The organism is Escherichia sp. WS2035 (assembly GCF_046487065.1).
Taxonomy (GTDB): Bacteria; Pseudomonadota; Gammaproteobacteria; order Enterobacterales; family Enterobacteriaceae; genus Escherichia; species Escherichia coli.
The window spans coordinates 1-57,671 of record NZ_JBJQKD010000016.1 but is presented as its reverse complement, the minus strand read 5'-3'; the positions used below and the strand labels follow the sequence as shown (position 1 = coordinate 57,671).

The following is a 57,671-nucleotide window of genomic DNA, read 5'->3' as shown; positions in this document are numbered from 1 at the left end:
CAAAACGGCTCTGAGGCTGTCAAAACGTCATTTAAAAATCGTTCCTCAAACAACGATGCAACGACCTTTGTACAAAGGGTTAAGGTTGCTGCTGCACCATTGTGGACAAAGAACGTCTTTGACATAGCTGTAGAATACTCAAAGGATCCAGAATTAAGAACTACAGACACACTCAACGTATATACGGTGCCTGATTTCAATATTCGAGCATCGATGGAAGTGGATGACAGAAAAACAGCCACATCTCTTGAAGTGCCCTTAAAGGTAACAGTGGGGCGTTATAACAACTCCACACGTAAAAGTGCATTTGACCGTAAAACAATGGGAGAATGGGACGTCACGATATACTCGCAAAAAAGTGTATACGGCAAAGATCCAGAAACAGGCCGTTATAAAACTACATACGAAAGAACTGCGCTGACTGAAGCATTGCCGGTCAATGATGCGGGCATTGTCGAAACCAAGATTAAAATTGAAAATATGGATCTGGGTAATATGCGTCTGGTTGGTGTGGCTAAGGTCAGATCGCCATTCTCTGATTTTGAAATGAAACGTGAGACCAGTGCTGTAGGCATTCGAATCTATAAAGGTGAGGAACTGGAGGGTAACCTGTCGAAAAGCCTTATTATCGGAAGGATCCCACTTAGTACTCTGGTAAGCTTCAAATCTGCCAGTACTGCTAACTCTGACGCACTTGCCCCCACCGAATGGCAGCAGTCCTCTGATAATGGTCAAACCTGGAATATGCTTTCCGACATGACCGGAAAGAGAAGTGTAAGTATCAAAAAGACAGAAGTAGGAAAGTGGCTTTATAGGGCAAAAATGACCAATAAATTCACATCTAAGGTTTCCTACACAGATGCCTTAACGGTAGTTACCTACAAGCAGCCTAAGCTCAGTATAGATGTGACAGACATTCTTCAGGGCTCAGATGTACCTGTAACCCTGCTTGATAACGATGAGCCTATACCAGCAGGCACCGCTGAGGTTCTCTGGTCAGAGGATAAAGTCAACTGGGTGCAGGGAGATACAACTTACACTGTGGCTTCAGCTGATACCCTACCGTCTACGATTTATGCCCGGATGCGTTACCTTGATTCCGATGAACTGGCAGAGGAGTCTTCATGGAAGGAAACGTCTGCTCGGTTGGCAGCCGCAAAACCCAAGCGCCTTTCTGTCTCGGTAACGGGGGTTTCTAAGGTAGAGGTTGGTCAAAAAGTTACTTTGGAAGGTAAGTTCACGAACCCTAACAGTAAGTACCAGAATGGTAATAACGTAGTTGAAGAATGGAAAACACCGGATGGCCAGACATTTAAAGGCTCTACACTGTCTGTTACCCTTACTGAGCAAATGTTGGATAAACAGGGATATGCTGCTTTTGAATACAGTGCATGGTTAGCGGACAATAAGGAGAATACGGTTTCTACCCGTAGAGTTTCTGTCAAATCGTGGGTTTATAAATTCCCCGAAATGAAAATAAGCTCCAAACTTAAATACGACATGGCACCGACCACCCTACGCGTTGCGTTGAGCGGTATTAAGGATGGAGACTATCCTGGTGTTACTTATTCCCGAGAATGGATTTACGACAAAGAGAATCTGGTAATCACTAAAGATGAAGGTGACACCAAAGAATTTACAATTGAAAATCCTGGCAAATATACATTGATGGTTGTTTTCAAAGATAACCGCAACAATGAACAGCGTATCGAAAATACCTTTGTTGTCGATGAACAAACGCCAATGAACGTTGAGATGACACCCAAGTTCTCTAACAAATATATGAGAGCTCCACTCGATGTAACCTTAAGGTCAAACATCAAGCTATCTCATTCGGCGGACTCGATAGATACGGTCACATACAAGGTGAACGGTGAGGTAATACCCAGCGGCAAAAATTATTGGGCTCAACTGATTTCGGGTTTAAAAGAAAAGAAATACGAGATCACAATTGATGTTGTTAGTAAACTTGGACAGAGAGGTTCAGCATCTGTTGAGTTTGATGTCGTTAAAAACGCAGTGCCTAATTGTACATTGAGCTACACGGAAACCAACCTAAGCTGGAGCTTTACCAATAAATGTGATGATACTGATGGAAAAATGGTTAGATATGAATGGTTCATCAACGGCGAATTAAGGAACGTTTTCGGTAGTACGGCTACACTTTCTAAAAACCTTAACCGTGGTAAGCAGGACATAAAAGTAATTGCTTATGATGATAGTGGAGACTTTGCAACGCAGCACGTGACAGTTTTCGGACCGGCTGAAGAGGCAAGTAAGTCTGAAAACACTGTATCAATACCAAGCAGTGAGTAATAAATTTTTAAATATAAAGCCGGGACATTTTGTCCCGGCTTTTTTATGCCCAACAATTGGACCTTTGAAAAATTAATACCGGAAAGTAACTTTGCTACAAAGGTATCTTTCATGGCCGCTAACAAGGCTGCGTCTACATGCTGAGAAATTAACATCCTTATAGGTTAATATTAGGTTAGTTTGCAGACTTCCGAGCGTTGAAAAACATGGATAATAGTTACTTGGATAGAGGTGTATCTACTTAGTAAAAATATTCTTCAGTGCTAGTGAGAAAAATATGAGCGACTACATACCTAAAAAGAGAGGGCTGCTTATACTGGATTGGTATGTCCCCATTAATATTTTATTGCTGATTCTCGTTATGTGTGTCTTTTTCACCCGTTATACATTTGGATACGGTTTATTGAATGGGTGCCTGCCTGCTGATTTTTATATGATTGATCATTCGGATAAAACTATTAAAACTGGTGAACTCATAGCTTTCAACATGCCGAAATCGGTTCGTTTTATCCCAGAAAATGAACGAGTCATAAAAATTGTTGCCGGTGTGGGCGGTGACAAACTCAAAGTAACAATGGATGGGGTTTATAACGGGGACAAATTTTTTGAAGCTAATGCACGTCGTATTTCAAAGAAATACAGTATTCCGTCCATTTTGATTGAAAAAGAATTGATAATTCCTGAAGGCGAAGTTTTCCTAATTGGGCAAACCGATCACTCATGGGATTCCCGTTTTTGGGGAACAGTAAAGCTGAATTCAGTAATTGGGAAAACATATGCGATCTTTTAATGTAAATAAAAAATATTTACCAATACTTCCTGGACTTGCGTTATGTGCAGTTTTAAGTAATACAAATGCAAGCACTGAGTATCAACATGATGCTGACCTAATCGCTCAGCAAGCAAAAGGGCTTGGCGCTCAGGCTAAAGGTGCACAGCAGCCAGATGGGGCTCTTAGCCTTGATGCTACGCTAAATTCACCAGATGTGCAGAAGTACATTGCGCAAGCTGAAGCACTCAAAAAAAACCAGGACCTGAGCAGGCAAACAAACCGTGGTTACGTGCCCGGTATGAATGCGGATAGTGTTCAAGCAGTTATAGACCATACCCAGGCTATAAGGGCCCAAAGTAATAACTCTGATGCTGTCAACGATATAATTAGAAGACGTGATGAAATTCAGGAAAACGCCAGCCTTAATGAAGCGGCTCTGAAAGCTGTGGAAAATAAGCCGGAAGTCATGCGAGGACAATCTAAAAATATCGAAAAATTGTTTGGTTCCTCGGGCATCACAGCTGCTGACTTCGAAAGAAAAATGGATAGCACACGTGAAGAAGCACTATCAACTGAAAATGGTATAACGATCTTTGCTTCATTTAGCTTACCGGATTATGTACTGGAAGACCTTTTACGTACGGCCTCAGAGCATAAAGCTCGTGTAGTTTTCAATGGTCTAAAGAAAGGAACTACTCGGCTACCAGAGACACAGGCAGCAATAAACCAAATGATTGTCAAAGGAAAATTTGAATCTCCTTTGATTACAATTGATCCTGATAGCTTCAGTCAGTATCAAGTAACTCAAGTACCGACAATTATTTCTCGGGAGCAAGCTCGTTTTGCAAAAATGGTAGGGTCCTTCAACGTTGAGTTTTTTCAGCGAGAACTTGCTAAAAAACCCGATCAGGACATTTTTCCTGTTGCTGGTACGATTTATCCCGTTGAAGAAAAGAGCATCATTAAAGAACTGGAAGAACGCGCACAAAAATATGACTGGGAAGGTGCAAAAAAAAGGGCCGTTGCGGACACCTGGAAAAATCAATGGATGGTCGATCTCCCTCCTGCCCAGGAACACAAAGAATTTTTAATTGACCCTACAGTGAGGGTCACTCAGGACGTAAAAGATAAGCAGGGCCGTGTAATAGCTTCCGCCGGTGAGTTGATTAATCCACTTTCGAGATTTCCTCAAAACCTGACGATGATAATTTTCGATCCACTCAATCCGGGCCAGCTGGTATGGGCTGAGCAGCAGTATCGACAACGTCTGGGTAGTGGAAAAGTAATGCCAATGTTTACCCGTATCCAAAAAGATAATGGATGGGATCACCTAAATGATTTACGTGAAAAATTTAACGGTAAGGTGTTTAAAGTAAACGAACAGATTATCTCACGCTTTCAGATTAAAAATACACCTGCGCTTATAACTACTGACCAAGATAAATTCCGGATCACCCTGTTTAGCGAGGCAGAAGTCCGTGGAATCGGAGCCCCAAATCTTTCAGAGGAAAAATAATATGAAACTCGGATTTATTATAGGCGCTCTCTTTGCAACATGGCTGACGCTAAATTATCCGGACCAGATGAGAAGTTATTTTACCAAAGCCGTCGACTATATCGAAAGTGTTGCAACATTTATTACATCCAAGTGAGCATGATGGTGAAAAAATTCAAAAAGTTACTTTTAGAGTTCATTGTAGCAGTTATGCTTTCGCTTTCTATACCTGGTATGGCTATGGCAGCAGATGCTGGAGTCCCTGGGGCTATGTGTCAGTCAGCTGGAGTGTGGCAGGGCTTGATTAAGAATATCTGTTGGAGCTGCATTTTTCCCATGAGGATAATGGGCATAGGGGCTGCTCCAGAAGGCGCTGCACCTTCACGTCCGGGTTGCTACTGCACAGATCAGAACGGCGTACCGGAAATAGGTTGGCAATTGAGCTTCTTTCAGCCGGTGAAGATTGTAGAAGTTGTAAAGAGCCCCTGGTGCAGCCCCTTTCTTGAAGGCGCGATGCTTCAAAAATCGCAGTTTGATATTGGTAAAAGCAACACTAATCAGCCAATGACAGCAACTGAAGCCGGATTTTACGATGTTCATCTTTGGGAGTTCCCAATCATGACAATGCTCAAATTACTGATTATTGGCGAGTGCACTGCTGAACCCTATATAGATGCCAGCCTGACCTATATAAGCGAAGTGGACCCTATGTGGGAAAGTGATCTGCTTACACTCGTCCTGAATCCCGAGGCAGTAGTTTTTGCAAACCCAATTGCCTCAATGGTGTGCGCTGCTGACTGTGTAGCAGTAACAGCAGGAAAGGATAATCTCGCTGCATACTTTTGTGCCGGATGCGATGGCAACCTTTACCCATTAACCGGCCACATTTACGCAAATGATGACGCTGTAAGGACGAGTTCACTGATTACCCAGCGTCTTCTGACAAAACTACATCGCCAAGGCATGCTGATGCGAACGATGGGAGCAGACGCAATGTGTGAGAAAACGTGGGAATACTTTACACCACGTTCCCAGTATCGGCTTTCAATGCTTTTCCCTACTCCTGAGGCGAAGGGACCGGATTGCTGTCATCGTCTTGGTGATTCGGTACACGACTGGTCAACCCTTAAAGGTGGGCGCAAAAAAATAGGCAACGATAATTATGTCTATATGTTGTGGCGTTACAATGACTGTTGTGTTCGCTACGTTCCAGGCGTTTGATTTCTAAGGAGAAAATAAGTGAAACTTAGAAAAACAATCACCTCAGCGATTATTGCATCAATGGTTGCCAATACTATGAGTTGGGCTTTTTATGTCACACTCATAAACATGGTAATGACACCACGTGTTTACGCTGCTGACGCTATATTTGACCAGCTCGAAAATAATTTTAACCTTGCAAATCCTAACGCAAATCGCAATGCAACCACCAGTGCTCAGGACATTGTGGAGAAATACAAGAACGCGGATTCAGGCGAGAATGTCAGTGGGAAGATCACCGAGAAATACGTGGGTAAAGCCGAATCCGCTAATCTTAATCTCGGGAAGTATGGGGCAGGGAACTCTAATGAAAGTGTCATGAAAAATGCCGCATCCGATGGAAAGTCTATTGGTAGCGCCGTACAACTGCCGAGTATGTCTGGAGGGACAATCAATTCAAACTACACCAAGGAAGGGGCAAAGCTGCTCTCTCGTGATGCTAATGGCAACATTGGTATAAGCAGTAATCCCAATACTACTCCTGGAACCAAAACAAATACGGGAGAGATTTTCAGCTCAGAGCAAAAGCACAGCGATATAAAGTTCAACGCCGCAGATCGTTATGGGGATGAGGATGGCTTTGTTAACGATATAAAGAATCGGAAAAGCCAGTTATTTGATGCTCAAAGTTATGATGGCGTTGCCTACCGCACCCTCGTAAATGCTAACAAGGACAACCCGGCATCGTCTGTAAAGCCTAACGATCCCATGTTTACTGCGGGGAGAAATGAGATAACCAATGCTGTTGCTGGTACTGGAAACTGGCTTCAGAACTGTAATGTTGAGACCTCCAAAAAAACAGTAACCACACACTATCCTGATTACAAAGAGTTCTACTGTAACTCGCCTAAGCAAGATAACTTCAGCAGCTGCACGATAACTCGTGACTTCTCTGTTCCTGTATACATTTCAGGCGGAAACGGAGACATGTCGATGTGCGGCGATAATTGTGTGCGTATATGGTTTGGTCGCCGTGATGACAACTACTGGAGTGACGGGGTATTTGATAACGAACTGACATTAAAATTCCATCCGGATGCAAAATTGGCCTCAGCAAAGATTGTTAACGCGGAGTGGGATGACCACATGCGGGTAACACTTGATGGCACGCAGATTTTTGCTCACATAGATGGTGCATATCGAGAAAGTGACTATCCGGCTCCAAAGGGATCTTGGGAGTTAAAAAAATCGTGGAAACTCGACAAAGTATACGATGTAACTGAAAAGGTCAGAAAATCAGTTTATGAAGAACCTGATCGTGAAGTGACAATGGCATCCAGAGTCTGGGTTGGTGGGGGAGGTGAAGGGTACTTTGAGGTTGAGCTGACGTTTGAAAATATGAAGCTCGAAGATAAGCACGTCCAGGAACCAGCTGGTTGTTACGATGCTGTACAAACACCAAATACATTCTGCCGTTTCGATCGGTTTAAAGATATGGATGTTGGCACGAAGCGGCTTCCGGAAAGCGTGCTTTCTATGGCAAAGCCGCTGTATGAAGGCGATAAAGGCTTTCTTACCTGGAAGACTAACCTTGAAGGCTATTTTTGTGATCCATTGGCTAAAGACAAGATTTGCTCTTATGACGCCAGTGGGAAAATTATGAAAGACGCTAATGGAAAGGACCTCTGTTACAACTACGAAGAAATTAAGAGTATGCCTGATGCATGTAGTTCTTATAAAAATGATGCAGCATGTGTACTCGATAAACAAACATGTGCAGAGGGTTGGTTCGATGAGGGCACTAACAGCTGCTACATGTATGAACAGAAATACACCTGTGACAGAGGTAAGGATGTAGTTCGTGAGGTTGAATCTTCTACAAATGCCTGTGTTGGCATGATCCCATGTTCTGGAGGAACATGCGAAACTGGGCCAAAGGAAGAGAACAACGATTTTGGAAAAGTTGCGGCTTATTCAAACATGGTTCAGTACATGCAGGGCGAAGCCAAATGCGAAGACCCTAACGATGCCAATTCCTGTTCTGTCTTTGAAGGAAAACCTGAATGGTGTGGTCGTTCAGTAGGCTTTGTAAATGGCCTGGCAAAGACGGACTGCTGCGAAGCACCGCAGGGAACCGCAGGAGCACTTGAAGGTATCATGCTTGCCGGATCTATGATCAGAAACACTAACTGGACCAGAGTTAATGCTCAGCTAATAAAATGGACCGGCGGTGATACAGGTACATGGGCTTCTATGTCCAATGCGGTCGGTGAGTGGACTGCATCAGCTGGTAAAACAGTAGGGCAAATGTGGAACAATGTCACGAGCTCCTTAACGAGCGTATATGAAAACGTCGCTGGTAATCTAAGCAGGGCAGTTGGGTCTTCCGCAACTTCTGGAGGGGCAGGAGGTGCTGGCCAGTTGGCACAGGAAACAATGTCCAGCTTCGGTATAGGTCAGCTTAAGCAGATGGCAATGAAGAAAGCCTACGAATTGCTACCAGATACAGTTCGAGACTTTGTCTTTAAGAACGTTGCTACTACCGGAGGAGAGGTTGTCTTCTCGGCTGCGGTTCAAAACTTTATGCTTGCATTAAACGTGATCGGTTGGATTTATACAGCCTATCAGGTCACTAAAATGCTTTTAGAAATGTTGGTAGCATGCGACCAGAAAGAGATGGAAGCTTCTATTCATAAGAATCAAAAATCCTGTTTTACATTAGATACGGAACGATGCGTCAAATATCTGAATGTTGGTTTCACAAAGAAATGCGTTAAAAAAGCAACAGACATGTGCTGTTATAATTCCATGTTGTCACGCGTTATTATGCAACAAGCTTATCCGCAATTAGGAATAGACCCTGTCGCCTCTAATTGCGTGGGGCTATCAATAAAGCAAATACAGCAACTGGATTTCGATAAAATTGATCTGACGGAGTGGATTAATGATGCAGTTCAGGTAGGAGAAGTTCCTGATCAATATTCAAAATTCTCCGAAGAATCAATTGTGGAAAACTTACCATTCCAGAATGAGAACTATCAACTTCCATCAGAACGTACCAAGGAAGCAATGGGCGGTGAAGAAAATATGATAAAGGCCAGACAAGAAAATGCTCAGGCTATAAAAGAGGAAAATGTAGATTGTAGCTATTTACCTCGACCGGCCATATGTGAGGTAGGTTCAACTACGCTGGATCCGGTTACGGGCAAGCAGTTGCCGAAATATTGAAGAAGGGGCCGTTAGGCCCCTTTTTTAATTACTTGGCTTTCAATGTTTTTTCTGGGAAGCCTTTTTTACCGTATTCACCGGTAAAGAGGTAATAATCTTTTCCGTTGATGGAGGCTGCAACACCCCCTGGAGTTGTTGTATTTGGGCTATCAGAACGGAAAATGATACCCGAAAAATCAGCGCTTGTTTCGTTTCCTTTAAATGGGATGAACACATAACGAATTACAGCGTAATCACCAGCGGGAAGGTTTAGCTGAGGAATTTCGGTTCCTGTTGCGGGGCGAATCGCCTGAAAGCTGTACATTGAATCTGTAGGGAAAACATCAGCATCAGGCTTAGAGGGCAGATCACAGGTACTCCATTTATTGACGACTGCCATATCAATTTTACATGTGGCCAGAGCTGCTTTCTGTTTTTCAGGGTTGTATCCAAATGAGGCCTGAGTTGCTTTTGTATGCTCAAAAACATACTTAGCTCCTTCACGTACCAAACTTTCATCATTGTAAGGCAATTTTTTTGGATTGGGGACGAACACTAGGTATTGATTGACCTGGATGTATTCGGCGTCAGAAGAACTGTACAAAGAGCCGAGGCTCATGATCCCAAAACCTTTTAGACCGCCTGTTACGTAGCCCATCGAACTATTGATGAGATACTTAGAAAGAAAGTTGTCGGCATCCCCTCCAGGAGTAACCTCTTGCTCCTTAAAATTAACGTCGAAACCAGCAAACGAATAGGCATTCTTGGCGACAGAATCATTTGCTTTAGCATGCCAGTACTGGCCGTGACTGTACGCATTCAGAGCGGTGCCTGGCGTAGTGCCGGTGTCACCGGCACAACCCGATAGGGAAAAACCAATGACGACAGAAGAGACCAGAGATACTAAACGTAAAAGTTTCATTTAAAGCCCTTTTTGTAATGTCTTTTGGAGATGGAACCATTATTCCATAGTCACGCGTTTCACAAACAACCTGATTGCATAAAAAAGGAAAAAAAGTGATTTCCAGTAGAACCAGCAGTACACAAGAAAAGCGCTTTTATAAAAATGTATAATTATTAAAACGAAGTAATGAGGTTGAAATGGGTAAGCCAACAGAAGAGCAAAGACCTGTTATCGAGAATGCTAGCGCAAACAATATGGTGATAGCAGCGCCTGGATCAGGCAAATCATTCACCATGATAGAAGCGGTTATATCGATTCTCAAAAAGTATCCATATGCAAGAATCGGGATGGTGACCTTTACTCGCGCTGCAACAAACGCACTTGCAGCAAAGTTACAAAAGCGATTGAGCAAGAAGGATCTTGACCGGGTGCTGGTGGATACTTTTCACGGACTCGTTAAGAAGCAACTGGACATGATTCGCTGGCCGGGAAAGATGTTGATAGGGCCAGCACAGAGATCTGTCATTCACCGGGCTTTGAAAGAATCCGGTGTAACGATGAAGTTTGCTGAAGCTGAATTCGTTATTGATGCTATCGGCAGAGAAATGGATACGGATGTGATTTCAGTTCGGCATAACAGACAACAGATCCATTTATTTAATACCTATCAGGCGTTATGCCAGAAAGACCATGTGGCGGACCTCAATGCTCTTTCAAAATTTGTTGTCGGTCAAATGCATTCGGGAAAAATGCGCACGTTAGATTTGACACATTTGATAGTAGACGAAGTTCAGGATACTGACTCTATACAATTCTCATGGATAGCATTGCATACAAGAGCTGGAGTCTATACGAGTATAGTTGGAGACGATGATCAGGCCATCTACTCCTTCAGATCCTCAGGAGGAGTCAAAATATTTCAACAGTTTGAAAAACACTTCAGACCTAACATATTTTACTTAAACACATGCTTTAGGTGTGAACCTGAAATTTTAGAGGTGGCCGGAGCACTGATAGGAAAGAATGTTTACCGTTATGCCAAAGAGTTACGCTCGGCAAAAAAGGGAGGAGGAAAGGTCACTTTTCGTTCATATGTAGATATGGAGGAACAGATACAGGGTATTTTAAGCCTTATAAATCAGGATCCACATGGATGGGCAATTCTAAGCCGCAATAATGCTCACTTGGATGAGCTAGAAAGTTTGATCGAACAGCCAGTAATTCGTTACGGAGGTAAATCATTCTGGGATGAAAAAGAAACAAGCGATGTGTTAAGCCTTATGGCCTTTTTCCGACAATCAAATGATCCTCGCTTAATGAAGAGAGTATTGGCATTGTTTGGAGAACAGGAATCAGTTTTGGATGATGTGGCATTGAGTATGAGAGGAAGAAAAGTTACTTTTGGCGACCTTGCCATCCCGGAGGACAGTTCTCTCGAAACAAAAACATTACATTCAAACTTCGTGCGCTTTACCCAGGAAAGTACTGATAAAGTTGAGATAGCAAAACGTTTCGCCAACCTTACGAAATGGATGGAATCGTCGTCAATCAAGATGAGGAGTAATAAAGGTACAGCAACCTTAACAAAAATTGCTTTAGACACTTGTAAACAGTGGGCAGAAAAGACTGGTTGGATGAATATGATCAATCGTGCTGCTGCAATGTCATTAGGCCCTAGGAAGAAGGACGAGGAATACAGCCCAGAGAAAGTAGTCCTATCAACCTTGCATGGTTCAAAGGGTCTTGAGTGGAATAAAGTAATAATAATGAGTTGTAATGCGGATCAGATACCAAGTAAAAGATCAGTTGGGGAGGAGGCAATAGAAGAAGAAAGACGTTTGCTTTATGTTGGATTTACGCGTGCAGAAAAGCAACTTTTTGTAATGTGGTATGGTGACCCTTCTTTCTTTTTAAGAGAATGCAGTGAAGAAAAGATAAAAGAAGCAGCTAATATTCGAATTTCTCCAGTTTATACAGAATAATTCGATATGGGCATTTACTTATGCTTAAAGCTATAGTATAAAAACAATGAGCTTAAATATCAGCTCCCAAATTTGAGTAACTTTGCTTAAAGTTACTTTCGCGTTAAGCGTTGATTTAGCCGTGAAAAGCGGCCAGCTTAAACAAGCTGTAAGACACCACCGGCAAAATGTCACCTTTGTCGCTGGTGCACTTCCCATGCCTGAAAAAGGCAATCTGAATTTACCAAACCGTAACTAATTTAGCTCCTCCTGGAGCTATTTTTGTTGCGTACTTCTAATGCCAGATAGTATAAATCAGGCGGTTCATAGCTTACGGGAGATGAATGACAGGCTTTGCCTTCGTGTTGAAACAAAAAATTGTTTCTTCCTTCTTACTATATATAGGTGACCCCAAATGTCTAAAAATAAAGCTCGCAGTAAAGCCCTTCATCAAACCTTTAGTGAAATTATTCCAGAGATGGATAAGGCGCTAAACAAACAGCTCTTAGAAGTTCTGATGAAATATACAGAACGTGATAATGAACTGATTGTTATTTTGAATGAGGACGGCCCAAATATCATTGAACTTAAGTCTCTTAAGCCTGTGTCTTTGTTGGCCGAAAAGCTTTCTGCTTATTCAAGCTATTATCATGTGGATGTTGTGGAGCTCGTGGTCAAGAAAATTGATTTCGAAGGAGCTTATAAGCTTCTTAAAGCTTCCCCAGATGTACCACTTTTTAAAAGCTTAACTGAACTGGATAAATATCTTGTTGAGGAGTTTGAAAAATACGGATTAAATTCATTTCTTGACGTGGATAATCTGGATTACTCACTTGAAAAAGCCAGTGAACTCAAAAATGAGCAGTTAATAAATTGGGTTTCGGACATCATTTGCAAACGTGAAAAATTAACTTTACGTAAGCGTTTTGATGTCGCAGTAAAGGCCCACTACGAAAATGTAGAAAAAATGTATGATACCATTCGTCCGTTAATGAAAAAACTGGGTTTCCCAGAAGATCTCATGACGCACACCTTTAGTGAGTTAAGCGTTTTTGAAACTAAAGGATGGGACCATGCAATAAAATCGAAAATTGAGACTCTCGCTAAGCGTGAAACTCAATATTTAGATGATGCGGCTAAAGCAGAGAATCGACGTCTTGTAACAGAGAAGTTGGAGAACTCTTTAGCGATTGCACCAACTAAACCAACAAGAAATTGGTTACATATTGCCGGAATTGCCTGTTTGGTAGTCTGCACGTTCATGTATGTAACTAATAAATTTATTTAATCCTGTTAAGGGGGAACCCTAACGGGGCTTCTCTTTGAACAAATCGAGGAGCGGAAAATGTCATATCTTGAATATATCAATGAAGTAAAAGTGTCCGGGATAGTTATCAGTGCTGTGGAGAAAAAAATGACTGACCAGAGTATAGGTTTGTTAATAAAGCTCAAAAATAGGATGAAGACAGAAGTTGATGGTGAAATCACTGAGAGAGAATTTTCAGTTCAAATCAAGGTGTCGCCTGAAATGTATTCAACCTGTTTCACTGGTATAAATCAGGGTGATGAGTTGATGGTCTCCGGTTATATTGTTGTCGATACTATTATGATTGAAGGGAGAGAACATCCTCTTGACTACATGAGAGTGGTAGCAACAAGTAAGTTGGCTCACATACCTAAACCTCTAAAAGGTTTTGGACAAAGTAGCTTTAATCAGATCTGACATTAAACCCACCCTAAAGGGGAGAAATCCCTTCATGGGATTTCTCCTTTTGGAGTCCCCATGAAACAAAAATTTAGGGCTACTGCAATAAGTAGTAATCAACTTAGTTTTTTTTCTATACTCGATATAGATGAAGATGAAATAACGCAAATAGTTGATTCACCCAAAGAGCATTTAAATGATGCTTACACGTCCGGATTAAACTTTAAATCAGAAGAAAGTAACATTTCTGAGATAAATTATGATTCTGAAAGGCGTGAAAATCACCTTTATGAAAAATCCAAATTACTTAAAAATCAGATTTTGCATACAATTAATTTTGCAGCAGAAACAGATTATCTATATACGGTTGAAGAATATAACCCAGATTTGGGTGGTCTGGTAATAGAATGGACCCCTGAGGATGTGTATGTTGTTTTTCTATCCGCTATGGAAGAGTCTTTGGAAATCATTAAAGAACTAGTGTTGAGGAGAAAGTTATTCTTCAAAGATGACAATGGTAATATCACAGTGAATCCACTTTTAGAAGCTGAAACACGGTGGTATATGTCAAAATCATTTGAATACACTTGTTTATGTCATGGACTTGATGCATGTGAATTTAGAGCGGAATTAAAATCATGGCTCTATTATCATTCGCATCGTTCGATTAGTGAAAACACGAAATTAGCTGAATGCAGGAATGATGATGAAATCATTTTGCATGATTGCAATGACGATATGGGCTGGGACATCTTCTTTGATCAGGATTATTTAATGTCAGAAAAAAAACTGGCTGTTAAATGGACTGACAGGGAAATTATGGATGTTTACATAAAAGCTTTTAAATCCACATTAGAGTTGTTTGACGAGCTTGTTTCATGTGATCTGTTAACTAAACGAAACGCTTTTGGCAAGTTAGAAATCAATCCAATATTCGAAAATCATTTTGAATGGATCATGTCTGAAGCTTTTGAAATAGTGGGAAATCATCTTGGTTATAATGTGCCTCAAATCAGGAAACTGATGGCAACTATTTGCCAAATGAATCTCAAATAAAATGCCACTGGCAAACATCTGCCAGAGGGCGGTGTTTGCATTTTACCGGAGTTAAAAATGTCTAATGCCGCTATGAAGTTAAATGAAACATCTTCTGATGCTTATGAAAAATTAGAAGCTCTTCTTTCCCCGGATGTTATAAAGTTAAAACATTATGTGGATAAAGGTGAGTATCTTTTAGTTCTAGCAAAGGACCTTTTTGGTATTCCAGAAATGGATCCAAAGATGGCTGTGCCTGTTTTCAAAACTAAAACCTCGTATCGAGCTCCGCTGAACAAAGACTACATACCAAATCCCCGAATACTTGAACAAGTGGTTAAACTGCTTATCAGTCCGGATATAGATTTAAGTGTGTGTCTTAAAGGTGAGTCCGGTTCTGGCAAGACTGAAATGGTAATGTACATTAGCCACATGATGAATTGGCCGCTGACAATTAAGCAGATCAACAGCAATATTCGAGTTGATGAGCTTGAAGGTGAGCGCAGTCTTAATGGTGGTAATACAGGTTTTGTACACAGCGATTTGGTAACGGGATTTCGTAATGGTCACCTCATTCTTCTGGATGAAGTGGACAAAATCGATCCTGATACGGCAGCAAAACTTCACATGCCCATTGAACGTAAGCCCTGGTCACTCAGTGCTAATGGTGGTGAGGTTATAACTGCTAATGGCTACACGCGATTTATTGGTACTGCAAACACAAACATGAGTGGAGGCGCTCGCCGGTTCGTTTCTTCTCAACGTCAAGATGCAGCTTTTATAAAGCGGTTCTTGATAGTTGAAATGGAGAAGCCCGACAAAGTTGCTTTAACCAATGTGCTTACTAAACGATATAGCTCTTTGCCTTTTCAGGTCATTGAGAAGTTCGTAAGAGTAGCGATTGCAGTAAATGACTCTGGTACAGAAGACAGTGTGATGGATATTCGTCAATTAGTAGCTTGGGTTGGCACGTCGATGACGTTAAAAACCTTTAGTCTTCTTGACACTTTCAAAATAGCTTTTGCTTCTGCTTTACCTTTACATGTGGTCGATCTTGTTCTTCAAGCTATAGATCTTTCTCTTGGCGAAGACAAGGATAAATCGCTGGAGTATTTCACAGCAAAAAAGTCGAGTTAGATGGGATTTGTTATGAAACCTCTGATATTTGTATCTCAGAGTTATCCCATCTTGAATTTAGTGCGTTTTTAAGTACGGATGGTGCTGCTACCATTGCTATAGCAAAAAACGGAACTAATTTTACTGGACTTATGCAACTGAATAACGACTATTCTTTATTGTTTTATCATGATGGTAAAATAAATATGGAAGGTCTGATTAAACAAATGGAATTAAAAGGTTATATGTATCAGGGAGCAATGGGCAATGATGATGTTGTTGCTGAGTTTCCCGGTATTCTTTTAATTTCACCAGAGAAGCTTTAATATCAACCCTATCGGGAAATCTTTCCCGTTGGGGAGGGTTTCCCCTTTTTTTTGGAGAAACCCATGACTTTAAATACTTCAATGCTTAACAAAGTATCTGCAAAACAAATCTCTGAGAATTTTGCAAAATCATATCCAGATTTACTGGAAGGTGCAGTTATAACAAAAATTGAAATAAGTGGCTGTCAAGGATCGCGTCGAACCGATAAAATCGATTTGTCTTATGATGGAGATGATATTACGGATCAAAAAAGCGTATCTAAAAGCGAAGTACGCTGGATTGACATAAAAGCCCTTAGCTTCAAAAGTACGATTACCAGCAGAATATCAACTCTTTGCTCACGCTTGTGCATCCGCTATAGCAATATGTGGATTTTACCAGTATCCAGTATGGAAGAGTTTCTGGAAGGGGCCCAAGAGATTGAACGAGAGTTTCAGGCAGGTATTCAAAACGTTGTAGACAATTATGAGATGCATATTGAGGCTGAAAAAAATAGAAGCCCAAGAATGTCTTCTTTGATTGATCAGTTGAAATTAACTAAAGATGATTTCATAAAATCCTTTAGATTTAATATTGCTCACTTTATTCCTTTTACGCCTATTAGCGTTGAAGGTGATGAAACCCAGGACTACTATCAGGAACAATTGATAACAGATCTGGCAGAAGAAGCAATGAAGGTTTATGAAAAAATTAGCAAAAATAACAATTTGCGCTCAAGTACTATTGACCGACTGAAGCAAATGCAAAATAAGATCATTAGCTTCATGTTTATACATAAAGAGGCGGCAGTACTTGCAGAAGCTATAAAACACATAATGAATAATTTACCTAAAGGTGCCATTTCTGAACCTCGCGACGTTGCGGTGTTACAGCAGTGGTTTTATTTCATGAGTGATGCTTCAATGTTAAAGCGTATTATTTCAGGAGAGCAAAAGGTTACTGACTGGTTGGAATCTATTACCAGATCATTTAATCAAAGCTCACAAACAGAACCGAACGCGCTACAGAACACAGGTATTGAAGCTATTTTAGATTCAACAAATGTGTTCCAGGTTGAACCTGTCGTAGAGAACGATATAAATAACAGCACGTTTTCAAACACTGATCCTGTAGCTGAACCTGAGAAATCAGTTTCGCAACAGGAAGACAATGTTGAAAATGGTTTTGATATCGAGCTCAAAGGCTGGTAACTGTTTGCTTTATTAAAAACCCCAGATGGGTACTTCACCATCTGGGTGAGTACCCCTTTTTTATAAAGAGGTATTCTATGAAATTAGATCTTAAATCATCACCGCGCCATATTAAGCGTTTACAGAATATAGCAAAAGTCATTAGCGGCTTAGGCGATGTAAGAGTTGTAATAGACGACAATACCAAAGGACCGTATTTTGATCCTGTAAATAAAGTTTGTGTTTTACCAAACGGCGATTATAGCGATGATGACTTTGTCAGTCTGATTGAAGGTTTTACCTGTCATGAAGCTGGTCATGGTCGCTATACCGACAGCGAGGTTTACAGTGACGCCTTTAATAGTGTTCTCAAGTCATCTGAAGGGTTTACACGCTTCGATGACGGAATGAATGCAGAGTTTGAGAGCCTCGCTGAGAAACGTAAAGCTTATAGCAGGGCAAAACGTCTTACCGGGCTTATAAATCTGTTCGATGATGTACAGATGGAAGAGAAGGTTGGTAACGATTATCCGGATGCAAAGCGGCGGCTTGCAGCCACTTACGCACTGATGGTTAAAGCCGGAAGGATGACTCCTGATATATCTTCTCGTCCGGAAAATCCTGTCCTATTTATTGAGTGGTATCTGCTTAACTCATTGCGAGTAAAAGTCCTTCAGCAGGCAGGTCACAAAGAAACACTCGATCCGTTTTTTGACTATGCCCAAAAGATACTTTCTCCAGTAATTTCTGATGTTGAGGAAATTTTTCATGATGCTCTTGGTTGTGAAAATACTCAGGGCTGTGAATCCCTTGCTCGTAAGACCCTGGCTCTTTTAGAGAGACTGCGGGATGAGGCAAGGGAACAACAGCAGCAGACAGAGCAGGAGGAGCAGGAGGCATATGATGAATCCGAGACCGATACCGATACCGATACCGAATCAGAAGATAAATCGCTTGAGTCGACTGATAGTCGTGAGGATGATTCTGAGGACGATAGTGAAGGTCAGGCAGATACTTCCGATAACTCTGATCTTGCTCAAGAGGGATGTTCTGAGCCTTCAGAACTTGCTGAAGATAACGAGGGAAATAATGAACCCACCGGTGGCAATCCCACAGGTGATAACATTATTGAAGACGATACTGATGCGATTAACCCTTCCGAGAGTGAATCAGATGAAGCCAGTTCGACTAACGTTGAAGATGAAAGTAACTTTTCATCGGCTCAATGGGAGATACTGGCAGATTTGTTGGATGCCTTTCTTGGCAGTGATGAGGATAGCGAAGATTATCACGATGCTTTGGCTAAAGAGATTGAAGGTATTGCATCAAAAGTATCCGATGACGTGAAAGCCGAATTCGGTGCTTCTGAATGGGATATCCCTGATCTCCTTATCGATTTGAATGTTTACAATGAGGCTTTGTCTCTGAGTCATTCAATCGGTAGCGACTTGTCTGTTTTACAGCAGGTTAAAATGCGTGGCCGAAACAAAACTCATGAGCGTGGAATTACCTTCGATGGAAATCGATTAATTCTGTCACCAATGGGAGTTCGTGATGTCTTCAGAGCTCAAAGCGAATCTAAAAATAGAGGGCATGTTGGCCTCGTATTAGTTCGTGATATTTCAGCGTCAATGGCTAATGATGAAAGATATATTCATGCCATTAAGTCAGATCTTGCTTTATCGATGGCCGCTGAAAGTTTGTCAAAAATGCATGTCTCCAATATAGTCTTTCCCTTCAAGGAAAGTGAATTTGAGATTATCAAAACGTTTGATCAAAGCGTTGAGGAATCTCTATCGAAATTCACTCTTGGATGTAAGGGTTATTATACCCCTACGGGATCGGCTTTAATGGCAGCTGTTGATCTGTTACTTGACAGCCAATTCGATAGGAAAATAATTTTTCTTATAACTGATGGTTATCCGAATAAATCGGAATTTACTATCGGCGAAGTTATGGAAAAGGCTAAATGTAATGGAATAGAAATCGTTGGTGTTGGTATTAAGACTGATGAAATAATTGGTTTTGAAACGGACACTTTCGTAACAGTTGATGATACTTCTTTATTGTCTATTGAAGTCAGTAAGCTAGTTCATCAAATACTTTCTTAATAAACTCTACCCAATCGGGGCAAAAGGCCCCGGTGGGTCTTTTTGCTCCATGAAGGAATAAGGAGCAAAATATGACTCAGATAAAAACTTACCGTGTAGAACATGAAAAAGTCGGTGCGATGCATAAAGTCCGTATTTTCGGACGTGTTGGTGAAGTTATAAGCAATGATAGCCCTCAGGAAAGAATCTTCCGCGAAGTCACTATAGCGGAGGGTAATAGCCAGCAGGCTGCGTTACTTGTAGATAACTACATACAGTGTCTTGAGAATAATGGCTTCACGACTGAAGCATAAATGTTGAGGGCCCCCGGGCCCTCTTTCTTAAATTCTGCGTTGTGGGTTTCTCCCTGTCTTCTGCACCGCAGAAGGCATTGAGAAACTCACAATGCCAGATAAGAGAGATCATCATGACTTATGCATCCCCGGCTCTTCGTCGTAATCCACAGGAAGTATCTGAACACTTTATTAAACTCGTTCATGCTCGAATTGCTGAAGTGTCTGGCTGGAAGTATATATTCGAAAGAATACCTGCTTTCAAAGACGCTTGTGCAAAAGCCCCGAGCCAGGTTCCTTGCCCGTTTACTGGCGCAGGGAAATCGAAGTTTCGTTTCCGACAAAAAGACCTTTATACCGGATGTGCGATCCATAATGACTTTCCGGTAAATGAGTTTTGCGACGGAATTGATGTTCTGGCGAAATATTATGAATTAAGTAAAACGCAGACTTGCAAAAAGATTCTCTCAGATTTTTTCGGGATGGATCTGCATGCTCCGTTAACTGACGCCGACATTGAAAATGAACGACGCTATAAATCAGCAGTTCGTGCCACAGAAACTCTTGACCGAGAGGAAGTGGCAAAGCGAATGCGAAAACTTGATGTGATGTATCACTATACCGGTGAAATCAAGCCTAATACTCCTGTTGCTTTGTACCTCCGTAATCGTGGGATCTCCCGCTTACTGAGTCACTTACCAAAGGATTTAGGCTTTAATAACCGGATCTACTATTGGGATAAAGATAAGCAGAAATCGATTATCTATCCGGGAATGATTGCGATCTATCGTGACACCCGAGGTCGGCCTCTGACTATTCATAGAACATACGTAGACAAAAATGGTGATAAGGCACCTGTAGAAAATCCAAAGCTGATGATGAAGCCTCCTGCCGATATGACAGGTGGCTCAATTCAGTTGTTTGACCCTCACTATGATTCAGGTAGTTCGACCTGGACACTGGGAGTGGCTGAAGGGATCGAGAACGCGCTTTCTGTTGTAGAAGCGACTTCAACACCATGCTGGGCAGCCAGCTCCGCATGGTGCCTTGAAAACGTTACTGTTCCTGATTTTTTACTGCCTCCGCCGGATGTAAAATCTATAAACTTTTATATCTGGGCGGATAAGGATATTGCTAACTCACAAGGCACTCGTGCCGGTATTGAAGCTGCTCAGCGACTTCAAAGCCGCATGGTTGAGTTTTTGGCTAAACGATATCCCGCATCAAAGCTGACAATTGAAGTCTTCGAACCAGCACAAGATATTCCTGATGGGAAAAAGGGTATCGACTGGAACGATGTTCTCCAGTTAACAGGGCAGGATGGATTCCCGATTCACTGGGCTCCTGAATGTCTTAATCAGCTGTAACAACGATAACTCCCCCGCTTTTTGCGGGGGGGGTTATCTTATCAATATTATATTTTAAAATTGTATTGATAAGATAACCGCTTTCCTTCGTGATAATTACCTGCCTTTAAGGTCTTTTCACGGCTGAGATGCTTGCTCAGTTAAATAAATGTGCGGTACTACTGGCTATGGTCGGTTGTATGACATGGTTATTCCATAAACTATTAAAACCCATAACGGGAGTATTACCGTTATGGTGATGCTCGTCGTTTTACATCGGAGAGCATTTTAATGAATTTTCAAATTAACGAAGTTTTTAATAAATTTGCTGCTGTTATAAAATCGCGCATCGTCAATGAACCATCGTCATGCTATTTGCTGCATGATAATGAGATAGATATAACGATTTTGAAACATAGCATATTAGAAAATGACAGAAACCTGTTGTACGTAGTTCGTCCTTCAGGAACGTGTTTGTTGCGTTGTGACAAATATTTCTATCCGAAATATTATCTTCGTTGCCGTGGAGATTATAAGTCATTCATATATGTCCATCTTGATCTACATAGTGGTGAAGCTAAAGAAATCACATGGGAGCAAGCAGACGATATGCTGTCTAGTCCAGGAAAACCCCCATTAAAAGGGAATCTTGGACGATTTGAGTATATAAAAGTTGTGGTTGAGGACCTTCGTATTCGAGGTTACGCTGATTATCTTCCTGCGTATAATCTTGATGACCTTCGCCGTTTTGCCTTACAGGACGACCGCCCATCCCTTGTCAGATACATTGACAATGTCATGGCAACGGTCTGATTGATTGCTAATTGATTTACATATTTTCCCTGATGGCCAACCTGCATCAGGGAGGCCTCAATAACGAATGGAGGCTGTATGAAGTTAGCTACGGACCTGGTAAAAGCTATTTTGATTAGAAATGGCGTTGAACCAGTAAATATAAGCGAATCATCTAAGTTATCTTTGAAACAACCACTGACAGAACTTAAATTCAGTTTATATTTGCGAACTGAGCATTTATCTCACTTCCTACCCGGTTATGTTTATTCTATAAAAGAATGTCCACTGTCATATGACATCGGGATCGAAATTCAGAAAATCTTCGAAAGTTTACATTTGTTAAACGAAGAATTTGAATCCCTCGGTTTTGTTTCTGTATGGATAGAAATGCATCAAAGCATTTTTGAACAAAGTCGGTTTAAGAAAAGTAACTTTACTTTTCGGGAGGAAGAGGTCGAGCTTGCTAAAGGGCTTGTTTGTTCTCACAATTCACAAATAAGTAATGCGGCTTATTTCTGGCTTCAGCACTTTGAGGAGTTTATGATTTATGTTCGTAATAAGCTTATCGACCTCTTTCGAGAGGCCTATGACCTGATCCTTGGAATGCAGCAAGTATTTTTCATTCGGGAAAAGGAAGAGCTGTTGAAAACTATAAGTTATGGCGATGAGCTGTATGAGGTGAAATTCATGGCGGCTGAGCTTTACTCTATCGAACAGAACTTAAAGTGTTCTGAATCGATAAGTACAAAATCTCAAGCTTCGGCATATATTAACCGCATCCGTGAGTTTGTGCGTTCGGGGTGGAGGCAGGGCTATATAGTCTGCCATCATAAGCGAAGTAATCAAATTTCATCATTGTCATTACCGATGTACTTGAAAGATACGTCAGGCCGAAGTGCTCGAAAGCGAGTAAAACGTCTTATATCTTCTACAGTTTGTGGTAGAAATAAAGATTTAGGTCTTACAGATTTTTAATTAAATTATACCCATGTGGGGATCACACCCCATATGGGAGTGATCCCTTTTTTTATTGAGAGAGGATCACATGAAAATTATCGAAAAAATCATTAATGCCTTTTTGGTTGTTCAACATAAAAAAATACAGGTTAAAAACATTACATTTTTAGACAATGGGCAGGGCATGTTCTCTGGTATGTCTTTTGATGCTGATGTTTCACTGGAGTTTATGTATGAATCAGCAAAAGCATATAGTTCTTGTTTCTGTGATATTCCCTTTCCAGGTTTTGAAGATGCAAATCTGGAGGAAATTACGAAATTTCAATTAGATGCTTTGAAGCAAAGAAAGAATCATTCTTTCTTTGTTAACCATTTGAGGTTTCCTATAGTTTTAAGGGAAGGGTGCAAAATCGAAAGAGGAGAAGTCTATTCAATTTCGAATTGCACTTATAATAAAGAAAGATTGCAGTATCTTTTTTCTCAGGATATTTACGGTAAGTTGTATAATTCCTTAGAGAAAGAATTAAGCTCGTTTTTCTCATTTATCAATGTTGAGGTGCACGAGTTGTTAAAAGATGCTGTATGCTTTGCATTAAAAATCCTGAATAAGATATCTTTGGATACACCTGAAAGACTTATTAAAGCTTTTAATTATCGTGACTGGTATTGTAGTTACGATGTTGAGCTTTTTAGGAAAGGCTTACCTGGTCATATTCTGGAAGAGCTCATTGCTCCAGATATCTTACTTTCAGACCTTAACGGTTGTAGAAAAATACTTAGAAATGCAAAACGATTTCTAAATGGACATACACAAACCAATTGTGTTTATATTAAATATGAATGGTGGTTGGGGCCTGTTGATACCTCACACTCAGCTAAGTTGATGTCTGACAAAGAAATTAATAACCGAAGTGACTTGAAGAATTTTTCAAAGGTCTTTTTCAAAGAGTGTTTAAGTTCTGGTAAGTCGGAATATGAAAACCATCTTAGTGAAAAAGAACATGCGCTTCGCTATAATTATTAATTAAAATTATTTTCTCCCATAGGGATTTCTCCCTATGGGAGAAATCCCTCTATTAAGAGGGTATTGAAATGAATGCTATACAAAAGTTAGTTGAATCTATTCTTGTTAAAATGGGTTTTGTTGGCGCTGTAGTGGAAAATATATATTTGGATTCAAAACCATTTCGGCATATTCGATTTGTGGCTGATATTCCAGTAATATCTTTTCTACCTCATTTGGTGAAATATCTTAAGGGTGCAGACCATCTTTACAGTGGTAACGATGATTTGCATCCTCTTTTCATTTATTTTTCCGAAGCGGCTACATTAAAAGCAGGTCCTGTAAATCTCGCGAACTTTCGTTTTGAAGTTTCTATAGCTTCAACTCATTTACGACTGGTCTCAGAGCAGCCTGATTTGCTTTTCAAAGGATTTAACCGGGATAATCTAGAATACGTTTATTACCGCTCAGATTTGGCCTCTAAGGATCTTATACTAGGCCTTGTTGAACACGGTTCTCCTTTCATAAAACATCTACATGGACTTATACAAAAGCGAATTTTAAACGAGTTCTCTCTGATTTTTTCTGTTCTTGAAAAGATTTTAGAAAGCGCGAAGCCACAAATTCTTGCTTGCTTCCATAGTGTTGATTATGAAATGAACGTAAAAATAATAGCCGAAGCTATACCTGAAACTGTATCTAATCAGATAGTCACATCTGATTATATAGTTAATTCTATATCAGATGCGGACAAGTTTATAAATCATGTTCGTCGCTATTTAGCAGGCAGGGTAATGAAGAGGCGGATATACGCTGAATTAGATGTTTGTGAAGAAACATCAAGTATTTCACTAGTGAACTTAGGATGCTTTACGTCTCCTCTGCTCGTTACGGAATATCAAATGTTTAAGCCACACTCTTCAGGGTTATATCGAAAAGCTATAAACAACTCCTTAAAACAGTTCAAACCAGAAATGCATGTACCTTCTGAAGAACTCTTTTATAATTAATCTAACCCATCCGGGAACCTGCTTCCCGGTGGGAAGCACTTCCTTTTTAGTCATGAGGTAGTGTAAATGTTTAAAGAATCTGACCACGTGGAATTTGTTAGTGCCTTTCTTTATCAAAATTTAGGCCTTAATGTTTCCGCTGACGATATAACCGTTCAATTATCTGATACTTCGTTCGACAAAGTAACCTTTGATTACGATGTAGATATCGATAATTTAAATTGTATGTTGGATCTCTACATATCTGAGCTAATAAAGCACAACGCATCTTACTCCGATTCTATTCTTTTGAAACAAAAAATAATTTATTTTCTTGGAGTATTTAAGAATTTCGGATTTTTTACGTTTGATATTCGCGGATATAGTAATACTTTAAGCCCAGTTAAAGTTATTGATATTGTTTCAATGATTATTAATGACTGTGAAGAGTTATCTAAAGCTAATTCTTCTACTGATGCTATAAGAAATCTTTATCTCGATAAAATGAAGGTGGATGGGAAAGTGTTAGTTGCGAAATTTGCACTTAAACAGTTTTTTCATTCCGACTTTGGTGACTTTATCTCATTTGTCGAGAAAAGAATTACAGATTGTCTTAATGAAACTTTAAGGATTATCAAAGCTGTTGAACATGGCTTTGTACGTGTAGGGCAGCATAAGATTAATCGCCGTATTAATGATGACTTAAAGTTATGCATTGATTTCAATACTGATGATTATCCGGCAAATATGCCAGATATATATATTAAGTTTAACGATACATTTGATGGGAACGGGGCGTTATATTGTGACAATGATGCCCTCATATCCCTCTATACCGATGTTGCTTCAATTATCAATGTGCCGGTGATGATGGAAGTAAGATTGATCAATAAAAGAGGGCGTGTTGTCTGTGATTCTTCGCATTCAACTTACGTATCTCTCGAAAGTAATGACCGATACAGAGTAACTGATCGCACATTACTAATAACTGAAGCTTTTGACGATTTTCGTAACGCGTCTCAATGATCCTTTTGCTTCAGTCCAAAAAAGTAACTTTGGTTGGCTGAAGACACTTGTCTATGACAATGTAAAATCTGTCGCTGGCATCTTCTTTTAGCTTAACCAAATTTTTATCTAACCCAGTGGGGAAGTCGCTTCCCTTCTGGGGCACTTCCTCTCAAATTCGAGGTAGTGTATATGACACATTCATCTGATGATAAAAACTATGTCCGAGCAGTTCTGAGTTATCTTGGCATAGATTTTGATGAGGCGGATATAGTATTAAGTGTTTGCCATTGTCAAAGTGACGAGCTTTCTTTTACCTGTAATATCAAAGCTATTGAACTCAAGAATGTTGTTGATTTATATGTCGATAGTATCTCTGAGAATGAAATAGAAGCTTTAAACAGAGAATCTTTAAAATCGCGACTCTGTTACTTTCTTGAGGTGTTTGACGCAGTCTCTGGTCAGTACCTTGAAATTTCAGGAAAACACTTTGCAACTAGTCGTTTTGAATATGATGATGTTTGTAGTGAAGTTCTTAGCATGTCTAATGATGTTTCTCAGTCGAAAGGTTATGACCGGGATGAATATAACAGACTGATGCAGGTTGATGGTCAGGTTATGATTGCCCGTTTTGCTTTGCAACAGTTCTGGGATACTCATTTTATTGGACTAATAACATTTGTATCTGAGTCTATAACATCGAGCCTCTATAAAGCTTATGAAACTTTTAGTGATATTAGTTTGGCTTGCTATAAACTGAGTGAATATTCTTATTCACGCTCTATCAACAGTGAATTGACCCTTAATATTTCACTTAAAGAAAATGACTTCTGTGAGGACCTATCTGATTGCTATATGGAAGATGAGGCTTTACCTTCTGGTAGGGTAATTTCTCGACGCAACAATGACTCCATAATAAGTATTTATGAGAGCTATGCTGCGGCTTCTTATATTCCGATGATTGCATCTTTGGAAGTCGTTGATGAATACGGCGAAGTGGTTACTGACCTCTGCCATACCGTTTATGTTTCAGAGTTAACCGGTGGGCGGATTAAAATCCACGACCGTAATGACTTAGTATCTGAAGTTTTCGATAACCTAAGAAATTTAAATCTTGCAGTTGGAGATTCAGTTTCACAAGCTGCTTGATTCTTTCCCTGATTTTGATTTTTTCTCACATACTCTTATGGCACGGTTTCCGTGCCTTTTTTTTGCCTCGCTTACAAGCGTCTACTCCTCTTCTACCTATCCCACCTTACATCACCACTTAAAATCTATCTTTCTAATTCCATTATCCTTTTCGTAGCCTCTAATGCTCTGGTATGAACATACTCTTTAAACTCAAAAAAGTGCTATTAACGAAAAAAAATCCCTAAAGAGATTTGTATACTGTTCTCAACTAAGGAGAGCTCATGAATGAACTAAAATCCAAAAACGAGAACAGTACCAAAAGCAACTTTCCCCCGGTTGATAATCAGTTTTGCTTTTACCATGTTGATTTCAGCATAGAACGACTACTTTCTACGGCCGAGGATCTCCAGCTTGAGTACATCTTCCAGAAACCTGGAAGTGAAGTAAGAAAGGATTTGGTTGAGCGATTCGAACGTGGAGAGCGCTTTGTTACAGCTTCACACTGTGACAATTTCTGTGAAATCCTTGGTTGTCAAGGCCATCAGGAAAATGCATAAACCCATAAACCTACATTTCCACTTTTAAGGATGTTCACTAAAGAATGATTGGAGAAAGTATTTTTGACTGGGTAATTTACGGAATATCCATTTTGATATTTGCCTCAGCACTAATTGAAGGAAAGACAACTCGCTACCCAGCACTTTTTTTCTATGGGAGTTTAATTTTAATGTTAATCCTGATAGTTGCTGGAGGCCTTAACTGGTGGTTCTACAGGTCAAAATATGGCGCAGTAATCGTTATCTTCACAGTGGTTTCTTTACTGATGACTCGATTCCGCCTGGTCATATATAAATTAAGATTAAGAAAGTTAGTTTCAGAGATCAGATTTCGTATAAAAACGGGTTTTCGTATAATTCTTGTTTTGTCGGATAATGAGGATGAGCGTAATGTTCTGCTGTCTATGCTTAGCAACGTATTGCCAGAGCAAACGCTTATTCACACGCGTGATGCTCTCGGACCTCATTCAGGGCCTATCCTAAAAGCTCTTGAGCTACATCATCAACAGGGAACAGGTTACATACTCGTCTGTGAACAACAAATCTCAGCGCGTACGTGGTTGAGTATCGTAGAAAATGGGAAACCTGATACATCTATAGCTGTTAATTTTCATTCGATCCCAGAAATGGAGTGATTTTTCAATGAGTAGAACCGTTTCACAAAGTGTCACAGAAGATTGTCTTTTTGATACCCGCACACAAGTCAGATTACAACTAAGTCGAAGCGTTCATAAAACGCTGGCATCTGCTAAAGAAATTTTACAGGGAAGGGGGGTTGATTCGGTCTCTATTGAAGATCTTGTGCGAGCCTGTCTTGAAGAGAACCAGCCAATTGATCTCGCCTCACTTTACCTTGAAAATCTCTTAAAACAGAAAGGTACCAGCATTTGCGATTTTTAGTGTTTTCAAACCTATTAGATAAAATGCCGGTTGTGTTTATATAACATCAATAATTTCATGCAACAGGTAAAACATGAGTACTCAAAAGCAACTTTCCAGAACAACCGGCACTGAACGTATGTTTAAGGAAGAGCTGGCGTTATCCTTAATTTGTTGGGTTTTCACCAGTCCATTTACCAACTGGACCGATAAAGTCTTCAGTGGTATTGAAGTTCCGTCTGAAGGACCGTCAACATTACTGGGTGAGGCTGAAAAATTCTTTCGTTTTGTCGTTAATGAAGAAGGCTACGACGCAGGAAGGGCTGCTCTTGGTCTTGACCTATGTTGTTTTTCACTTCCGTCGTGTTTGTTCCCGGACGCTGCCCTGTCTGAGGAAGAGGTTATGAGTAAGTTAACCGGAGAAGTTATCCATGGGATTCTTCTTTCCTTACCTGAATTTATTGATATGCCAGAAGTGCTCGCTTACCAGGTCAGGGATGAAATTCTTGCTTTTAACACTCGCTGTGGAGACGGGATCTTTCATGGTTGGAACACGGCTTCAGAATTGTGGAAGTTTGAAATCTTTCCCCGCACCACCATCATGATGCAGCATACTTCGGCAATACATTAAAATTAGGCGGGGCAGAATGCATAAAAAACTTTTTCTTCTCGAATGGAAACCCTGTCAGAGCCGCGTATGGGCCGGTTGGATGGCCCTGTGGTTGACTATCAGTTTTCTGATGTTATCTGCCTTGCTTATGACAGATCATCTCCTGAACAAAGTCATCCTGCCGCCAACATGGTTGTTGATCTGGTTTTCGCCAATGCTGGGGTTTTTGATAAAAGTTCGCGTCGTCGAAACTCAACATTTCCTGGAGCATGACCTCTGTGTTGCAGGTTTCTCTTTTTACCGCTGGAAGAGGTTAGTTTCTCCCGGGCTTTGGTCAGTTGACTGTATAAATGGTCGTTTTCGCCTCAATCGGATCACCCAGGTGGGTAAGACTATCCACTATCCATGGCGTCTCCATTATCATCCTTTGTTCATGAGCCCTATCGAACATAAATCGCATGCTGTGAAAGCTGTTTCAAAATGACTTCTTTAGAGGTTTACATGACATTTATGTTCTGCAAGGTCAGCCAGGGCAGCAAAATTGATTTGAAATAACATGAGCCTGGAGAAACGTATGAGTTATGACGATTTGCCCTATTTTCGTGACCAGATTCTGGAACGTATCGACTCGCTTAAGTGTTTTCTTTCGAACACCCCCCCGCTGATGGCAAACCTGATGACTGTCTCCACCGTATCTCGAACAGAAGAGCGACTGAAGCAGGTTAAACCCATCAGGGTTAGTGTTAAAGACGATGCTTCGGTTGAGGAAATTATTCAGGCACTTACTGACATCTGTGTGGATGACATAGAGTCATTAAGTCATGATTCCACCAAAGTGACCACTAAATACCCGGGTCTTATCATTGTCCCAGAAAGAGCAGATCTTCTCGAAAGCTTGATCACATCTATAAATGAAGCAAAAAATGATTTTGCTGCGGCAATGAGGCGTATCGATAATAAAAAGAATGTCCGTTTTGATAAAGTGCACAAGAAGCTCCCGGGCCTTGTCGCTATGCACTCAACAAGAAATGTCCTTTTCATCAAGTCCCAGCTTAAAAAAGTTACTTTTTCATGGCGGCTAAACCGAAACCAGGAAGTTAAAACAGCAGAGCAACTTGTGAGTTTGTTGGAGCGCAGGAGAGCCTCAGAAGTAAAAAATGTAGCAACTACCAATTTGAATGTCGTGTCTAATATCGATAAGGCTTTACACCGTCTTGAATTTCACCCACTGAAGCAGGGCGAATCTTATCGCCTTTGTCGAACTAACTCTTTCCCTGTTCCGATTGCTCACATTTTTGCATTTAGGCCTGAAGGGCAGGAACGAAACGGGAATAAATATGCTGAGACTGATTATTCAGTAGTAAAAGCATCCTTGCCCATTTTCGCAGCAGGCAACATACCTCAATTAAAAACGCTCTCTGACTGGGCTCCTGAAAACAGCCAGGGCCCGTCCAACCAACGGAAGCTGAGCCTGAAATATACAGAACTCGTGCCGGGGGCTGAGCTGGGCATTTTCATTGTCAGCCCCGAAAATTAAGGAACAACAATGCAATGGATTTCCACAGCCAGCCAGAAAATCGATGAGCGTCTCTATCGTGTCTGCGTCTGGGTAAAAAAATATCACGCTGATGCGATTAACCGCGTTGTGCTTACCGTTGATCTAAGTAAAGCCCGACATGACCCTGACGAGGACCAGGTAAGAGCAGAGCTGCTGTGCGGCCATTATTTTTTGCTTCGTAAGGAAAACGCTTCGAACTCTGCGCCTGACGATCAAAAGTTTGCTTTCCTGCCTGACGGGCGCAATCTGTGTTGGCAGACCGCAACCCCGGTGCTTCAGCATCTCCTGCTCAATAAAAACGTTCCTGAGTCGCTGAGGTTGCTTACGGACTACATACATATGCGTCTGGCCAGGCTGACAATGGTACCAATGTCCGGAACCATCATGAACGAGGCTCTGCTGGACAGCATCAGCTGGGTTAAGGTGGATTTGACCTACTTCTGGCAGTACGAACAGCTCAGCTCTCATCTGGGACCCATCCAGATAACCCACAAGGCACTAGTACGCTTCGGGCATCTGGCAAAGAATGATGAAAACTCCAGTGCCATAAGAATCCTGCGTCAGCGTCTGTCTTCAGAATTCTTACAAGAATTTCAGATGGCTGAGGATGAGCTAAAGCGCAAACAGTCGTTGATGGGCACCATGGACGTGAAAATGCTGTTTCATGCTCATTACCCCAGCCAGAAGATGCTGGTGGCTCGATATAAAAATGGTTGGGTAATGGTGGATTGTTTTCTGTTTCATCATACCAAACCTAAGAAAAAAGCAAAAAACAAAACTACTGTGGCTAAGCCTCAACTTAAAGAGACTAAAAGAGAAGGGAGTGAAAATGGAACTGGGCATTATGGTGTGCATCGTGTTGTTACTCTCCGTGGCGGCGGCGTGGATCAGTAATAAGACAGTTGATTTGCTCGAAAGATTCTATTTCAAGCGTCCGCTGAGCATGGAGTACGCGGCATGGCTACGTGTAATGTGTGCAGGCTTGTTATTGGTTTTTATTCAGGTTGCTCCACAATTTACACTTCTGTATACCCTTAAACTTGTCACGCTTATTAATCTTGGAATCCAGACAATGAAATTAAATGGCGTGTACAAATATAAAAGAACGGGAATTTTGCCTCCGGGAGGGGCACTCTCTAATCTCACCAGACTTAACCCGTTCAAGAAAAAATAAAGTTATGCGCCCGTGAGGGCGCTATTCATCAAAGGCATTTCGCATAAGCTTGATCATTGCTTTTTTACCAGCTTCAATATTACGAATGTAGCGCATAACCATTTCTTCATTCGACCAGTTCCCCATTTCCATAATCTGTGGTAGCGAGTAACCTTCAATATTTAGCTGTATCGCTCCGCCTACACGAACGCTGTGCCCTGTCCAGTAACGAGTTTTAGTCTCATTTGGATAAAGCTCATTCCACATCTCTTTAAATGCTCGTAAAAGGGAATTTTTGCTGAGCATACCGGCATCGTCCACAGTGTCTTCTTCATCTTCATCGTTCAGAAGACTTTGCTTAGCACGATAGGGTAGGTTATGCCTTTTAAGAAGTTCAGATAGCTCATTCCCCTTACTCCGAAGCTTCCAGCCGGGTGGCATATAGCCTGTATCATGGAAATTTACGGCCTGGAAAAGGAATTCATCCGGATGACTGTGCTGATCCATTTTCACGAGGTTCATCAATCTCAAGAGGCAGTTAGTTAACTGACGTGTCAGCCGGTAGGTAAGAAGTGTACTAATGTTCGTTTTTGTACGGTATACCGTCAGGTTAAATTCACCGGTCATACTATCCAGAGACAGATCTTTCAGACGTATACGTCGAATTTCGGATGAACGGAGCAGTGTTTCAAAGCCTGTCCAGATCAGGCACAGGTCACGAAGTTTACGAACTGAGTTTGTAGTACTGCGTAACTTTATCAGAGCCTTGAGATCGCCAATAAGAAAGGGAGTTGCCTGTTTAGTCGTCTTTCGCTTCCGGGCTTCCGATTGTTTTAAGGCTTCCAGCATGTACCATGCTTCAGACGTAATAATCCCGGGCAGGTTAAGCCCTTTTTTATGGATACTATTTAAGGCCTGAAGACAGCTGTTTATGCTGCTTCGTGACAATTTGCCTTCAAGATGCCCCATAAACGCAAGCAGAGCGTCCTCAGACACGGGGAGCGAACTTACTGGCCAGTCTGTATGCAACCGGGCATTCGCCAGATACCATTCGTTCCATACTCGTAGCCAGTGCAGATAGGTTTTAGCAGTGTTGTATCTCAGATGGGAAAAGTAACGGATCAAGCGTGAAAGCTGTTTATCATGGTTGCCGAACGTTTCCAGCTGCTGATGCAATTCGCTTTCCGAAAACTGTCTGATCACTGATTGATTCTTCATCCTGCTCACCGGGATACACTGGTTTTAATTACAGGTCATTTTAGCACTCATGTACCTGGTTATGAACAGGGTGGAAACAACGAAAAAGGTTGTGAAATCGTTAGGCTTAAGTGAAAAATGATATTAAGATTATCCCTGGCCAGTTGAGGCCTGTCTAAAGAAGGTTGATTATGTCTGACACAAAGCAGTCTTATTTAATGAAATTCCGTAAGTGTAGTTCGTTCGAAACGCTCGAAAAAGTATTTGAAAGGTTATGTGAAAAAAACTCGGGTGTCGCCTCTCTTGAAATTTCTGGTGCTTATGATCATCGTAAAGCCGAACTGACAATGAAAAAGTTATATGACAAAGTTCCTGCGAGTGTGTGGACCTTTGTTCGCGAGTAATTATTAATATTGGCACAACAAAAAGACTGTGCCTAGATTTGAAAATAGTTTATGCCCCTTTCGGGGCTAAAGGCATTGTAATAGCCTGTCTTTTAAAGTTGTTTATTAAGTTCGGAGAAAAACTTTAATCATAAGCCAAGCCCACTGCTAAATACATCCGATATTCTCCTTCATTTTATTAGAAGTGATAAAAGTTACTTTACCTAAACTTCTCTCTCAATATTTGTAAGGCTCTCATTTGATTTTTGTCAAACATTAATCTGGAAGACGGAAAAATCATTTCTTTTAATACGTTTTACAGAAATCCTCCTCCGTTATTTCGGATATAGTTTGAATCATTATCAAAAACGGGGTGCAGCCATGCGTAAGAGTTATACATTTGGTATTCCATTTGGACTCCAGCGAGAATCAGGACTCTTTTTAGATATTACAGAGGTCAGCCGGGGTATTGACTGTAACTGCATCTGCCCCGCTTGCAAAACTGATCTGTTAGCAAAGCAGGGGGAGGTCAAGCTTTGGCATTTCTCACACAGTACAGCTGTAGCCGGTGACTGTGATGGTCTGATGGAAGCCATCCGGGGAAAGATTATTGAAGTCATCAACGAGCACCAGGTTCTTGGTTTCCCAAATCTTCTCGCTGGCGACGATGGTGGGCCGGTTTCACTGAATGAGGTTAGTGGAAGCGGCAGTATGTTCGGAGGCACAGCTGATCTGTTCGTAAAGGTTAATGATTTATGTGTGGCCGTCTTTCTGGACAGGGATCGCAGCATTTCAGAGAAGTTAACCTTTGACCATCTTCATCCTTCCGAAAGAGTTGCCGCATTGCGTATCGATCTTCCTGATATTGAATATGAAATCAGTCAGGTGCAGCTCGGGCGACGTAAAACAACATACAGTGAGTGCATTGAAAGCCTGATCATTGATGAGACCAGTTCCCGGGAATGGCTATATCATCCATTAATGCATGAACTTGAATCTGAACCTCTTCAGGAGTATCGGGGACGGGAGCCTTCAGAGGAAGGGCCTCTTCTTCAGCGCCTTGCTGACTGTAAGATGAAATTGCCTGATATCCTTCCGGGCAGTCATAACGCGCTAGTCAGGTTACAGCAGGATACGATTGTATGTCTGTGTCGGTTAACGGTTCGGGCTTATGACATCGCTCAGACCGATGAATTTCCTTTGTTCCTTCGCTATTTCAGGTTGCACTGCCTGGAAAACAGCGAACATGTCAGTTACGAAAGACTGATCTGCTGGCAGGAAATGATTTCAAAAACCCAGGAAGGCCAGTCCTTGACACAAAACGAACTTGAATATCTTCATGAGATTGTCCGCATCGCCTTTTACAATCACCGGCTTAACAATGTCAGTATTTCAGATGTTAAAAACCATGACACTGGAAAGAAGAGCGGCAGGGTAGAGTCACAAAATTATTCACTTTTATAAATAACTTGGGCTTTGCGCATTAAACCCTTGCCGCAGGCGGTGTACCGCATATCCGGCACAGACAGTCAGTTTTTTCTGGCAGCTTAAATTTGACACTGCTTAATATAGTGATTCATTAAACAGGTTCAGTATGCTGCCAGAACGTTTTAGTCGTAATGGGCGTCCGTTAGTTTTCAACTAACTGAACGACGACCAGCCTGCCGCCTTCCTCCTTTGACAGAACAAACTGAGCGTTATTCGTCAGTTCAATTTTTTCCCCAATGGCAATCTGTCGTTTATCCGGTAATGACATAAGCCCATTTATGCCTTCATTTACTAACCACCACTGATCGTTATGGAAAACAAAATACCCAACTCGTTTCCTTTGTGCATCGGTTGTGCGCTCATTTGGCGCAATGAGGCGATTCACATGCCACGCATAGATTGACTGCCCGCTCCACACCATCAACCGGTGGTCGTCAGGACGATAACTGCCTTCCTTTCGGGATGAATATAAATTTAGAACCGGTAATTTACCCTTGTATGGCGTACCGCAGTAGGGACAAACCGGCTTTGTCTTACCTGAGAAAACGTACCATTTCTGTTCACACGCCTTGTTCTGGCAGGGCTGTATCAGATCGACTGTTTTAACCAGGGCACTTTCCCACTCATCGGCGGTCGGGCGTTTATTGGCATCGTGTAAGCCATCAATAAAGGCGCGTTCAAACAAAGGCGTCAAATAAGGGCCCATGATGGTGTAAGGAATTTTCTCCGGGTCAGCCCAGGGCAGTGAAAAGGAGGATAGCTGACTGACTTTGACTGCATTGCTTTTGTCTGTCGGATGTTCAATGAAGAGTGCCTTCTCACCCATAGATAAGGTCTCATCACGTACTTCATCCGACATGTCATGTATTTTTCCGCCACGTAGCGGATGACGGAAGAACAGATACATGTAGATAAGCACCGACAGCGCATGACGGTCAGTAGAAATGCTTGGCAATACGCGGTTCGGATCCTCTTTGGAAAGATGGCTGGTTTTCACCACTTCCGGAGCGATAAAATCCGGGGTGCCCACGACGTCGGGAGGATACTTTCCAGGGACAACCAGGCCGTCTACGTCAATGATGCAGGCATGTCCCATTTCTGGATCGATAAGCACGTTTTTATAGCTTAGATCGCTGTGACAGAGACCTGCCGCATGCATCCTTCTGACGGCTCTTGTTAGCAGCAGACAGACCTTGAGATAGGTAAGCGTATTGCCTCGTTCACGTGGGTCGAGAAATTTATTCTGGTTGCTGGCGCTGGCAAACCATTTGCCTTCCTTTTCACGGCCTTTTATGCCAAGAAAATCATCGTTTTTAGAGCCGTATTTAAAGAAAAAGTAGCTTTTGTAGGTTGGAACCACGATGCCGATTTTATCCCCATGCTCAACAACGTGGGTCGGCCAGCAAAACAGGTCCTTCCAGTATTCACCTCCGGACTGGCCAAAAATGTTTTGCCTGTAGCGTCCGGTGATCATATCAATCCGATCCCGGGCCTGCTCGTTCTGCGGTTTATGATAAAAAGCGACGACGTATGATTTATCAGGCGAGAAGTAAACATCCTTCATCGAGCCCGAACCAATTACCTCGTCAACATACTGGACTGTTTCGCCGTCCTTTGTTTTGCACGTAACAATATTTGCCATATTGATCACCGAAGAAGCGTATCCCTTACCACAACACCGCAATAGTGCGGTCATCGTGGTTCCCTGTGGAGAAAAAGTTAAGCCAGTCGCCTAACCTCTCAGGCGCAATACTGGCGTCTGTAAGGACAGGGATGAGCTCATCAAGGAGACGGGTCCATTTTTCGTCACTGCGAAGCCCGTTATCTGTCTCAAACAGAGGGTCTGATACGCCATCTGTCATGAGGATCAAGTGAGATACATCATTCCATTTACCCACGCTGATGCGGCCGCTAAACGAGGGGTCTGCGATAATGCTCTGGTCAAGAAAGCGGGTTTGTCCTGCGTATTCTCCGCTATCGGGATTTCCCAGTATCCTGACTTTACCGGAAGGGCTGTATGCACCTATCGCACCATCACCAAGCCAGAATGCAGCCGCAAACAGCTCGTTATCAGTTCGTAGCGCTACAGTTGCCAGTAGGGTTGTTGAATAGGATTTCACAGGTTGTTCTGCACAAATGGCTTCGTTCTGGATACTGTTGACCGCGAGCGTAGCTGCCTGTTTAAAATGATGAAGCATGGCGTTTATGGTTGCCTGCTGATCGCTCCCTTCCCACGCCGTGATGTGCTGCTTTAGATGGACGCCTTTCAAACCACTGAGCTGATTGAAAAGGTAATCGCCAGCCGTTTGGACTGCAATCCGGGAGCCTTCCCGGGAATTTACCGCACTACCGGCCCCGTCTGCGACCAGCATGACAGACCATCCTGTTTCCTGGCAGTGGTTGATATAGAAGTCGTCATCTCTGAAGCTCCCGGCATGCTCATGAGATCGTCCCCGGCGACTGGCGGCAGCAATACGTATGTCACCCCTGACCAGGCCAGCAGCGTCCAGATGGGACTTAGGGTAGGAAGCGTCTGCTGGTGGCTCTACCACCTTCCACAGGCTTCTCGGATCGGGATTGACTATAAAAAGCTGTTTTGTTTCGCATTCGTCGTGCGAAGCGCATGACCAGAGTACTGAAAGCTCTATATCGCCGCTTTCGGTGGGTGTACCTGTCAGCAACTTATGCTCTTTGTCAAAGGTCAGGCCAATGTTCCTGGGAAAGACAACGTCCCTGACAGTAGCCTGCTGGCCCTCATCCAGAACTATAGCAACCGGCGAAGAGAAACGTTCGCCTGCGCGGGCGTTGGGAATAACTATTTTAGCTCTCGGGGGAACGGCAGGTGGCACAGCTAATCCGGCCCGCTGCTGGCCTGTCGGTATCTGCCCGGGTTTTAATACCAGGGAAGACAGGTTTTCGTCTTCCCTCTGTGCTGGTTTATCAAATTCGTAATAAGGCATCAGCTTCCAGAACGGAGGATGAGGTTCATTTTCTGGCAGGGGTTGCAGTAATGGTGTATCGGTAGCGTCAATGCCCGGGTTATCAGCATCACTTACGACCGTTTGTTGCTGATCGGAAAGGCTGGATGCTGACGAGGGGGCGATCTCTGCGTCGTTATAACCTTCGCTAACCCGCGCAGATAAACCCTGTGCAAGGCTCTCAATCCGCTCTTTAAGCCGCATAATCTCTTCAGTAAGGGAAGGGTCGTGCGATAGAAGAAAAAGCCGCTCACCTTCTACAGGGTGGCCCAGCTCAGACAGCACTAAGCGGATAATCTTCTCTTCAAGTAAAACATTTTGCGACATCAACCTCTCCCTCTGTTTACGTCGAAGTTAGTGTTTCCGCCATCATTGCTGAATGACAGACCTGTTTCACACCACGGGCAGATCACGTCATCCGGGCCGTCAATGCACAGCAATTTTCCGCATGAGCACAGGGCAAACGCACTGGCATTACCGCAGTGAGGGCAACCCGGTACGCCATGCAGTTCGCTGGTGTTTACCTGCAAACCGGTAGCGGTGGCATCTGACCATGCAAAATAGTCTTCATCGATGGGATAGCATCCGGCAATATTAAAGCTGTTCAGGTTCAGGCTGAAATCGAGCCCGGAAATCCTTGCTGGTGGCCGTTCATACTTCATCAGATACGGACGACGGGTCTTGCTGCAACGGCCGGTAAGCGTAACGCAGTTTTCGTCGTACGCTTTTACTGGCTCGTCCTTGGCCAGCCGGACTATGTATTCAGTCTGGCTGAGCTCAGGTTGTTTGTCGTCTCCGACGCTGCGGCTGTGCGCCGTAACCGAGGCTGTGATCCATTTGATGAAGCGGGTAAAGTCCCCTTCCTGAGACTCGGTGAACAGCATGACATTCTCTGTCAGTTGCCGCAGGGTATTCAGGTCCGCTGACGGCCCCAGGCCAACGGCAATGAGATTCACTTTACTCGCGTAGTGATCCTTCCAGCGCTTCACTTCTGCGGTTGTGTCGTCAGTCGGACGTCCGTCGGTAAGGAGATACACGACGGGTTTCCAGTCGCCTTTAGCCTCATGAGTGGTTTTTCTGACCTGGGTATCAATTTGTACGGTCAGCTCACGCAATGCGGCCCCAAGGCTCGTACCGCCGCCAACGGGAAGGCGGGGAGGGTAGAACGAGGCAATTTCGTGAAGAGGTACAATCGTACGGGCTACACCGGCAAATGCGATTACCGAAACCCAGGCTGTTTCAAGTGCGTGTGGATCCTTTCTTAAATCTCCGATGATCATTTGCAGACCATCAGTCATTTTTTTCAGGTTTTCACCAATCATGGACTCTGAACAGTCCAGGACAAAAAACACGGGAAGGCGTCTCATAATTTTCCTCGTACGGCTGGTACGGCCAGCAGAAAACGTTGCTGTACAGAAAGGTGCTGCCCGGAAAGCAGCACCTTTCTGTCTGTCAGAGCACCAGCTGGATTTCTGGTGGAGGAGGGGGAAGGGTATCAGTTCCGTTATTGATCCCCGCGCTTGTGCTGCCGGAAGACACGCTGGCCGATACCCATTTAAAGAAACCTGCAAACGCGGTTGAATCTAGCGTCTCCAGAGACACAACCTTATCGGTAAGCTGTTTTAAGTGCTCATGGCCTGCTTTAGGACCAACGGCGCAGGCAATGATGGATCCGAATCCCCGGCCGCGAATCGCTTTTACCGCTTCACCGTACGCCAGGGCATCAGAAGGGGTTCCATCAGTCATCAGGAATACCAGAGGACGCCAGTCTCCTTTTGTATCACCATCTGAGCGACGTACATCCCGTTCAACACACTGCATCAGACATTCAAGGGCAGCACCGGTGAACGTCCCGCCTGCGCTTGGCACAACGATGTCAGAAAACTGGAAGTCTTCCAGCGGCGTGAGAGGAATGAACTCACGCGCCTCATTGTCATAGGTGATAATGGAGATATGAACGCTTTCGAGGGCGTAGGGATCCTGGCGAAGAGCGCTAAGCATCGCCTGAATTCCAACGTTAACGGAATGGATGGACTCACCGCGCATCGAGCCGGATGTGTCGATAACAAGGTAAACAGGCAGGCGGCGCATCACATGTAATTCCTCAGGTGCGAGACAAACGAATCTGATTCTGAAGGCTCACCAATTGCCCTGAGTTTCCAGCCTGTAGCCTCGCGTATCAGCTCGGCAAAAACCATGGAGCGCTGGCTGGCGAAGGCGGGTCCGCCAGAAAGATCGAATCGTGCCATTTCAATATTACGGGCATCTACTGCCCGGATGAAGGCATTCTGAACTTTACCAAAGTGCTGCTGGAGCTTTTCACCATTGTAGATCTGAACGATGAACACAATTTTCTCGTACTGAGCGTCAAGGGAATTCAGGCGCACAATAATTTGCTCATCGTCACCATCACCGGCTCCGGTTCGGTTATCGCCCGTCAGCCAGATATTTCCTGACTTATGGCGAAGGCTGTTGAAAAAGATGATATCGCCATTCACAAGCGTTGGTTTACCATTTTCCACATTGCCGAGATCGGTCACCTTTCCGGCTGAATTACACAGGAAAGCGATCACATCAAGGTCGTATTCTTCTTCTTTTTTACCAAAGATCCCGCCGAGGAAACCTTTCTTTTCCTCATTAATATCCCAACCCAGGCCGATAGTAACGGACGAGAGATCGTATTCATTTTTTTTCAGGCTTACGCCCTGGCCTTTGCTCAGACTGACAGACATGACATCCCCTTAATTAATAAAATTATAAGACCACGTTTACTTCTGGCGGCGGCGGTGGCAGGTCTTCAAGACCGATCACTTCTTTTTTGCTGGACTCCACTTTCTGACTGCCTACCGAAATGCTCGCACTGACCCATTTAAAGAAAGCTTTAATCGTCGAACTGTCAGCTGTATCGAGCTGAACCACGATTTCAGTGATTTCTTTGAGGACGCTGGTATCGGCATCATGCCCGGCTGCACATGCCACAACAACGCCGGTTCTGGCCGCTTTAAAGTCATTCAGGCCTTTACGCCAGTCATCATTCGGACTTCCATCCGTCATCAGGAATACAAGGGGACGCCAGTCACCTTTAGTGTCAGCCGTCGTTTTCTGTACTTCTTTGGCAATGGAGCTGGCCGTCAGGGTAAGCGCTTCGCCAAGAGAGGTGGTGCCGCTGGCTGTTAGTGCTGGCATCTGGAAACTCAGGAGGTCTGTCAGGGGGACTGCCTGTCGGGCTGAAGAATCAAAGGTGATCACTGACACGTAAGCCGTTTCGAGTGCATACGGATCCTGTTTCAGCGTGGTAAGCAGCGTCTGAACGCCATTCTTAACCGCTTCGATAGGCTCTCCGTGCATAGAGCCGGACGTGTCGAGTAGCAGATATACGGGTAAGCGTCTCAAATGTAATTCCTTCTTAAGAGATCGGAAGAGGAGAGTAGTTTCAGGAAGAGGCCAGAGTTTGTAGATTTGATAAAACGGCACGACATCTGTCGGGTGGAGATTAAATACTCAGAAGCGGCATTAAAGAAATAAGTTAACCACCATTGAATTACCGACATGTGAATGGCCTCTTATCAGAGAAAAAAATTCAGACCGTACTGGAATATAAATTTCTGAAAAAAACTCCGGCAAAAATAAACTTTCTTATGTATGAAAATCATCATACATCACAGATCTGCATGAATGGAGTGTAAATCGCCCAAAGATTGATGTGTAGCACAAGAGGATGTCAAGACACCAGGTTTTGTAGGCAGAAAGGCGCTGCTGACATTGCGGGAGGAGAATAGATCAAAACTCCGTCACGCAGATACAGAGGTGAAATATGACAAAACCGGGGTTTTCACCCCGGTCTGAGATTTAGCGTCAGGACTTTTTAGCGCTGTATTCTTTTATCAGTTCATCAACGGAGTGCAGAGCCAGCTTCTCTACCGCTTCACTTCGGGTCGAGCCACTCAGCGCAGCCAGACGGTCAATTTTTCTTAAAATCCGCATGCGTAGCGATAATGACACGGCTGTTTTTTTATCCTTATCGAGTACGACCTTCCCTGTGGACTCACCGGTTTTCAGTTCAGCATTCTGTGCGAGCGCTTCATTCATCCGGCGAAGGGTCTTTTTATCCAGCTGGCCCGGATTAACGAGATGGTAGGAATGACCTGCCTTGCTGTATTTGATCTCCGCAGAATATGACTCGCGTAGCTCTTTGAGTGCCCGGGTTAATGTCGGCTCTGAGCATTCCAGACTGGTTATAATGTCGGCAGCGGAAACGGGCTTGCCGGTGCCCAGTAAGTTGGCAAGCTTAAAAATCCGGGCCTGTCTGGTATTTAATTGCATCGTAAGATTTAGCCTGCTTAAAGGGTTAGTGGTTCAATAGGCTGAAAAATGAAGGTACTGCTCATCTTTCGAATAACCGGGTGATCGCCTAACGCTTCAACCGGATCAATGTGTTCTAAGCCTGCAAAATTTACTGACGACATCTGGCTGCGACTGCATTTGCAGGACAGGATATACTCATCCTCCAGATAGCCGGTCCGCTTACTGACCCGTTGCGTAAAGCCTGACACAATCACGTTGTCGAACGGTAGCGTATGTAAAACGATACCGACCAGGCGGAACAAGCAGCCATGGACGTGGCGGGCATAGTTTTCGCGTACGGCTTTTTGCGTCATGGCTTTTTCCGTCAGCTCCGTGCCCCGGGCATTAACGCCGTAAATCTTATCAGGGAAATCTTCAATCTCAGCTAAATCAACATCCAGCAGGACTGCTGATAGCTCCGGCTTTACTTCAAATGCAACAAGCGTTTCACGCGGCCATTCAGTTTCTGCCAGCACACCCGCCAGGTATGATTCGAAAAACGCGGCGTCTGTCCGGAACTGCTGCCGGGCATCTGCCTGAGCCGTGGCGAGCCGTTTTTCATGTTCTTCAGCCTCAAACTTCCAGTTTGCATACTGTTCGGCCCAGGCCGTCCGTTGTTGCTGGTACCGGTGCTGTCGAAGGGTATTCTCACGCTCCACATCAATCAGCTCCTGCTGCCACCGGCGAAGATTTTCGGCGTGGCGCTCAGCTTTAGCTGATTCCGATTCAAACCATTTACCCAGAAAACTAATGCCTTCGCTCTCGGCAGGCTTTTCCGGCAATGCAAGATAGTCTGGCTTTTCTGGACGCACCGGTGCCGGAACCTGAAAAGGCGACGTTCTGTTATGCAGGTATACTGCTTCCAGCTCTGCCCAGCTGATGCCTGTTTTAGGATCCGGCGTCAGCTCGTGAATATTACGGATTGCGGTCACCGCTGACATGAGATCAGCGGCTTCCTCCTCAAGCGCCTGTCTGAGCCCCGGGTCGGTAGCCGTCCGGTTCCCACCTCCGGAACGCGCGGCCCGATCAAGCCGGGTACGGTAACTCAGCCCGGTACCGGGCAAGCCCAGATTGGCATAGGTCCCCCGGCTTCCAAAAGAAACGGAAGCACCTCTCGGCCCGACACTCAGGCTCGGTGCACCGTTACTCAGGTTGAGGCGAACACCAGGAATAATGTTGATCGACTTTCTGAATCTGAACCCCATTATGATTTCCTTAATGATGCTGGGTCACGGTAAGTAATCTGATTCCATCAGCGCTTTGCTCGTTCTGTAACCCATAAAAACGAGCTCTGTCCAGAATGCCAGCCGCCCAGCGGCGATGTGTGGCGGGTTCACACATTGCTCCCTGCGACTTAAACACGGCCTGGGTAGAGTTCAGGATCCGCAGAGCGTCAGAATGCTCACCCTGAGTGACCATCAGCGCGTTTTGAATGACCTCTATCTGACCCGGGTGAATGGCCGTTTTCCCAACAAGCCCATGTGCCATATCAAGAGCCAGCTCTCTGGCCATTACGGCATGATCGTCAATATGCTCACATACGGGCGCGGTCAGGGCAAAATCACGCGGGCCGAAGACCGAAACGAGCATTTTGATGACGTAGCCCATCGGGCTGTCATACAGCGTCAGGTCCCGGGGACGGCGAAGCGACACAACGTTCATAAGATCGTTGCCGCCGATTCGAAGCGCAATAATGCGGTCGTGGCAGGGATGTTCCACCAGACGGGTGGCCAGCTCCCGCATCTGAACCACGTCAAAGACGTCTTCTGTTTCCAGCGTTGGCATCATGCACAGGTGAGTCCCGCCCATGATATCCCACCATTCAGCTAACGAACTGAGGGTAAATTTCGGCAACACAAACCCGTCGACAGCGGAAAGATCATAATGCGCTTTTAACCATCTGCCCATTTCGGCATGCCGGGGGCGAATGAACACCAGAGGCCAGTCATTTTTACCCAGGCTATGCATGCTGTTACTGAGCTCGTGCAGCAGGTGCTCCAGATTTTTGAGGGCGACGGGGATGTCTGCTTCACTGACAGCATCCTCCAGGCAAATCACCAGAGAGCGCAAACCCGGGATTTTCCCGTGCAGGACGGCATCAGCAATATCTTCCCGTGTTGCAGGCATGTATAGCGTGGCTCCCAGATTCCAGGGAGAAAGACGATTTTTCATCAAAGTACCTTCTTGATAATGGTTACAGCCCGATACTGGCCGAGGGTTCCCCCCATTTCTGTAACAACTATTCCCTTTTCACGAGCAAGCCCTACAAGCAAGGCAACGTCCGAGTCGTCAATAGAACGCACAAATACATGGTCCGGTACCCGACGTAATACAGCCCGGGTTGCTTCAGCAATACCGGGTTTTATACGATTGACGCTGTCCACTTTAAATTCATCGGCCAGGAACGCGATAACGTCGCGACTTGTCTGCCATAAGACCCGGGCTGACTCCGTATTCCAGCTCAGGGGAGCGAGGGATGACGGGGTTAACTTCTTACGGAAATGAGCGACGGTATCGACAAGCATCCGGCTGCATTCGAATTCACTGAGATGCTCGCAAACCATGCACCCGTGTAATCCTTCAGAGGACCACACTGACCGGGAGATCAGGCCTGACACCGGCGCACCCATGATGCCAAAAGGAATGAGCCAGTCATCATCACTGGCTGCAAGCCAGGAGCAGCCACAGGGATCGGCCAGGACAACCAGTCGCGGCTGCTCAGGATAGCCCGGGCGATCTTTCAGTGCGCGTACAAGCTCTCCGGTAATTGCGCCTTTACCTGTCCATCCGTCAACAAAGACAATACCGCTGGTACCATGCCGCTCTTCAATGACGTCGAGGGCTGCACCGTCAATTCCACGATCCCGGATAATGCTGATACCGTAATGCCATGAGGTTTTCCCCATGTCACGCAGGGCCTGGTGCAGCATAACGCCGAGCGGCACGCCAGCCCTGACAAGACTGGCCAGTACAATGGGCTCATCACCAAAGCGTTTGGCCAGAGCAATAGCGAGCTGTGTGACTTCTTTTGCAAGTCTCTCTGCGCCCCGATCCAGCGCCCGGTGAAACAAATCAAGATGCCATTGTGTTGGCGCTGGCTCCTGACTGAGCATGTCCGAATAATGTTTCTTCCCTGACTGAATCAGCTCTTCTTTTTGCTCAACCGGCGTCATCTCAATGACAACCGGCTTTAGCAGAAATTCCACGTCACCGGGCTGGTATGAGCCGGTAAATGTGTCATGTGGCTGCATTTTAATTTTCTCCAAAAATTCGCTGTGAAATGGCATCTGCAAACTGACTCTGACGCGGGATGCCAAACCAGCTGCACAGTTTCATAAAACGATGATCGCTCAGGCTGTCGCCCAGGCCAATTACGGGGAAGACTCCGCGTTCAGCCCGAAGTTTTTCAAGCAGCCATCTGACTGCCAGCCCTTTCTCAACCGGGGTGGGAAGCCAGGCCACGTTATTACTGTTGCGGTGGATGTAGAAGCCCTCGGTCGGAAACACCGTTTCTATCTCATCTGCAATGGCATTAAGCTCGTCAAGGCGGGTGCTGTCGCGGTGCTTCATCACCATATAAACCGCCGTTTCACCGTATTCGAAGTTCAGCCTTGCCCAGGCATTGATCCCTTTTGCGTCCATCATTTCAGTGATCAGACGCTGCATCGATGTCAGCTTTTCCTGGTAGGGAGCCAGCTGGCCAAGCATATGGGCCTTCCACTCCTCGTCGGGTTTGCCTTCAGGCGTGAGAATGACGGCCCCGTGCGTGGTGATTGCCCAGGAGTGGAAAGGGATCCGGACGCGGCTGATTTCTTCAGTTCCCCGGGCGGTAACAGGTATGAGTTCAGCCTGCTCCAGGAGCCAGTCCACCAACATGGACTGTTCTTCCGTCATAAAGCTTCGTGGATTCAGGGTGCGATCAACGGCACCGGTACGGAATGGCTCCAGGGCCAGCTCGTCCACCATTTTACGACGGGTCTGAAAGAGCGTGTCGTCAAGGTCGCTCAGAACAACGGGTTTATTCATAGGTAACAATCTCCACGACGGGCGCAACCTCAGCCAGGGCTTTAAGAAGCTGCGTGTCAATACTTTCTGCGGGTGTCTCAGTACACACAAGAATACGGTCAAACTGCTGGTGGGCGACGTTATAGACAAAATTGGGGATGCCCAGCCCGTAGTTATCCGTAAAGGAAATGGCGGACTCAATGGCATAACCAACGGCGATAGGGGAGCGGGTGGTCGAACCATAAAGTGCCTGTGCTCCGGCAGCTTCGAGCCGTTCAGCAAGCAGGAACGGCTCCCAGACGAATTCCCCGGTCCCGAGAACCAGAATACGTTCCCCCTTGCGGACGGAGACCTCATGGCCGAGATCGGCCGCAGGTGCGAGCATCCCCAGTCGACCCCAGGACTGTTTTCCCAGGATGTCCCATTCTCCGCGTGAAGTTACGTTGACTTTCGGCATGTCCGGGACAGGTGCATCAGGTAATGGGGTCCATCCCCACTGACCGCTTACAAGCGAAACCGAAGTGACGGGCAAGGATGTGCGCTCCGACAGGGCGTTGCTACTCCAGTCGGTAAGCGTAACGGCGATAACCTGTTCAATATGTTGAAGCTTGCCGGTATTACGCAGGGCAGAAAGCAGGTTAATAAAGGTATTACCGGTGGTTGCCTCGTCATCAATCAAAACCAGCGTTCGTGCGTTGGTAACACGACGTCTTTTCTCTTCATCATCTGGCAGATAGATCAGATGATCGGTGGCGTGGCTGTGTTCTTCCTTGAACTCGCAAAGTAACGTGCCATCAACCGGGTGACGGGTAGAGGTCAGATAGACAGATTCACGATGCTGGTGGCGCACTTCATCAAACACACCGGCCCCTAGCCCAACGGCGGTTTCAGCCATACCGATAAAAAGTACGGGCCCTGTCAGCGTTGCGGGGAACTGGCTGGCAAGCTGTCTGTAGGCCTGCCGCATGACTGAGGGTGGCACGGGAATGTGCCTGCCGAGTACTTTGCTGACAAACAGAAAGGCGCGTTTCGGGTTACGTCTTTCAGCGATATCAAACAGGTCATCGAGCGAAACATCACCCTGGTCGCGGGTTACCTGTATCGTACCGCATGAGAGGGTACGGCGATAAATCATATCTTCGAGGGTATCAGACATAAACACGCCTTAATTCAGATGGTTAGAGAGTGATTCCGGGTAAACGATGACATCTGTGATGGATCTCACTGCAACCGGAGAAAAGGTATTTCTGGCGCTCTGGATCACCGCATCTTCAGACATCAGACCGAGCTTAAAGGCAGCAAACAACCCGGGAAGGTTCACCCCGCTGTGAAGGGTATAACCCACCCCGCCTGACGGACGCATGTTGGTTTCAAGCAGCACCGGGTTGCCATTCACATCGTTTCGCGTCTGAACATTCACCAGCCCGTCGGCCTTCATAACCCGGGCGCAGTCACAAGCCAGTTCCCAGGCGCTTCCTTCGTTTACCAGATACTGGATAGCCCCTTCCTTACGGCGTCCCACGGCTGCGAGTATTTCGCCCTTATCCGCGAGGATATCGACGGAAAATTCCGGGCCTGGCAGGTACGGCATCAAAACAAGGGGTTTAAACGACTCAGAAGCCGATGCTGCTGCAATATACTGTTGCGGACTGACCAGACGATGTTCGGGATGATTAAAGACGGCCATGGGCGAAGCACTGTCATCAAAGCGCCAGAATCCCATGCCATAGATACCCGTCACCGGCTTCACGCATACCGGGCTGTCCGAGAACGGCGGGGCCGCGAGGTGCGTCTTTAATTCTGCCAGCGTATTCACCCGCCAGGACGGTACGACCGGGAGCCCGTTTTGCTCCATAAACTGAGCAAAAGTAACTTTTTCGTCAGCCAGAGTTAACCAGTCGACGCCTGTTGCACCGGTAGTAAGGGTGGCTCCGGTCGATTCAATGGCTGAACGGTGTTCTTCAAACCACTGGCTGTTACGGCCAGTATGAATATGGTGGATGCCGTAGGTCTGAATGGTTTCCTGAATAAACTGAAGACGTTTTTGAGGATCTTCAGGTTCAGTCAAAGAATAATCGGCAACGGAAAGAATTTCATGTCTTTCGTTACGGTGGGAGGCAAATACGGTAATAGCAAAATTATTTTTTTGTGCAAATGATTTTACCCCCTGAATAATATCTCGCTGGGAGGACAAACCTTCCATAAACCAAATTTTCTTGTTCATTTTTTTTAATTATCCGGAACGCCATGCAAATTTATGATTGAGAAGTGAGTCTATGAGTGTCTACGCTACATGTCAATCATAATATGATTAATAACTTCAGTGGTTATGGAGTGCGTCAGTGTTTTTTTTAGTGCCTTATAACGTATTGATATTTAAATTAAAAATAGAAAAATGAACACCATGAAAAGGATTTATTTTTGTGTTTTTGAAGAAAACTACCAAAATTTCCCTTGTCAGAGAACTTCATCATGATATGATTTTCTTCGTCAGTTACTAAATATACCTTTGATTGTCTCGGTCATTACCATTTTAAGGAATAAAACATGGTTTCATTAAGTAAGAACCAGACGGTATCACTCAGCAAAGAATCTTCAGCATTAAGCCAGCTTCAATTCGGTCTCGGTTGGGATCCGGTTAAGAAAAAAGGTCTTCTTGGAGGATTGTTTGGAGGCAACGACTCAATCGATCTCGATGCTGGCTGCGTATTAATGGACAGCACCGGTAAAACAATTGACACCATCTGGTTCCGCAAACTGGAATCCACCTGCGGCGCTGTTGTGCACAGTGGCGATAACCTGACCGGTGAGGGTGACGGTGACGATGAGGTGATTAAGGTCAACCTCTCCCGACTGCCTGCAAACGTTGAATACCTGGCGTTTACGGTAAACAGCTTCCGTGGTCAGTCGTTCAATGACGTCGAAAACGCGTTCTGCCGCGTTGTCGATCAAACCGGCAAAGAGCTGGCTCGCTACAAGCTGACTGAGCAGGGCTCACATACCGGGATCGTTATTTCTTCGCTGCGCCGTAATAACGGCAACTGGGACTTTACCGCCCTTGGCCATGCCTGTCGCGGCCGCACAATTGACGATATGCACTCCGATATCGTTTCAGCGGTTATTCGCTAATGAACCTGACGCCGGGGGGCAATGCCCCCGTTCCAGCCCAGGAGTTGCGGGTCCGGATCACCTCGGGCGGCCAGGTGGATGCTTCGGCGTTTCGCCTGTATGCCGACGGGAAGGTGCAGGGTGATGCGGACATGGTGTTTTATGGTCAGCCACGTAACGATGATGGTACCGTCAGCCTGGTCAGTGAAGGCCAGTACTCAACCTTTACTGTCGCGCTCAACCGGCTGAAACCTGATGTCCAGAAAATTGCGTTCACCGTGACCTGTGACGGTGGGCAGACGGTGTCCGGTCTTCGTAATCTTTCCATCGACGTGGAGCAAGGGGCTACCGGCCTGGTTAGCGGCAGTGTCGAACTGAGCGGCCGTCAGGAAGCAGCCTTAATTCTGGGTGAATTTTACCGTCGTAATAATGACTGGAAATTCCGCTTCGTTGCGCAGGGGTTCAACGGTGGACTTAAACCGCTGGCAGAGCATTTCGGCGTAAATATTGCCGACGAACCGGCTCCCGCAGCCCCGACTCCTCCGGTTGTAACCCCTCCGCCAGTTGAGACAAAAATCAGCCTGAGCAAGGTATCGCTGACAAAAGAGAAGCCTGCAATCAGCCTGACCAAACGGGATAACTTCGGTGAAATCCGGATCAACCTGAACTGGCACCGGGGCAGCGGCAAATCAGGCTTTGCAGGCATGTTCGGCTCCAAAGGAATCGACCTGGATCTGGGGGCCTTTGTTGAGCTTCAGGACGGGTATAAATCGGTCATTCAGGCGCTCGGTAATGCATTCGGTAATTATCGCGATGAACCGTATGTTCAGCTCAAGGGCGATGACCGGACGGGTGATGTATCAGACGGCGAGTGGCTGCATATCAATGGACGTGAATGGAAGCATATCCGCGAAGTGCTGATTTACGCCTTTATTTATGAAGGTGTTCCCAGCTGGGACAAGACTGATGGTGTGGTCACCATTCATGTGCCGGATCAACCGCCCATTGAGACCCGCCTGACCGAAGGTGAAAACCGTCGCACATTGTGCGCCATTGCCAGACTCGTAAACGAAAACGGCGCAATTAAAGTCGAGCGAATTAACCAGTACTTCAAAGGCCAGGACGAAATGGACCGGGCATTTGGCTGGGGATTTCGCTGGAGCGCCGGTTCTAAATAACACAGCAACAAAGGAAACAGGTATGAGCTTTTTCGACAAGGTAAAAGGTGCCATTAACTCTGGCCGGGACGAACTGACCCGCCAGGTTGGTCGTTTCAAAAACAAAAAATTTATGCACGGCACCGTTGCTGTATGTGCCCGTATTGCCGTATCGAGTGACGGCGTGAGTTCGGAAGAAAAGCAGAAAATGATGGGCTTTCTTCGCTCTTCAGAAGAGCTGAAGGTCTTCGATACCAATGAGGTGATCGAGTTCTTCAATAAACTGGTTTCAAGCTTCGATTTCGATGTTGAAATCGGCAAGGGCGAAACCATGAAATACATCCTGGCGCTGAAAGATCAGCCTGAGGCCGCTCAGCTGGCCTTACGTGTTGGTATTGCCGTTGCGAAAAGTGACGGTAACTTCGATCAGGACGAGAAACTGGCCTCCCGCGAGATCGCTATCGCGTTGGGCTTCGACCCGGCTGAATTTGGCCTCTGATCCACATCCCTAAGGGTAAAATATGGTTTCCACACACATCGGCTTCCCGACTGAAACGGTCATTGTTTTCATTGCGCTTTCAGTCGGTGCCATCTTTATTGACCTGTTTATGCACCGTGATGACAAGCCCATTTCCCTGAAGAGTGCGGCGCTCTGGTCCGTATTCTGGGTTGTGGTTGCGATGGCATTTGCCGGTTTCCTCTACATCCACCACGGTGCTGAGGTTGCCAGCCTGTTTGTAACGGGTTATGCGCTGGAGAAAGTGCTGTCGGTCGACAACCTGTTTGTCATGATGGCCATCTTCTCCTGGTTCGCCGTTCCTGATCGTTACCGCCACCGTGTTCTCTACTGGGGGATCATTGGTGCCATCGTCTTCAGGGGCATCTTTGTCGCCATCGGTACGAGCCTGCTGAGTCTGGGGCCGTATGTTGAAGTTGTCTTCGCTATCATCGTCGCCTGGACGGCGGTCATGATGCTTAAAAGCGGTGATGACGATGATGAAATTGAGGATTATTCCCAGCATCTGGCTTACCGCATGGTTAAACGCTTCTTCCCTATCTGGCCGAAGCTCAGAGGTCATGCTTTCCTGCTTAACCAGAAGGAAGTGGATGCCGAACTGGCGAAACCAGAAAACAGCGATGTCACCATTGGCCGTGGTAAAAAGGCGGCGCTGTATGCGACCCCTCTGTTCCTGTGTGTGGCCGTGGTTGAACTCTCGGATGTTATGTTTGCGTTTGACTCGGTACCGGCAATCATTGCCGTCAGTCGTGAACCGCTTATCGTCTATAGTGCCATGATGTTTGCTATCCTGGGCCTGCGTACTCTGTACTTTGTCCTTGAAGCACTGAAACAGTACCTGGTTCATCTGGAGAAGGCCGTTATCGTGCTGCTGTTCTTCATCGCGGCAAAACTGGGCCTGAATGCGACCGATCACATTTGGCATCATGGTTACAGCATCGCGGCGACAACCAGCCTGTATGTTGTACTGGGTGTTTTGGCGCTGGGCATTCTCGCAAGCGTCATGTTCCCGGGCAAACCTGAATCTGAGGAAAAGGGGAGCTGATCCCCTGAAGTGTTAACCTGAACAATTACTAATCGAAGAGGTTATTTTATGAGTGTTTCTCTTTCCAAAGGCGGGAACGTCTCCCTGAGTAAAGCAGCTCCGTCAATGAAAAACGTCCTGGTGGGCCTTGGCTGGGATGCGCGTTCAACAGACGGTCAGGACTTTGACCTGGATGCTTCAGCATTCCTGCTGGCCGCAAATGGCAAAGTGCGCGGCGATTCAGATTTCATCTTCTATAACAACCTGACGTCATCTGACGGTTCCGTAACCCATACCGGTGATAACCGTACCGGTGAAGGTGATGGTGATGATGAATCGCTGAAAATTAAACTGGACGCCGTCCCGTCTGATGTTGACAAGATCATCTTCGTTGTCACTATCCATGATGCTCAGGCTCGTCGCCAGAGCTTTGGTCAGGTATCCGGTGCGTTTATTCGCCTGGTCAATGACGATAACCAGACTGAAGTCGCTCGCTACGATCTGACCGAAGATGCGTCCACTGAGACTGCCATGCTGTTCGGCGAGCTGTATCGCCACAATGGTGAGTGGAAATTCCGCGCAGTGGGCCAGGGTTATGCTGGTGGTCTGGCATCTGTATGTGCTCAGTACGGCATTAACGCGTCCTGATCGAAAAGTAACTTTTCACCCGGGGCTGTTAATGCAGCCCTCATTCAACTGTTTGCAGGAGCTAAAAATGGCAGTTTCTCTCGTAAAAGGCGGCAACGTATCTCTGACCAAAGAAGCACCAACCATGAATATCGCTATGGTTGGCCTCGGCTGGGATGCCCGTGTAACTGACGGTCAGGCTTTTGACCTGGACGCTTCCGTGTTCGCAGTAGGCGAAGACGGTAAAGTGCTGTCAGATGCGCATTTCATTTTCTTCAATAACAAAACCAGCCCTGATGGCGCGGTAGAGCACCAGGGCGACAACCGTACCGGTGAAGGCGACGGTGACGATGAGCAGGTCAAAATCGATCTGACCAAAGTCTCAGCAGATATCAAAAAACTGGTGTTTGCCGTTACCATCTATGATGCAGAAGCGCGTAAACAAAACTTCGGCATGGTGAGCAACAGCTTCATGCGCGTTTACAACAACGACAACGGCACGGAAATTGCCCGTTTCGATCTGTCTGAAGATGCCTCAACCGAAACCGCTATGGTCTTCGGTGAACTGTATCGTCATGGCGCTGAGTGGAAGTTTAAAGCTGTCGGTCAGGGCTTTGCCGGTGGCCTGGCGGCTCTTGCCTCCCAGCACGGCGTTAACATCTAAAACAACGCTGAATCATACCCCGGCAATGCCGGGGTTTTTTTTGGTTGCGATCCGCTTTCAGGAGGGAGTAGTAGAAAGGGGACTGGAAATTTCAGAAAGCAGGTCATGTTAATTCAGACCTGAGCCTTTTAAAGGCAGGAAACGGATTTATCTCTGGTTGCTGGTTAAAGCCGGTATTCCGTGCCTTTTATCAACAGAATGCCCCTCTGATATATGTTACTTTTGCGGTTTATGAAGGAACGGGATCTGGAACATAAGATACCCGGTCAATCAAAATTCCAGTTCAACAGGTATAGAAACTTCAGCGTGATGAAATATGGTGTCACACCATATATACGCCTCACCAGAAATCCAGCGTCCTGAACTAAGCCTGGGGAACATATATAAGCGCTGCGCTTTAAAAATAATCAAAAATCAGGAGAGTTAATGTGAATCTACAATCCGGACAAAACATACCGCTTCAGCAATCTGCGATCAGGCTGAATCTTCAGTACCCTGCCAAATCCGGCTTTAAAGGCGAACCCGATACCTGCCTCTTCCTGCTTAATGCTCAGGGAAAGGTAACCGGCGATTCTGACTTTATCTTTTATAATAATCTGTCTTCTCCTGAAGGGGCAGTAAAGCTCGTTACCGGTTCTCAGCAGTCCAGCATTGAGATAGCACTGGATCGTGTTCCGGCGAACGTCAGTAAGATTGCGATCACCGTTGTCATTGATGGTGAAGATACTATCAGTGGGCTCAGTTTATTGAGCATTCAGGCTCCTGGTATCGCTGATTTTCAGGCTGAGACTCAGGGCCGCAGTGAGAAAGCAATCATCCTGGGTGAAGTATATCGGCACAATGGCGCCTGGAAGCTTCGTGCGCTCGGGCAGGGTTTCAACGGTGGTCTTGAGCCTCTGGCCATTAGCTTTGGCGTTGATGTCGCACAGCCAGCTCCGCAGCCAGCAAAGCCCGCTCGTATCAGTCTGGAAAAGAAACTTGAAACCAGATCTCCGCGCCTCGTAAGCCTCGCTAAAAAAGCCTCGGTCAGTCTCACTAAAAATAAACTGGACACCCTTGAGGCAGCGGTTGCATTTGTACTTGACGCATCCGGCTCAATGAGTGGCCAGTTCAGTAAGGGCAACGTTCAGTCTGTGCTGGACCGCATCGCCGTTCTTGCCGCCCAGTTCGACGACGACGGTGAAATGGATGTCTGGGGATTTGGAGAGAAGCACAAGAAGTATCCAAACGTCACACTGGACAACCTGGACACATATATTCAGTCCATTCGCGGGTCTGGAAAGCGTTCAGCCTGGGAGAACCTGCCGGGACTTGGTGGGACAAACAATGAGCCCCCTGTGATGGAAGAAATTGTCGACTACTTTAAGGACTCGAAAATCCCGGTATATGTTGTATTTATTACCGATGGCGGGATCAGCAAGACCCGGGCGATTAAAGATGCAATCCGGCGTTCTGCCAACTACCCCATCTTCTGGAAGTTTGTCGGCCTGGGTGGTTCAAGCTACGGTATCCTCAAAAATCTGGATGACTTTACTGACCGCCGGGTTGATAACACCCACTTCTTTGCCATGGATGATTTCGGTTCGATCAGCGATGAAAAGTTATATGATAATTTACTGGAAGAATTCAGACCGTGGATCGATGAAACAAAAAGGTTAGGCATCCTGTAATACGCACAGTTTTCGCATGGTTAAAGGAGCTCTACAGCAGCTTAATACTGTAGAGCCTTTGTTCACTGGAAATCGTACAGGGAGGAGCATATGGACCGCATCAAGTACCTGAAATGGATAGCTGAAGAATCACCAACTGATGATGAAATCGACAACTACGATAGTATCATTAGTCGGGGCGCAGAAAGGGCCGAGAAGGTTCAGTTGTCTTTAAGCCGATTAAACTTGTTCACCCTTCTTAAAAAACACCCACGCAAGCCCTGCCGACATCGCCCACGCAAGCATCATCGACACCACCGTATGGCTCAAAAAATGATCGCCAATAATCATCTTATAGCAGCCCATCGCCCAGCCCAATGCCATCACCACGATGATGATCGCACCACGACGGCGGCGCAAACTTGGCGCAAACGCAAAGGCAAACAGCGCAAATCCGCTACTGGCATGCGCCGCAGGAAAGCACTTATCAGGAATGGTGTTACGCATACTATCAAGCATCGGCAAATACGGCAGCGTACCATCAAAAATCGTCAAATGCACAGGGCAGACCACATGAGTATATGCCTTCAATGACGCGACAACTGTCGGCACTAGGATCAAAGTCAGCACCAGATACGCAAGCTCACGCACGCGAAATTTTGTCACTGGGACAAGCCACTTGGCAGTGATAGCATTGCCCTTTTTCTCATGATAAGCACGGCAAATGGTCGCAACCAGCAAGTAGATCAGCATCGCCATCAGCAGCTTTTTTAGTCCAGAATACAGTAGCAAATCTGGCAAAAAAGCTTGCTTGGCAACCATCCAATGCCCCATACCCAGATAAAACCAATCAGCGACCATCAGATCAATCTGACTGTGCTCAAGGGTCAGCGTGGCAACGATCGCCATGACAAGAGCGATACTCATCTCAGCAAGTAGGCGTTTATTTGATAAATACGGCATAACAAACCCCACCCCACCGCCCATAATACGAATGGAGTGTGCGGTGGGTTTGGAAAAAATACAGGGAGAAATCAGCGGATGAATGCGGTGCGGTCTTTGACTTTGTCCGCGGTGACATCAAACAGCTTTAATAATGTCGGCGTGATCGCGTCATGGGTCAGGACGGTATCGGTTGCCATTGGCGTGATGCCAGTTTGCTTATCCGTCCAGAAAAATGCAGGCACACTGCGCTGTTCTTTTGGTGCAAAGGCATTTGGCATACCATGTAGATAGACACCGTTCTCACCCAGACTTTCGCCATGATCGCTGACATACAGCATTGAGACATCATAGGCATTGCTGTGCGTCTGCAGCCACTGGATACTTTGAGCGATGAAATCATCGGTGGCAAGCAAGGCATTGTCATAAGCATTGATCAAGGACTGATGTTCGCACTTGGCAAGCTCATTACCTTCACACACTGGCGTGAATTTGGCAAACTTTTCATCATATCGCTTAAAATACGCAGGCCCGTGATTGCCCATTTGGTGCAGCATGATCAGCATATCTTTGCCGTTATTGGCAGCGACAAAGTCATCTAAGCCAACGAGCATACCGACATCGCGGCATTCGTTATAAGGATTGGTGTTGCAGATGGCGTTGTTGGTCGCGGATTTATAATCGGCAAATTGCGCTTTTGGCAGCTTATCCATCACGCCTTTTGAGTCCGAATTATTATCACGCCACAAGATACTTACGCCCAAGCGATCCAGCGTATCCAGCACATTTTCTTGGTATTTGGCGGTATCGACATCATACTCATCCGCGCCCAGATAGCTGAACATACACGGCACAGAATACGCCGTCGATGTGCCGCACGATGTGACATTGCTAAAATTGGTCACGCCATCGATCTTGGCAAGCTGTGGGAAAGTATCGCGCTCATAGCCATTGAAGCTGACATGATCGGCGCGTGCCGTCTCACCGACGACGAACACCACTAGGCGTGGCTTACGCATATCAGGCTTGGTTGCTTGTACCGCGTCTTTGGCGTGATAAATGGTATCTTTTGGCGCACTGGCTTTTTTATACTCAATACTGGCAAGCTTACCCACCGAGTAGATTGGCATGATCGGATTGACATAGCTACGCAGCGGCTTATGCACGCGAAAGAAACTGGCATAATGACTGCTGAACGCCACCACAGGCAGTAAAATCAGCGCAAGACTTGCCACGATCAAGCCCAATCGGCGCATCAAACCCTTGCCCCAAGTCGGATAATCCACCTTAACAAAAGCCACAAGCAAACTTGGTAGCACACCCAAACCAATGATACGCATGATAAACGCTGCGTTTAATAGATCCTTGGTCTCGGCTTGGTCGGTCTGTAGGGCATTTTGGAGCATGGTCGTATCATAGACCGTGCCATAAGTGTCAGTAAAATAACTGGTCACCGCGCCCATGATTAATAGCAAAATCAACACAGGCTTTAGCACATAGCGATACGATGATAACAGCGTGGTGATCAGTAGCATCGCGCCAAAGAGCACGACAGCGATCGTCAGCACAAAGCCGAGATTGTCCGCGATGGGATAGGTTTGGCTGATTTTATCAAAAAAGGTAAGATTGGCGGTCGCGGTCAAGAAAACGGCAACACTCGCCACAAGAACAAACGGACTGACCGAGCGTCGGTACCACACAGAAGTATGCTGCATCATGAGAAACTACTCAAAAAATAAACGGTGGGATAATTGCGGCAATTATACTGCAATTTTTTAAGAAATCCAGTACAATTTATCTGATATAAAAAATTATGCGATACAGAAATATTTCAGAAATTTTATTAGGCAATCATTGCGCAATCCCATACTGAATATACACTTGAGAGTATTTATAATTTGTATCTTGAATTGTCAAACCAAGTGCAACGATTTTTTGAAGTAAACTTCATAAGGTGTTTTCCAACCTAAACATTTACGTGGTCGTAAATTCAGTTTATTGATCACCTGTTGAAT

The 57,671-nt window shown here is 44.9% G+C and carries 55 protein-coding genes and 1 pseudogene (1 of these 56 running past the window's edge); 38 read left to right on the top strand and 18 right to left on the bottom strand.

Features of this window, described 5'->3' with window-relative positions; all coding sequences use genetic code 11:
* The 5 genes from rsp to trhN form a co-directional block, all read left to right on the top strand.
* Positions 1–2,316, top strand: partial view of an IncHI-type conjugal transfer protein RSP gene (gene rsp / locus ACJHX4_RS21655; protein ID WP_001232107.1) — the 3' portion only. 1,989 nt of this gene lie to the left of the window's left edge; 2,316 of the gene's 4,305 nt are visible here — the last part of the coding sequence; its start codon lies off the left edge, out of view; it ends in the stop codon at positions 2,314–2,316.
* A 277-nt stretch (positions 2,317–2,593) separates the two neighbouring features.
* Positions 2,594–3,106, top strand: coding sequence for an IncHI-type conjugal transfer protein TrhF (gene trhF / locus ACJHX4_RS21650; RefSeq protein WP_001286759.1), 513 nt, complete (start codon positions 2,594–2,596; stop codon positions 3,104–3,106).
* Entirely contained in the window at positions 3,093–4,604 is a 1,512-nt protein-coding gene (locus ACJHX4_RS21645; RefSeq protein WP_001256133.1) for a TrbC family F-type conjugative pilus assembly protein, read from the top strand. The genes trhF and ACJHX4_RS21645 overlap by 14 nt, the downstream gene beginning before the upstream one ends.
* A 144-nt stretch (positions 4,605–4,748) precedes the next feature.
* Positions 4,749–5,804 (top strand): IncHI-type conjugal transfer protein TrhU, encoded by a 1,056-nt coding sequence (gene trhU, locus ACJHX4_RS21640; RefSeq protein ID WP_185681280.1) that lies wholly within the window; start codon positions 4,749–4,751, stop codon positions 5,802–5,804.
* Between the two features lie 18 nt (positions 5,805–5,822).
* Positions 5,823–9,011 (top strand): IncHI-type conjugal transfer protein TrhN, encoded by a 3,189-nt coding sequence (trhN, locus tag ACJHX4_RS21635; RefSeq protein ID WP_000776705.1) that lies wholly within the window; start codon positions 5,823–5,825, stop codon positions 9,009–9,011.
* Positions 9,012–9,039: 28 nt separating this feature from the next.
* On the opposite strand, the gene ACJHX4_RS21630 is transcribed toward trhN, so the two are convergent.
* Complete coding sequence (locus ACJHX4_RS21630; RefSeq protein WP_000771832.1) at positions 9,040–9,912, bottom strand: hypothetical protein; 873 nt, start codon at positions 9,910–9,912, stop codon at positions 9,040–9,042.
* Between the two features lie 179 nt (positions 9,913–10,091).
* Between ACJHX4_RS21630 and trhI the strand changes: the two genes are divergently transcribed.
* The 24 genes from trhI to ACJHX4_RS21510 all read left to right on the top strand — a co-directional run bounded on the left by trhI (position 10,092) and on the right by ACJHX4_RS21510 (position 31,594).
* On the top strand, positions 10,092–11,876 hold the full coding sequence (trhI, locus tag ACJHX4_RS21625; RefSeq protein ID WP_042634277.1) for an IncHI-type conjugal transfer helicase TrhI: 1,785 nt from the start codon (positions 10,092–10,094) through the stop codon (positions 11,874–11,876).
* 394 nt (positions 11,877–12,270) lie between these two features.
* Complete coding sequence (locus tag ACJHX4_RS21620; RefSeq protein WP_000041927.1) at positions 12,271–13,143, top strand: hypothetical protein; 873 nt, start codon at positions 12,271–12,273, stop codon at positions 13,141–13,143.
* A 57-nt stretch (positions 13,144–13,200) separates the two neighbouring features.
* Complete coding sequence (locus tag ACJHX4_RS21615; RefSeq protein ID WP_000120822.1) at positions 13,201–13,578, top strand: hypothetical protein; 378 nt, start codon at positions 13,201–13,203, stop codon at positions 13,576–13,578.
* 60 nt (positions 13,579–13,638) lie between these two features.
* The gene (locus ACJHX4_RS21610; RefSeq protein ID WP_042634278.1) at positions 13,639–14,616 is read left to right on the top strand and encodes a hypothetical protein; all 978 of its coding nucleotides are present in this window, start codon (positions 13,639–13,641) and stop codon (positions 14,614–14,616) included.
* 57 nt (positions 14,617–14,673) lie between these two features.
* Positions 14,674–15,732, top strand: a complete 1,059-nt coding sequence (locus ACJHX4_RS21605) for an ATP-binding protein (protein WP_000063335.1) — start codon at positions 14,674–14,676, stop codon at positions 15,730–15,732.
* Between the two features lie 131 nt (positions 15,733–15,863).
* Positions 15,864–16,037: a hypothetical protein gene (locus tag ACJHX4_RS21600; protein ID WP_001176647.1), complete on the top strand. Its 174-nt coding sequence runs from the start codon at positions 15,864–15,866 to the stop codon at positions 16,035–16,037.
* A gap of 63 nt (positions 16,038–16,100) precedes the next feature.
* Entirely contained in the window at positions 16,101–17,228 is a 1,128-nt protein-coding gene (locus ACJHX4_RS21595) for a DUF3150 domain-containing protein (RefSeq protein ID WP_000174395.1), read from the top strand.
* 77 nt (positions 17,229–17,305) lie between these two features.
* Positions 17,306–19,318, top strand: a complete 2,013-nt coding sequence (locus ACJHX4_RS21590; protein WP_046788423.1) for a VWA domain-containing protein — start codon at positions 17,306–17,308, stop codon at positions 19,316–19,318.
* 71 nt (positions 19,319–19,389) lie between these two features.
* On the top strand, positions 19,390–19,611 hold the full coding sequence (locus tag ACJHX4_RS21585; protein WP_042634307.1) for a hypothetical protein: 222 nt from the start codon (positions 19,390–19,392) through the stop codon (positions 19,609–19,611).
* A gap of 113 nt (positions 19,612–19,724) precedes the next feature.
* Positions 19,725–20,957: a toprim domain-containing protein gene (locus ACJHX4_RS21580; RefSeq protein WP_000220381.1), complete on the top strand. Its 1,233-nt coding sequence runs from the start codon at positions 19,725–19,727 to the stop codon at positions 20,955–20,957.
* 270 nt (positions 20,958–21,227) lie between these two features.
* The gene (locus ACJHX4_RS21575; protein ID WP_001010933.1) at positions 21,228–21,749 is read left to right on the top strand and encodes a hypothetical protein; all 522 of its coding nucleotides are present in this window, start codon (positions 21,228–21,230) and stop codon (positions 21,747–21,749) included.
* A gap of 78 nt (positions 21,750–21,827) precedes the next feature.
* Positions 21,828–22,706, top strand: coding sequence for a hypothetical protein (locus ACJHX4_RS21570; protein WP_000762004.1), 879 nt, complete (start codon positions 21,828–21,830; stop codon positions 22,704–22,706).
* 70 nt (positions 22,707–22,776) lie between these two features.
* Complete coding sequence (locus ACJHX4_RS21565) at positions 22,777–23,712, top strand: hypothetical protein (protein ID WP_000691118.1); 936 nt, start codon at positions 22,777–22,779, stop codon at positions 23,710–23,712.
* Positions 23,713–23,780: 68 nt separating this feature from the next.
* Positions 23,781–24,701, top strand: a complete 921-nt coding sequence (locus ACJHX4_RS21560; protein ID WP_000991699.1) for a hypothetical protein — start codon at positions 23,781–23,783, stop codon at positions 24,699–24,701.
* A gap of 66 nt (positions 24,702–24,767) precedes the next feature.
* On the top strand, positions 24,768–25,706 hold the full coding sequence (locus ACJHX4_RS21555) for a hypothetical protein (protein WP_000472043.1): 939 nt from the start codon (positions 24,768–24,770) through the stop codon (positions 25,704–25,706).
* A 171-nt stretch (positions 25,707–25,877) separates the two neighbouring features.
* The gene (locus ACJHX4_RS21550) at positions 25,878–26,834 is read left to right on the top strand and encodes a hypothetical protein (protein WP_046788424.1); all 957 of its coding nucleotides are present in this window, start codon (positions 25,878–25,880) and stop codon (positions 26,832–26,834) included.
* Positions 26,835–27,097: 263 nt separating this feature from the next.
* Positions 27,098–27,373: a hypothetical protein gene (locus ACJHX4_RS21545; protein WP_001004201.1), complete on the top strand. Its 276-nt coding sequence runs from the start codon at positions 27,098–27,100 to the stop codon at positions 27,371–27,373.
* A gap of 44 nt (positions 27,374–27,417) precedes the next feature.
* On the top strand, positions 27,418–28,008 hold the full coding sequence (locus ACJHX4_RS21540) for a hypothetical protein (RefSeq protein ID WP_000578892.1): 591 nt from the start codon (positions 27,418–27,420) through the stop codon (positions 28,006–28,008).
* A 7-nt stretch (positions 28,009–28,015) separates the two neighbouring features.
* Positions 28,016–28,273: a hypothetical protein gene (locus tag ACJHX4_RS21535; protein ID WP_001371933.1), complete on the top strand. Its 258-nt coding sequence runs from the start codon at positions 28,016–28,018 to the stop codon at positions 28,271–28,273.
* Positions 28,274–28,346: 73 nt separating this feature from the next.
* The gene (locus ACJHX4_RS21530) at positions 28,347–28,883 is read left to right on the top strand and encodes a hypothetical protein (RefSeq protein WP_000107168.1); all 537 of its coding nucleotides are present in this window, start codon (positions 28,347–28,349) and stop codon (positions 28,881–28,883) included.
* Between the two features lie 16 nt (positions 28,884–28,899).
* The gene (locus tag ACJHX4_RS21525; protein ID WP_000549069.1) at positions 28,900–29,346 is read left to right on the top strand and encodes a hypothetical protein; all 447 of its coding nucleotides are present in this window, start codon (positions 28,900–28,902) and stop codon (positions 29,344–29,346) included.
* A gap of 90 nt (positions 29,347–29,436) precedes the next feature.
* Positions 29,437–30,399 carry a DNA replication terminus site-binding protein gene (locus tag ACJHX4_RS21520; RefSeq protein ID WP_000119427.1) on the top strand — a complete coding sequence of 321 codons (963 nt, stop codon included), beginning with the start codon at positions 29,437–29,439 and terminating at the stop codon, positions 30,397–30,399.
* A 9-nt stretch (positions 30,400–30,408) separates the two neighbouring features.
* Entirely contained in the window at positions 30,409–31,314 is a 906-nt protein-coding gene (locus ACJHX4_RS21515) for a hypothetical protein (protein ID WP_001198594.1), read from the top strand.
* The gene (locus tag ACJHX4_RS21510; RefSeq protein WP_001805195.1) at positions 31,250–31,594 is read left to right on the top strand and encodes a hypothetical protein; all 345 of its coding nucleotides are present in this window, start codon (positions 31,250–31,252) and stop codon (positions 31,592–31,594) included. Before ACJHX4_RS21515 ends, ACJHX4_RS21510 begins: the two co-directional genes overlap by 65 nt.
* Positions 31,595–31,615: 21 nt before the next feature.
* Here the strand turns inward: ACJHX4_RS21510 and ACJHX4_RS21505 are convergent, their stop codons facing one another.
* Positions 31,616–32,791 (bottom strand): tyrosine-type recombinase/integrase, encoded by a 1,176-nt coding sequence (locus ACJHX4_RS21505; protein ID WP_000795947.1) that lies wholly within the window; start codon positions 32,789–32,791, stop codon positions 31,616–31,618.
* 170 nt (positions 32,792–32,961) lie between these two features.
* Between ACJHX4_RS21505 and ACJHX4_RS21500 the strand changes: the two genes are divergently transcribed.
* Positions 32,962–33,174: an Hha/YmoA family nucleoid-associated regulatory protein gene (locus ACJHX4_RS21500; protein ID WP_001285422.1), complete on the top strand. Its 213-nt coding sequence runs from the start codon at positions 32,962–32,964 to the stop codon at positions 33,172–33,174.
* Between the two features lie 360 nt (positions 33,175–33,534).
* Positions 33,535–34,617 (top strand): hypothetical protein, encoded by a 1,083-nt coding sequence (locus tag ACJHX4_RS21495; RefSeq protein ID WP_001232449.1) that lies wholly within the window; start codon positions 33,535–33,537, stop codon positions 34,615–34,617.
* Positions 34,618–34,783: 166 nt separating this feature from the next.
* On the opposite strand, the gene ACJHX4_RS21490 is transcribed toward ACJHX4_RS21495, so the two are convergent.
* The 13 genes from ACJHX4_RS21490 to ACJHX4_RS21430 all read right to left on the bottom strand — a co-directional run bounded on the left by ACJHX4_RS21490 (position 34,784) and on the right by ACJHX4_RS21430 (position 48,192).
* Complete coding sequence (locus ACJHX4_RS21490; protein WP_001284313.1) at positions 34,784–36,283, bottom strand: helix-hairpin-helix domain-containing protein; 1,500 nt, start codon at positions 36,281–36,283, stop codon at positions 34,784–34,786.
* Between the two features lie 25 nt (positions 36,284–36,308).
* Positions 36,309–37,946 (bottom strand): PP2C family serine/threonine-protein phosphatase, encoded by a 1,638-nt coding sequence (locus ACJHX4_RS21485; RefSeq protein ID WP_000081622.1) that lies wholly within the window; start codon positions 37,944–37,946, stop codon positions 36,309–36,311.
* Complete coding sequence (locus tag ACJHX4_RS21480) at positions 37,946–38,986, bottom strand: TerY-C metal binding domain-containing protein (RefSeq protein WP_001253653.1); 1,041 nt, start codon at positions 38,984–38,986, stop codon at positions 37,946–37,948. Before ACJHX4_RS21480 ends, ACJHX4_RS21485 begins: the two co-directional genes overlap by 1 nt.
* Before the next feature lie 85 nt (positions 38,987–39,071).
* On the bottom strand, positions 39,072–39,710 hold the full coding sequence (locus ACJHX4_RS21475; RefSeq protein WP_001253658.1) for a vWA domain-containing protein: 639 nt from the start codon (positions 39,708–39,710) through the stop codon (positions 39,072–39,074).
* Positions 39,710–40,351: a TerD family protein gene (locus ACJHX4_RS21470; protein ID WP_000116681.1), complete on the bottom strand. Its 642-nt coding sequence runs from the start codon at positions 40,349–40,351 to the stop codon at positions 39,710–39,712. Before ACJHX4_RS21470 ends, ACJHX4_RS21475 begins: the two co-directional genes overlap by 1 nt.
* A 22-nt stretch (positions 40,352–40,373) precedes the next feature.
* On the bottom strand, positions 40,374–41,012 hold the full coding sequence (locus ACJHX4_RS21465; RefSeq protein ID WP_001388628.1) for a vWA domain-containing protein: 639 nt from the start codon (positions 41,010–41,012) through the stop codon (positions 40,374–40,376).
* 462 nt (positions 41,013–41,474) lie between these two features.
* On the bottom strand, positions 41,475–41,942 hold the full coding sequence (gene terW, locus ACJHX4_RS21460) for a tellurium resistance protein TerW (protein ID WP_001176767.1): 468 nt from the start codon (positions 41,940–41,942) through the stop codon (positions 41,475–41,477).
* 17 nt (positions 41,943–41,959) lie between these two features.
* Positions 41,960–43,168 carry a DUF4236 domain-containing protein gene (locus ACJHX4_RS21455; protein WP_000506887.1) on the bottom strand — a complete coding sequence of 403 codons (1,209 nt, stop codon included), beginning with the start codon at positions 43,166–43,168 and terminating at the stop codon, positions 41,960–41,962.
* A gap of 10 nt (positions 43,169–43,178) precedes the next feature.
* Positions 43,179–44,135 (bottom strand): HpcH/HpaI aldolase/citrate lyase family protein, encoded by a 957-nt coding sequence (locus tag ACJHX4_RS21450; protein WP_000797366.1) that lies wholly within the window; start codon positions 44,133–44,135, stop codon positions 43,179–43,181.
* Positions 44,135–45,214: a cysteine protease StiP family protein gene (locus tag ACJHX4_RS21445; RefSeq protein ID WP_042634304.1), complete on the bottom strand. Its 1,080-nt coding sequence runs from the start codon at positions 45,212–45,214 to the stop codon at positions 44,135–44,137. The genes ACJHX4_RS21450 and ACJHX4_RS21445 overlap by 1 nt, the downstream gene beginning before the upstream one ends.
* 1 nt (position 45,215) lies before the next feature.
* Entirely contained in the window at positions 45,216–45,989 is a 774-nt protein-coding gene (locus tag ACJHX4_RS21440; protein WP_001040059.1) for a hypothetical protein, read from the bottom strand.
* Complete coding sequence (locus ACJHX4_RS21435) at positions 45,982–47,124, bottom strand: phosphoribosyltransferase domain-containing protein (protein WP_001285478.1); 1,143 nt, start codon at positions 47,122–47,124, stop codon at positions 45,982–45,984. The genes ACJHX4_RS21440 and ACJHX4_RS21435 overlap by 8 nt, the downstream gene beginning before the upstream one ends.
* Positions 47,125–47,133: 9 nt before the next feature.
* Positions 47,134–48,192 carry an ATP-grasp domain-containing protein gene (locus tag ACJHX4_RS21430; protein ID WP_001035162.1) on the bottom strand — a complete coding sequence of 353 codons (1,059 nt, stop codon included), beginning with the start codon at positions 48,190–48,192 and terminating at the stop codon, positions 47,134–47,136.
* A gap of 323 nt (positions 48,193–48,515) precedes the next feature.
* On the opposite strand from ACJHX4_RS21430, the gene ACJHX4_RS21425 reads away from it, so the two are divergent.
* From ACJHX4_RS21425 to ACJHX4_RS21395, 7 genes are all read left to right on the top strand, one after another.
* Positions 48,516–49,097, top strand: coding sequence for a TerD family protein (locus tag ACJHX4_RS21425; protein WP_042634303.1), 582 nt, complete (start codon positions 48,516–48,518; stop codon positions 49,095–49,097).
* Positions 49,097–50,254 (top strand): TerD family protein, encoded by a 1,158-nt coding sequence (locus tag ACJHX4_RS21420; protein WP_001054787.1) that lies wholly within the window; start codon positions 49,097–49,099, stop codon positions 50,252–50,254. Before ACJHX4_RS21425 ends, ACJHX4_RS21420 begins: the two co-directional genes overlap by 1 nt.
* Positions 50,255–50,276: 22 nt before the next feature.
* A complete protein-coding gene (locus tag ACJHX4_RS21415) occupies positions 50,277–50,732 on the top strand; it encodes a tellurite resistance TerB family protein (protein ID WP_000007448.1) in 456 nt (151 codons plus the stop codon).
* Positions 50,733–50,754: 22 nt separating this feature from the next.
* Positions 50,755–51,795: a tellurium resistance membrane protein TerC gene (gene terC, locus ACJHX4_RS21410; protein ID WP_000255079.1), complete on the top strand. Its 1,041-nt coding sequence runs from the start codon at positions 50,755–50,757 to the stop codon at positions 51,793–51,795.
* A 48-nt stretch (positions 51,796–51,843) separates the two neighbouring features.
* Entirely contained in the window at positions 51,844–52,422 is a 579-nt protein-coding gene (terD, locus tag ACJHX4_RS21405) for a tellurium resistance membrane protein TerD (RefSeq protein WP_000116677.1), read from the top strand.
* Between the two features lie 67 nt (positions 52,423–52,489).
* The gene (locus ACJHX4_RS21400) at positions 52,490–53,065 is read left to right on the top strand and encodes a TerD family protein (RefSeq protein ID WP_000301242.1); all 576 of its coding nucleotides are present in this window, start codon (positions 52,490–52,492) and stop codon (positions 53,063–53,065) included.
* Between the two features lie 428 nt (positions 53,066–53,493).
* On the top strand, positions 53,494–54,735 hold the full coding sequence (locus tag ACJHX4_RS21395) for a vWA domain-containing protein (protein ID WP_001053338.1): 1,242 nt from the start codon (positions 53,494–53,496) through the stop codon (positions 54,733–54,735).
* 219 nt (positions 54,736–54,954) lie between these two features.
* Here the strand turns inward: ACJHX4_RS21395 and ACJHX4_RS21390 are convergent, their stop codons facing one another.
* The 3 genes and pseudogenes from ACJHX4_RS21390 to ACJHX4_RS21380 all read right to left on the bottom strand — a co-directional run.
* The gene (locus ACJHX4_RS21390) at positions 54,955–55,677 is read right to left on the bottom strand and encodes a PAP2 family protein (protein WP_039003037.1); all 723 of its coding nucleotides are present in this window, start codon (positions 55,675–55,677) and stop codon (positions 54,955–54,957) included.
* A gap of 71 nt (positions 55,678–55,748) precedes the next feature.
* A complete protein-coding gene (locus tag ACJHX4_RS21385) occupies positions 55,749–57,374 on the bottom strand; it encodes a phosphoethanolamine--lipid A transferase MCR-1.1 (RefSeq protein WP_049589868.1) in 1,626 nt (541 codons plus the stop codon).
* Between the two features lie 195 nt (positions 57,375–57,569).
* Positions 57,570–57,671 (bottom strand): annotated as a pseudogene (locus ACJHX4_RS21380) (IS30 family transposase); the annotation flags it as partial.

Bases quoted from the DNA above. Each gene is read 5' to 3' on its own strand.
- trhF (WP_001286759.1), top strand. From the start codon at position 2,594: ATGAGCGACTACATACCTAAAAAGAGAGGGCTGCTTATACTGGATTGG.
- ACJHX4_RS21645 (WP_001256133.1), top strand. From the start codon at position 3,093: ATGCGATCTTTTAATGTAAATAAAAAATATTTACCAATACTTCCTGGA.
- ACJHX4_RS21630 (WP_000771832.1), bottom strand. From the start codon at position 9,912: ATGAAACTTTTACGTTTAGTATCTCTGGTCTCTTCTGTCGTCATTGGT.
- trhI (WP_042634277.1), top strand. From the start codon at position 10,092: ATGGGTAAGCCAACAGAAGAGCAAAGACCTGTTATCGAGAATGCTAGC.
- ACJHX4_RS21620 (WP_000041927.1), top strand. From the start codon at position 12,271: ATGTCTAAAAATAAAGCTCGCAGTAAAGCCCTTCATCAAACCTTTAGT.
- ACJHX4_RS21615 (WP_000120822.1), top strand. From the start codon at position 13,201: ATGTCATATCTTGAATATATCAATGAAGTAAAAGTGTCCGGGATAGTT.
- ACJHX4_RS21610 (WP_042634278.1), top strand. From the start codon at position 13,639: ATGAAACAAAAATTTAGGGCTACTGCAATAAGTAGTAATCAACTTAGT.
- ACJHX4_RS21605 (WP_000063335.1), top strand. From the start codon at position 14,674: ATGTCTAATGCCGCTATGAAGTTAAATGAAACATCTTCTGATGCTTAT.
- ACJHX4_RS21600 (WP_001176647.1), top strand. From the start codon at position 15,864: ATGCAACTGAATAACGACTATTCTTTATTGTTTTATCATGATGGTAAA.
- ACJHX4_RS21595 (WP_000174395.1), top strand. From the start codon at position 16,101: ATGACTTTAAATACTTCAATGCTTAACAAAGTATCTGCAAAACAAATC.
- ACJHX4_RS21590 (WP_046788423.1), top strand. From the start codon at position 17,306: ATGAAATTAGATCTTAAATCATCACCGCGCCATATTAAGCGTTTACAG.
- ACJHX4_RS21585 (WP_042634307.1), top strand. From the start codon at position 19,390: ATGACTCAGATAAAAACTTACCGTGTAGAACATGAAAAAGTCGGTGCG.
- ACJHX4_RS21580 (WP_000220381.1), top strand. From the start codon at position 19,725: ATGACTTATGCATCCCCGGCTCTTCGTCGTAATCCACAGGAAGTATCT.
- ACJHX4_RS21575 (WP_001010933.1), top strand. From the start codon at position 21,228: ATGAATTTTCAAATTAACGAAGTTTTTAATAAATTTGCTGCTGTTATA.
- ACJHX4_RS21570 (WP_000762004.1), top strand. From the start codon at position 21,828: ATGAAGTTAGCTACGGACCTGGTAAAAGCTATTTTGATTAGAAATGGC.
- ACJHX4_RS21565 (WP_000691118.1), top strand. From the start codon at position 22,777: ATGAAAATTATCGAAAAAATCATTAATGCCTTTTTGGTTGTTCAACAT.
- ACJHX4_RS21560 (WP_000991699.1), top strand. From the start codon at position 23,781: ATGAATGCTATACAAAAGTTAGTTGAATCTATTCTTGTTAAAATGGGT.
- ACJHX4_RS21555 (WP_000472043.1), top strand. From the start codon at position 24,768: ATGTTTAAAGAATCTGACCACGTGGAATTTGTTAGTGCCTTTCTTTAT.
- ACJHX4_RS21550 (WP_046788424.1), top strand. From the start codon at position 25,878: ATGACACATTCATCTGATGATAAAAACTATGTCCGAGCAGTTCTGAGT.
- ACJHX4_RS21545 (WP_001004201.1), top strand. From the start codon at position 27,098: ATGAATGAACTAAAATCCAAAAACGAGAACAGTACCAAAAGCAACTTT.
- ACJHX4_RS21540 (WP_000578892.1), top strand. From the start codon at position 27,418: ATGATTGGAGAAAGTATTTTTGACTGGGTAATTTACGGAATATCCATT.
- ACJHX4_RS21535 (WP_001371933.1), top strand. From the start codon at position 28,016: ATGAGTAGAACCGTTTCACAAAGTGTCACAGAAGATTGTCTTTTTGAT.
- ACJHX4_RS21530 (WP_000107168.1), top strand. From the start codon at position 28,347: ATGAGTACTCAAAAGCAACTTTCCAGAACAACCGGCACTGAACGTATG.
- ACJHX4_RS21525 (WP_000549069.1), top strand. From the start codon at position 28,900: ATGCATAAAAAACTTTTTCTTCTCGAATGGAAACCCTGTCAGAGCCGC.
- ACJHX4_RS21520 (WP_000119427.1), top strand. From the start codon at position 29,437: ATGAGTTATGACGATTTGCCCTATTTTCGTGACCAGATTCTGGAACGT.
- ACJHX4_RS21515 (WP_001198594.1), top strand. From the start codon at position 30,409: ATGCAATGGATTTCCACAGCCAGCCAGAAAATCGATGAGCGTCTCTAT.
- ACJHX4_RS21510 (WP_001805195.1), top strand. From the start codon at position 31,250: ATGGAACTGGGCATTATGGTGTGCATCGTGTTGTTACTCTCCGTGGCG.
- ACJHX4_RS21505 (WP_000795947.1), bottom strand. From the start codon at position 32,791: ATGAAGAATCAATCAGTGATCAGACAGTTTTCGGAAAGCGAATTGCAT.
- ACJHX4_RS21500 (WP_001285422.1), top strand. From the start codon at position 32,962: ATGTCTGACACAAAGCAGTCTTATTTAATGAAATTCCGTAAGTGTAGT.
- ACJHX4_RS21495 (WP_001232449.1), top strand. From the start codon at position 33,535: ATGCGTAAGAGTTATACATTTGGTATTCCATTTGGACTCCAGCGAGAA.
- ACJHX4_RS21490 (WP_001284313.1), bottom strand. From the start codon at position 36,283: ATGGCAAATATTGTTACGTGCAAAACAAAGGACGGCGAAACAGTCCAG.
- ACJHX4_RS21485 (WP_000081622.1), bottom strand. From the start codon at position 37,946: ATGTCGCAAAATGTTTTACTTGAAGAGAAGATTATCCGCTTAGTGCTG.
- ACJHX4_RS21480 (WP_001253653.1), bottom strand. From the start codon at position 38,986: ATGAGACGCCTTCCCGTGTTTTTTGTCCTGGACTGTTCAGAGTCCATG.
- ACJHX4_RS21475 (WP_001253658.1), bottom strand. From the start codon at position 39,710: ATGCGCCGCCTGCCTGTTTACCTTGTTATCGACACATCCGGCTCGATG.
- ACJHX4_RS21470 (WP_000116681.1), bottom strand. From the start codon at position 40,351: ATGTCTGTCAGTCTGAGCAAAGGCCAGGGCGTAAGCCTGAAAAAAAAT.
- terW (WP_001176767.1), bottom strand. From the start codon at position 41,942: ATGCAATTAAATACCAGACAGGCCCGGATTTTTAAGCTTGCCAACTTA.
- ACJHX4_RS21455 (WP_000506887.1), bottom strand. From the start codon at position 43,168: ATGGGGTTCAGATTCAGAAAGTCGATCAACATTATTCCTGGTGTTCGC.
- ACJHX4_RS21450 (WP_000797366.1), bottom strand. From the start codon at position 44,135: ATGAAAAATCGTCTTTCTCCCTGGAATCTGGGAGCCACGCTATACATG.
- ACJHX4_RS21445 (WP_042634304.1), bottom strand. From the start codon at position 45,214: ATGCAGCCACATGACACATTTACCGGCTCATACCAGCCCGGTGACGTG.
- ACJHX4_RS21440 (WP_001040059.1), bottom strand. From the start codon at position 45,989: ATGAATAAACCCGTTGTTCTGAGCGACCTTGACGACACGCTCTTTCAG.
- ACJHX4_RS21435 (WP_001285478.1), bottom strand. From the start codon at position 47,124: ATGTCTGATACCCTCGAAGATATGATTTATCGCCGTACCCTCTCATGC.
- ACJHX4_RS21430 (WP_001035162.1), bottom strand. From the start codon at position 48,192: ATGAACAAGAAAATTTGGTTTATGGAAGGTTTGTCCTCCCAGCGAGAT.
- ACJHX4_RS21425 (WP_042634303.1), top strand. From the start codon at position 48,516: ATGGTTTCATTAAGTAAGAACCAGACGGTATCACTCAGCAAAGAATCT.
- ACJHX4_RS21420 (WP_001054787.1), top strand. From the start codon at position 49,097: ATGAACCTGACGCCGGGGGGCAATGCCCCCGTTCCAGCCCAGGAGTTG.
- ACJHX4_RS21415 (WP_000007448.1), top strand. From the start codon at position 50,277: ATGAGCTTTTTCGACAAGGTAAAAGGTGCCATTAACTCTGGCCGGGAC.
- terC (WP_000255079.1), top strand. From the start codon at position 50,755: ATGGTTTCCACACACATCGGCTTCCCGACTGAAACGGTCATTGTTTTC.
- terD (WP_000116677.1), top strand. From the start codon at position 51,844: ATGAGTGTTTCTCTTTCCAAAGGCGGGAACGTCTCCCTGAGTAAAGCA.
- ACJHX4_RS21400 (WP_000301242.1), top strand. From the start codon at position 52,490: ATGGCAGTTTCTCTCGTAAAAGGCGGCAACGTATCTCTGACCAAAGAA.
- ACJHX4_RS21390 (WP_039003037.1), bottom strand. From the start codon at position 55,677: ATGCCGTATTTATCAAATAAACGCCTACTTGCTGAGATGAGTATCGCT.
- ACJHX4_RS21385 (WP_049589868.1), bottom strand. From the start codon at position 57,374: ATGATGCAGCATACTTCTGTGTGGTACCGACGCTCGGTCAGTCCGTTT.